This window comes from Acidimicrobiia bacterium, assembly GCA_035651955.1.
GTDB lineage: Bacteria > Actinomycetota > Acidimicrobiia > IMCC26256 > JAMXLJ01 > JAMXLJ01.
Window position 1 is genome coordinate 1 of record DASRES010000035.1, and the last position, 57671, is coordinate 57671.

Below are 57671 nucleotides of genomic sequence, written 5' to 3' on the forward strand. Positions count from 1 at the left end.
TGCTCGCCGGCCGCTACCCGTCCGACGAGTTCGCGGAGCTCCGGCCGCGCGTCGTGTGGGACCGCGTCCAGGGTCGCGTGCGCGGCCGCGAGGGTGCGCAGCGCATCGCGGTGACGAACGCGGGGACGATCCCCGACCGTGGCCTGTTCGGCGTGTTCCTCCCCGACGGGACACGCGTCGGCGAGCTCGACGAGGAGATGGTCTACGAGAGCCGTCCGGGCGAGACGTTCACGCTCGGCGCGTCGACGTGGCGCATCGACCAGATCACCCACGACCGCGTCGTCGTGCTCCCCGCGCCGGGAGAGCCGGGCAAGATGCCGTTCTGGCACGGCGACCGGCCCGGCCGACCGCTCGAGCTCGGCCGCGCCCTCGGCGCGGTCGTGCGCGAGCTGCGCGACATGCCCGAGCCGCGCGCGACGGCGCGCCTGCGCGACGAGTTCGGCCTCGACGAGTGGGCCGCGGGCAACCTCGTCGGATACCTCGCCGAGCAGGGCGCGGCGACGGGCGTCGTACCCGACGACCGGACGATCGTCGTCGAGCGCTTCCCCGACGAGATCGGCGACTGGCGCATGTGCGTCCTCACGCCGTTCGGATCGCGTGTGCACGCGCCGTGGGCGCTCGCGCTGGAGACGCGCCTGACGGAGCGGCTCGGTGTCGACGTGCAGGTGCTGTGGAGCGACGACGGCATCGTCGTCCGGCTCCCCGAGGCCGTCGAGTCGATCCCGCTCGACGCGCTCACGATCGACCCCGAGGACGTGGAGGAGCTCGTCGTCGCCCGCCTGCCCGGGACCGCGCTGTTCGCGTCGCGCTTCCGGGAAGCCGCGGGCCGCGCGCTGCTGCTGCCCCGTCGCCGTCCCGACCGGCGGACCCCGCTGTGGCAGCAGCGCCAGCGCGCCGCGGGGCTGCTGGAGGTCGCGTCGCGCCACCCGTCGTTCCCGATCCTGCTGGAGACGACGCGCGAATGCCTGCGCGACGTCTTCGACCTTCCCGCGCTGCGCGAGGTCCTGAGCGACGTGCGGTCGCGACGGGTCCGCGTCGTTCCCGTCGAGACGCGCCAGGCGTCGCCGTTCGCGCAATCCCTGCTGTTCGGGTGGATCGCCGCGTACATGTACGAGGGTGACGCGCCGCTCGCCGAACGGCGCGCCGCGGCACTCGCGCTCGACCGTGACCTCCTGCGGGACCTCCTCGGCGCCGACGAGCTGCGGGAGCTCATCGACCCCGAGGCGCTCGCCGACCTCGAGCTCGAGCTGCAACGACTCACCGACGGTCGCCGCGCGCGCGACGCCGACGAGCTGCACGACGTCCTGCGCGAGCTGGGCGACCTGAGCGTCGTCGACCTCGACGCACGGAGCACGGGCGACCCGAGCGCGTGGATCGACACGCTCCTCGCGCAACGACGCGCGATCCGGGTCCACGTCGCCGGCGAGGAGCGCATCGCGGCGGCCGAGGACGCGGCGCGCTATCGCGACGCGCTCGGCGCGGCCGTACCGCCGGGGCTACCGGTCGCGTTCACCGACCCGCAGCCGCACCCGCTGCGGTCGCTGCTCGGCCGGTACGCCCGCACGCACGCGCCGTTCACGACGAGCGACGCGGCCGCGCGGTTCGGCATCGACGTGACGCGAGTGCGCGACACGTTGGCCGAGCTCGCGCGCGACGGGCGGGTCGTCGAGGGGGAGTTCCGTCCCGGCGGGATGGAGCGGGAGTGGTGCGACGTCGGCGTGCTCCGCCGGCTCCGGCGGCGGTCGCTCGCCGCGCTCCGCAAGGAGATCGAGCCCGTCGACGCCGAGGTGCTCGCGCGCTTCCTCCCGCGGTGGCAGGGCGTCGGCGCGCGCCGTCACGGTGTGGATGCGCTCGTCGACGCGATCGGCGTCGTCCAGGGTGCGCCGATCCCGGCGTCGTCGCTCGAGGCCGACGTGCTCGCGGCGCGCGTCGAGGGCTACCGGCCGTCGATGCTCGACGAGCTCGTGGCCGCCGGCGAGATCGTCTGGGCGGGCGCCGGTGCGATCGGCGCCGACGACGGCCGCGTCGTGCTCGCGTTCCGCGACCGTGCGGCGCTCCTGTTGCCGCAGCCAGCAACCGAGCCGCCCGACGGTCCCGTGCACGACGCGATCCGCGCCCAGCTCGGTCGCGCGGGTGCGTCGTTCTGGCTCGACATCGTGGCCGCCGTCGGCAACGCGACCGAGGTCACCGACGAACGCGTCGTCCTGGCCGCGTTGTGGGACCTCGCGTGGGCCGGCGAGATCACGAACGACGGGTTCGCCGCACTCCGGGCCGTGCTCGGCCGCAAGCCGCGCACGTCGGCCGCACGCCCGCGACCGGGACGCCTGATGCGCATCGGACCGCCGGCCGGCGCGGGGCGCTGGTCGCTCGTCGCACCGCTGCGCGCCGCGCCCGGCACGGCGAACGAGCCGTCGCCGACCGAGCGCGTCCACGCGGTCGCGCTCCAGCTCCTCGAACGGCACGGCGTGCTCACGCGCGAGGGCGTCCGCGCCGAGGGCGTGCCGGGTGGGTTCGCGGCCGTGTACCCGGTGCTGCGCGCGCTCGAGGAGGGCGGCCGCATCCGGCGCGGGTACTTCGTCGCCGGGCTCGGCGCCGCCCAGTTCGCGCTGCCGGGCGCGGTGGACCGTCTCCGCGCGCTGCGCGACGAGCCGCGTGCGCCGGAGCCGCTCGACCCCGACACGTTCGAGGCCGATCCGTTCGACCCGTTCGCACCCGACGACGAGCACCGCCCCGCGGCCGAGACCGTCGTGCTCGCGGCGACCGATCCCGCGCAGCCCTACGGCGCGGCCCTCGCCTGGCCCGACGTCGTCGAGGGCGCGACGAGGCCGACGCGCAGCGCCGGCGCGTTCGTCGTGCTCCGCGCCGGCGCGCCGATCGCGCACCTCGATCGGAGCGGCCGGTCGGTGACGACGATGGGCGCCGGATCGACGGAACCCGCGACGTGGGTCGACGCCCTCGCCCGGCTCGTGAAGGACGGCCGGCTCCGGCAGCTCGAGATCCAGCGCGTCGACGGCACGGCCGTACGCGAGTCCCCGGCCGCCGATCCGCTGCGCCAGGCCGGGTTCCGTGACGGCTACCGGGGCCTCGTCCTCCGGGCCTGACCCCGAAGATGCGGCACTGACGGACGCAATGCGTCAGTGAGTGCCGCATCTTGGGGCGACGTGGCTCGCCTGAGCCCTTCATGACGGGGCGTCGCGGCCGATGAGGACCTGGTGTTGTCTCGTCGCGCGCCGTCGCCGTGGATCTTCCTGGCGGTCAGCCTGCTCGTGGTGGCTGCGGACCAGGTGCTCCCGGGGGCCTGGATGCCCCCGCTGATCGACGCGCTCGGCATCGCGGCCGTCGCGGCCGTCTTCCTCGGCATCCAGCGCAACCGTCCCGCGTGTGCCGCGGCGTGGCGGCTGCTCGGTGTGGGTACCGGCCTGCTCGTCGCCGGTGACCTCGTCTGGGACGTCGCCGGGCTGAAGCTCGGCATCCCCGGCCCCGAGAACACCGCGGCGTCGGTCCTCTACCTGGTCGGCTACCCGTTCCTCGTCGCGGCAGTCCTGCTGCTCGGCCGGGCCCGGACGCCCGCGCGCCGCGGGCGCACCATCGCGGACGGCATCGTCGTCGCGGCGACCGCGCTCGTCCCGTGCTGGCAGCTCTGGATCGGGCCGACGATCCACCACCTGCACGGCCCGATCCTCGACCGCGCCGCGTCCGTCGCCTACCCGATGCTCGACGTCGCGCTCATCGGCGCGGTCGCCAGCGTCCTGTGCACAGCCCGCTTCCGGGACACCAGCCTCTGGCTCGTGCTCGGCGGGATGGGCGCGACGCTCGTGGCCGACGTCTGCTACCTGACGGCCCTGCGTTCGGGCGGCGGGTCGGGGACGAACTGGTACGACTCCCTCTGGACGATCGGCTACGTGCTCGTCGGCGTCGCCGCGCTCCACCCGTCGATGGCCGACGTCGGGCGGCACGCAGGAGCCGACGACGCGCGCTTCGATCGCGCGCGGGTCGCGCTCATCGGATCCGCGCTGTTCGTCGCGCCGGTGCTCGTCCTCGTGGGATCGGCCGGCGGCTCCGACGTCTCACCGGTCGTGATCGCGGTGTCGATGACCGTGGTCGTCGCCGTGGTCGTGTGGCGGCTCGCGAGCCTCGCGGGCGACGCGGACCGCGCGTCGCGCGCGCTTCGTCAGAGCGAGCGACGCTTCCGCTCACTCGTCCAGCACGCGGCCGACGTGATCGTCGTGCTCGATCCCGACGGGACGGTCACGTACGTGAGCCCCGCGATCGAGGACACCCTCGGCATCCCGGCCGCGCAGCTCGTCGGTACCGACGTCGGTGACCTCCTCCACCCGGACGACCTCCCGCTGCTGACCGCCACGCTCGCGGCAGCCGCGTCGCACCCCGGGCGCGCGTACGTCGTCAGCGCGCGCGGCCGGCACGCGAACGGCACGTACCGCCACTTCGAGGGCTCGGTGACGGGTCACGTCGACGACGTCGACGTGCACGGCGTCGTGGTGAACGTGCGTGACGTCACGGAGCGCACGCAGATCGACGCGCTTCGGCATGCGGAGACGCGCCTCCTGGAGATGATGGCCCGCGGCGCCCCGCTCGACGACACGTTGCAGGCGCTCGTCGCGATCGTGGAGCCGCTGCTGTCGGGCGCGGTCTGCTCCGTCCGTCTCGTCGCGCCCGACGGGGCGCTCGGCCGCGTCGTTGCCCCGAACCTTCCCGGCGCGTATCTCGACGCCGTGCGCGACGTCCGTGTCCCCGTCGACCAGTTCCTCGGGAACGGCGACGGCCTGATGGTCACCGAGGACCTCGCCGTGACGGACGGGTGGGAGAGCGCGCATCGGCGCGCCGCGCTCGAGAACGGCCTGCGCGCGTACTGGGCGTTGCCGATCCGTTCGCCCGACGGCACCCGCGTGCTCGGGATGTTCTCGGTGTACCACCGCGAGCCGCACACGCCGGCCGACTCCGAGCGCGCGGTCGTCGGCCGGGCGACGCACCTCGCCGCGATCGCGTTCGACCGCGCGGACGCGGCCGACCGGCTCGGGTTCCTCGCGCTGCACGACCCGCTCACCGAGCTGCCGAACCGCACGCTCGTGGTCGACCGTCTCACCCAGGTGCTGCTACGCCTCGACCGCCGCCGGTCCACGACCGCGGTGCTGGTCCTCGACCTCGACCGCTTCACGGTGATCAACGACAGCTTCGGTCACGACGCGGGCGACGAGCTGCTCGTCGCGGTCGCGAACCGGCTCGTCGAGACCGTCCGGCCCGGTGACACCGTGGGGCGTCTCGGCGGCGACGAGTTCGTCATCGTGTGCGAGGACGCCGGCGACGACGAAGGTGCGGAGGCGATCGCGGAGCGTCTCGCGCACGCGGTCGCCGAGCCCGTGTCGATCGCGCGTGGCGACGTCGTCGTGACGGCGAGCGTCGGCATCGCGATCTCCCGCAGCACGTCCGACCGGGCCGACGGTCTCCTGCGCGACGCCGACGCCGCGCTCTACCGCGCGAAGGCGAAGGGCGGCGCCCGTCACGAGCTGTTCGACGAGGCGATGCACACGAGCGCGGTCGTCCGGTTGCTGACCGAGCGCGCGCTCAGGCGCGCCATCGACCACGACGAGCTGCGCGTCTGGTACCAGCCGCAGATCGACATCGCGACGCGCGAGACCGTCGCGGTCGAGGCGTTGGTCCGGTGGCAGCACCCCGTGCGCGGGATCGTCGGGCCGAACGAGTTCATCGACGTCGCCGAGGAGACCGGGCTCATCGTCCCGATCGGTGCGTGGGTGCTGGACCAGGCGTGCGCGCAGACGGCAGCCTGGCGCGGGCCGACGTCGCTCGGCCGCCCGCGCACCGTGTCGGTGAACCTCTCCGCGCGGCAGCTCGCCCGTCCCGATCTCCCCGCCCGGATCGCCGCGATCCTGCGGGAACGGGGCACCGACCCGCAGACGGTGTGCCTCGAGATCACGGAGAGCGTGCTGCTCGACGACCTCGAGTCGACGGCCGACGCCGTGCGCGCGCTGAAGGACCTCGGCCTCCGCCTCGCGATCGACGACTTCGGCACCGGGTACTCGTCGCTCGCGTACCTGAAGCGCTTCTCGTTCGACGAGCTGAAGATCGACCGGTCGTTCGTCGACGGCGTCGGCGAGGACGAGACGGACGACGCGATCGTCGCCGCGACGATCGACCTCGCGCACGCGCTCGGGCTCGTGGTCGCGGCGGAGGGCATCGAGACCGAGGCCCAGTTCGAACGGCTCGCCGAGCTCGGCTGCGACCTCGTGCAGGGCTACCTGTTCGCGCGCCCGCAGCCGGCGTCCGCGCTCACCGAGTTCGCCGCCGGCCGCTGGAACCGCCGCATCGCGTGACCCGCCGCGACGACGTTCTGTGAAGCGTCATGCACACGACGTGTGTCTGAGGCTTCACAGAATCTCCGGGGGTACCCTCGATCGCATGCCCGAGGGCGACACGATCCATCGCGTCGCGAGCAACCTGCGGGCCGCGCTCGCAGGCCGTCGCGTGACACGCTTCGAGGTACGCGGCCGCGGCGCGGCGCGCGTCGAACGACCCGCTCGCGGCGCGACCGTCGACGCCGTCGAGGCACGAGGCAAGCACCTGCTCGTCACGATCGGTGGCGTCGTGCTGCACACGCACCTCGGCATGCACGGCTCGTGGCACGTCTACCGGACGGGTGAGCGCTGGCGACGGCCCGGGACGCAGGCGCGTGTCGTGATCGACGTCGAGGGCGGCACGACTGCCGTGTGCTTCGCCGCGCCCGTCGTCGAGACGGCGCGCGCCGGCGCACCGGTGCGCGCGGTCGACGACCTCGGTCCCGACCTGTGCGCGCCCGATGCCGACGTCGATGCCGCAATGGTGCGCCTCGCAACACTCGATCCACGCACCGAGATCGGCGTCGCGCTGCTCGACCAGCGCGTCGCGGCGGGGATCGGGAACGTCTACAAGAGCGAGGTGTGCTTCGTGTGCGGCGTCGATCCCAACGCGCCGCTGTCGTCGCTCGACGAGGTGACACGGCGCGCGCTGTTCGACACCGCCGCCCGCCTGCTGCGGACGAACCTCGCGACCGCGCGCCGTCAGACGTACGCCGGCGGCCTCGCGGTCTACGGCCGTCGCGGCCGGCGATGTCCTCGCTGCGGGACGACGATCCGCTCGCGCCGGCAGGGTGAGCAGGCCCGCACGACCTACTGGTGCCCTTCCTGCCAACCGGGTGACCGGCGCGCCCACACGACGACCGCGCCCGCGACCGCGAGCACGCCGGCCGCCGCGAGCACCGACCAGGGCGCCCCTTCGGCGCCCGCCGACAGCACGATCGTCGCGGCGACCAACGCGGGCAGCCCGACGCGCACGCCGAGGCGCGCGTAGTCCCACGCGCCGAGCGCGAGGCCGCCGCGCCGTACGGCGTCGAGCCAGAGCAGGCTCGCCAGCGAACCCGTCACGAGCAACGTCGGCCCCGCGTTCACGCCGAGCAGCAGCGGCCAGACCAGCGCGCTGCCGCGCGGGAGGCGGGCGAGGCCGACGAGCAGCGCCGGGAGGTTGTCGACCACGTTCGCGCCGAGCGCGGCAACGCCCGTCACCCGCGCCGTCGCGAGCGGGCCCGAGCCGCGCAGCAAGCCGTCGAACGAGACGTGGGCGACGGCCGCGCCGGCCAACACCGCGAGCGCGGCCGCCACGAGCGCGGTCCCCCACGGCACCGCGTCGACGGGCACGTAACGGCAGCGCACGAGCAACGCGACGTCCGCGACCGCGACGACCATCCACGGCTGCACGCCGAGCGGCGGCCCGACGACGAACCCGACGAGCAGGAACGCGACGACGATGCCACCCGTGACGAGCGCGGCCGGATCGGCGACCGCACCGGCACTCGCGTCGACGCTCGGCGCCACGCCCGAGGCCCCGTACGCGTGGCGGTAGCACCACCAGGCGACCACGAGCGCGACCACGCTCGGCAGCCCGAGATGCGCGGCGAAGTCACCGGCACCGAACCGCCCGTGCCCCGCGACGATCAGGTTCGTGAGGTTCGACACCGGAAGGAACGACGACGCGAGGCACGCGAGCAGGACGGGTTGCAGCGCGAGGACGACGGGATCGAGCCCGCTCCGACGTGCCGTGCGGATCGCGAGCGGCGTCAACAGCACGACGGCGGCGTCGAGGTTCAGCACCGCGACGGTCACGATCCCGAGCAGCCACATGCCGCCGACCACGTGCCGGCGGCTCGCCGCGATCGCGGCGACGCTCTCGAAGAAGCCCACGCGGTCGAGCAGCGCGGCGAGCGGGACCGCGAGCAGCAGGAACGCGAGCGGTTCGACGAGTGGGTCGAGCGAGCGCCGCGCGCCGTGCAGGTCGACGATCCCGACGACGAGCGCGACCAACACGGCGACGAGCGGGGCGAGCCACGTCGGGACGCGCCACGGCCGCGTGATCGCGCCGGCCACCCCGGCGCCGAGGAGCACGAACCCACCGACGGCCACGGTCCGAGTCTTCCCCGAGCGTCACGCGCCACGAGCGACGGCCGCGATCCCGCGCAGCTCGCCCTCGTCGTCGCACCAGGTCTCGACCGCCCCGAACTGCGCGTGCGCGAGCGTCGCGGTGACCGCGACGTCCTGGTCGCCGCCGATCTCGACGAGCAGCGTTCCGCCCGGACGTAGCAGGCGTGCCGCGGTGGCGACCACCCGGCGGGCGACGTCGAGCCCGTCGACACCGCCGTCCACCGCGGCCCTCGGCTCATGGCGGCGCACGTCCGCAGCGAGGAGACGGGTCGCGCCGGTGGGCACGTACGGTGGCACCGCCGTCACGATGTCGAACGCCTGCCCACGCAACGGGACGTCCTCGACGTCGGCCACGACCACCGGGACCCCGTTGACGTGCGCGCACCTCGCCGCGCGCACGTCCACGTCCACGCCGACGACATGCGCGCGGCTCACGCGATCCCGGATGTGCGCGGCGATCGCGCCGCTCCCGGTGCAGAGGTCGGCCACCCGACCGCCGCGGGGCGTCGCGGTCACCGCGCGCCTCGCCAGCTCCTCGGTCTGCACACGCGGGACGTACACGCCGGGAGCGACGCGCACCTCGCGACCGCAGAACCGCATCCGTCCCGTGATCCACGCGAGCGGCTCGCCGTGCTCCCGTCGGCACACCCACGCGTCGAGCGTGCGCTCGTCGGGCGCGTGCGCGAGGAGCTCGCCCGCCTCCTCCACCGCCGCGACACACCCCGCGGCCGCCAACCGCCCCACCACCTCGTTCATGCGTCGTTCGTCGTCGCAGAGCAACGCCAAGCGACGCATGAACGCCGAACTACCCGCCGCTGACGTCCTGGGGGCGGGCCTTGCCCGCGCCGATCCACGGCATCATCGACCGCAGCCGGTCGCCGACCTCCTCGATCGGGTGCTCGGCCGCCTTGCGGCGCAACGCGTTGAACACCGGGCGGCCGGCCTGGTTCTCGAGGATCCACTCGTTCGCGAAGCGGCCGGTCTGGATCTCGTCGAGGATGCGGCGCATCTCGGCGCGTGTCTCGTCGGTGACGATGCGCGGCCCGCGCGTCATGTCGCCGTACTCGGCGGTGTCGGAGATCGAGTACCGCATGTTCGCGATCCCGCCCTCGTAGATGAGGTCGACGATCAGCTTCACCTCGTGCAGCGTCTCGAAGTACGCCGACTCCGGCTGGTAGCCCGCGTTCACGAGCGTCTCGAAGCTGGACTTGATCAGCTCGACGAGCCCGCCGCACAGCACGACCTGCTCGCCGAACAGGTCCGTCTCGGTCTCCTCCTGGAACGTCGTGTCGAGCACGCCGGCGCGCGTCGCGCCGATGCCGCGCGCGTACGCGAGCGCCGTCTGCTTCGCCTTGCCACTCTCGTCCGCGTGCACCGCGACGAGCGCGGGAACGCCACCGCCGTCCTCGAACGTCCGGCGCACGAGATGGCCGGGTCCCTTCGGCGCGATCATCCACACGTCGACGCCCTTCGGCGGGCGGATCTGCCCGAAGTGGATGTTGAAGCCGTGGGCGAAGGCAAGTGAGTCGCGCTCTTGGAGGTTCGGCGCGATGTCGCGCTCGTACACCGACGCCTGCTCGGTGTCGGGGAGCAGCACCATGATCACGTCCGCCTCGCGGCACGCGTCCGCCGTCGTGCAGACGCGCAGTCCCGCGGCCTCGGCCTTTGCCCACGACGACGACCCGTCGCGTAGACCGACGCGCACGTCGACGCCCGAGTCGCGCAGGTTCAGCGCGTGCGCGTGGCCCTGCGAGCCGTAGCCGAGGACCGCGACCTTCCGTCCGTTGAGGAGACCGGCGTCGGCATCGTCGTCGTAGTAGATCGTCGCGGGCATCACGCGCTCCTGGGAGAACCGGGGTTCGAGGCGAGAGAGAAGGCTACGCGGCCGACGTCGCGCGCCCCAACGCGGCCGTCAGCGAGTCCGTGTCGGTGCGGACCATGCGGTGCACGTTGAGGTCGAGCGTCGACCCGGGCAGCGAGAGCGTCAGCTTGCCCCACAGCGAGCCGGGCGCGTACCGCTCGACCCGCACCTCGCCGCGCGGGTACGCGGCGTCGATCGTCTTCGGCCGGCCCGTCCACTTGGAGCATCGCAGGAGCAGCAGCCGCCGACCGGTGAGCACGGGCGCATAGACGCGCACGGCGAAGAAGACCATGCACGCCAACGGACCGAACACGGGGCTCGGCCCCGTCTGCGCGGTCGGCACGACGACCTCGACGTTCTCGCCCGCCTCGAGCTGGGGCATCACGAACCCCGCGATCCGCTCGCGCCGCTTGTCCAGCATCGGCATGCCGTCGACCTCCGTGCCGCGCCGAACGCTACGCGGTGCGTGTGCGCACGGCGCGCAGCCGGCCGGGCTGGCGCGCGAGGCGCGGCAACGCGATGCGACCGGTCCGCTGCAGCTCGAGGATCCCGAACGGTGCGAGCAGGTCCGACATCGCGTCGAGCCGCGCGGGCGACCCGGCGACCATGATCGTCATGGCGTCGAACCCGACGTCCACGATGCGGGCTTCGAAGATCGAGGCGAGCTCGGTGACCTGCGAGCGCGTCTCCGGTCCGGCCTTCACCGTCGCGAGCATCAGCTCGCGCTCGACGCCCTCGTCCGGGCCCAGCTCCACGATCTTGATGACGGGGATCAGCTTGTTGAGCTGCTTCGTGATCTGCTCGATCGGCGACGACTCGGCGTCGACCACGACCGTCATCCGGCTGAAGCGCTCGTCCTCGGTGGGCGACACCGCGAGCGAGTAGATGTTGTAGCCGCGGCGCGAGAACAAGCCGGCGACGCGCGACAGGACGCCGAACTTGTTCTCGACGAGCACCGTGAGGATGTGGTGCCGCGCCGTCTCTTCGCGCGCGCTCACGACTATCGCCCCCCTTCGCCGAACTCGGGGCCGAGGATGACGTTGTCGTTCGTGTCGCCCGCCGCGACCATCGGGTACACCTTCTCGCGGTAGTCGGTGCGGAAGTCGATGACGACGGGACGGTCGTCGATCTCGTTCGCCTTCTCGATCGTCGGCACGACGTCCTCCGGCGTGTCGACGCGCATGCCGACGCACCCCATCGCCTCGGCCCACTTCACGTAGTCGGGAAGGTCGGGCGAGAGGTAGACCTCGCTGTAGCGCTCCTCGTAGAACAGCTCCTGCCACTGACGGACCATGCCGAGGTACGCGTTGTTGAGGATCGCGACCTTCACGGGGATGCGCTCGGCACTCGCGGTGACGAGCTCCTGCGCGGTCATCTGGAAGCAGCCGTCACCGTCGACCGCCCACACCATCCGCTCGGGCTTGCCGACCTTCGCCCCGATCGCGGCCGGGACCGCGAAGCCCATGGTGCCGAGCCCGCCGGAGTTGACCCACGTGTAGGGGTGCTCGAAGCGCCAGTACTGGCTCGTCCACATCTGGTGCTGACCGACGCCCGCGACGACGATCGTGTCGTCCGGCGTGTGGTCGCGCAGCGCCTCCACGCAGTACTGCGGCTTGATCGTGCCGCCCTCGGGCTGCTCGTACCGGAGCGGGTACTGCGCGCGCCACTCGTCGATCTGACGGTCCCAGTCGGCCAGATCGGGCTTGCCGTGCTTCGCCTGCTCGGCGCGCAGCGCCTTCACGAGCTCCTCGACGACGAGCCGCGCGTCGCCGACGATCGGCACGTCGGGGCGTCGCACCTTGCCGAGCTCGGCTGGGTCGACGTCGACGTGGATGACCTTCGCCTCGGGCGCGAACGCGCTCACCTTGCCGGTGACGCGGTCGTCGAAGCGCGCCCCGAGCGCGATCAACAGGTCGGCGCGCTGCATCGCGGTGATCGCGGTGTAGTTGCCGTGCATGCCCGGCATGGCGAGGCACAGCGGATGGCTGTCCGGGAACGCGCCGCGCGCCATGAGCGTCGTCACGACGTGCACGTCGGCGAGCTCGGCGAGCGCGCGCAGCGCCTCGGCCGCGCGGGCCTTGAGGATGCCGCCACCCGCGTAGATCACCGGACGCCGCGCGCTGTTGATGAGCCGCGCCGCCTCCTTGATCTGCTTCGCGTGGCCCTTCGTGTTGGGCTTGTAGCCCGGCAGCTCGACCGACTCGGGCCAGTACCAGTCCATCGCCGCGTTGGCGACGTCCTTCGGCACGTCGACGAGCACGGGACCGGGGCGGCCGGTCGTCGCGACGTGGAACGCCTCGCGGACGATGCGCGGGATGTCGGCCGCGTCCGTCACCAGCCAGTTGTGCTTCGTGACGGGCATCGTGATCCCCACCGTGTCCGCCTCCTGGAACGCGTCCGTCCCGATCGACGTGTACGCGACCTGTCCGGTGATGACGACGAGCGGGATCGAGTCCATGTACGCGTCGCACAGCGGCGTGACGATGTTCGTCGCGGCGGGACCGCTCGTGACCATCGCGACGCCGGGCCGGCCGGTCGCGTGCGCATACCCCTCGGCCATGTGGCCCGCGCCCTGCTCGTGCCGCACGAGGACGTGCCGGATCGACGACTCGATGAGCGGGTCGTAGACCGGCAGGATCGCGCCCCCGGGAAGGCCGAACATCACCTCGACGCCTTGCATCTCGAGGCTCTTGATGAGGGCTTGGGCTCCGGTCAGCTTCATGGGGGTTCCTCTTCGTCGGGGCGGTCGACGTGTGCGGGCAGAAAAAACCCCCCGCCGTGGCGAGGGGTCGGTGAGCGCACGCGCGAGACAGGCGGCGTGCGCTAGGTGACTACCAGGATGCTGGTCGGGAGGACGAGGGTGCGCGGCGACATCAAGGGTTCATTCTGCCAGATCGAGCGGGGTCCCGACAACATCGTTCCGTTCAGGCGGGCGTCGTCACGCTGACGTGGTTCAGCACGAACCAGCGCGACACCCACGGCAGCGAAGAGTGCAGGTTCCGGCTCCACGCGGAGAAGTTGTGGCCCTCGTCGTTGTGGATCCGCAGCGTGACCGGGACGTGGCGCTCCAGGAGGATCCGGTACGCGAGCTTGCTCTGGTACACCGACGCGGTGTCGGTGCTGCCCGCGTCGAGGTACACGCCGAACGGTTGCTGGATGGGGATCGTCGCGAGGTACGCGCTCGGTGCGTTCGCGTAGAGCGCGGCCTTGTTCCTGAACAAGTTGCCCGTGTAGCCGTTGCGTGCCGGTGCGAGATACCCGGAGTGCGACACCGCGGCCGAGAACACGTCCTGGTGCCGCAGCGCGAGGTTCAGCGCGCAGTAGCCACCGCTCGACAGGCCGCCGATGACGCGCGCGTTGCGGTCGCCGAGCGTGCGGAACCAGCGGTCGATGTAGCGAGGTACGTCGTACGTCAGGTACGTCTGCACCTGCGGACCGCCCGGGATGTCCTGACACTCCGTGTCCCGGCTGTAGCCGCCGTTGACATCGGGCATGACGACGATGAACGGCTGGATGCGGTGCTCCTGGAGGAGGTCGTCCATCGTGACGTCGAGGTGCCCGCCGCGCAGCCAGTCCACCGAGATCCCGGGCGATCCGTGCAGGAGGTACAGCACCGGGAAGCGCGCGTGCGCGTTCGCGGGATCGAAGTACTGCGGCGGGAGGTAGACGTACGTGTCGCGCGCCGGGATGCCCGACAGCGAGCCGGCGACCTCGACCTTCTGGACCGCGCCGTGCGTCATCTTCGACGTGCCCGTCGCGGCGACCACGTTGGCGTCGTTGCCGACGTGCGTCGCCGCGCCGCCCGTCGCGCCGCGCGGTGCCTGCACGGTCGGCGGTGCCGAGACGAGGTCGGGAGAGACGTCGCCCGACAGCGCCGCGAACGACGGGATGTACTGGTACTGCCGGTTCAACCCCACCGCGGTCGCGAGCACGCCGAGCAGCAGGCAGGTGACGATCGCCCAACCGCGCAGCAGCATGGCGCGCGCGTTGCTGATGACGGGGAGCCCGCGCCGGCGCCTCCGCAGCCGCAGGACGTCGAGCACCGCCCACGCGAGGAGCGGGACGATCGCCAGCGCGATCAGGAATGCGTAGAACCAGGTCGCGACCAGCATCAGCGGGTGCGCACTGGCTCTGCTTCCGCCGCGTGCTTCCGGTTCCGGCCCGGGCGCGCCGGCACGGGCCGCGTCCCGCCACCGTGGTCGTCGTCGCGGTCGCCGTGGTCACGGCCGACGGGCGCGTCGCCCACGCAGGTCGCGCAGCCGTCGTTGCGGTTGCGGTCGAACGGGAGGAACGCCTCCGCGCTCAACGCCGCGATCGCGACCGGCGCGAGGTCGCCCGCGGAGCGGTAGACGAGGTACCGCGGGATCCACCGCGGGTGGAACTTCGCGTTGAAGTAGTAGAGGGACTCGATCTGGAAGTACGGGTTGAGCTTCTTGATCACCCAGGCCTCGGCCGCCTGGAACCGCGACAGCTCGGCACCCTCTTCGATGATCCCCTTGAACGCCGCGAAGTTCAGCGACACCTCCTCCACGCCGTTCTCGCGCGCCCAGCCGACGGCGTCGACGATCATCCGCTCGTTGACGCCGTTCGGCCCGACCGTGTCACGCCGCATCGCGTCGAGCGAGAGCCCGCGACCGCCGCGGCACGGCACGTAGCGCTGAAACGCGATCGGCGCTCCGCTCGCGTCGCGGCACACGAGCACGACGCAGTCGCGGTCGCGGCCCGTCAGCAGCTCGTCGAGCGCCATCGAGAAGCCGCGCTCCGGCGCGCCGGCGCGGTGACGATCCGAGATCCCGACAAGCGCACGGCGGAGCGTCGGGTCGAGGTCGCCCTCCCGGTGCACCTCGGTCGTGATGCCGAAGTTCCTCGTGCGGTTCGCGGCCTGTCGTACCGGGCGCATCGCGCGCCCCTCGAGCGTGAACGACGCGACGTCGATGACGGCCTCGTCGCCCAGGTACTGCGCGCGCAGGCCCGCGCCCTCGTACATCGGGAGGCGGTCTCCACGCGCGCCGATGACGGCGGGCCGCCAACCCTTGCGATCGCAGTGCTCGACGAAGTGCGCGAGCGCGTCGGGGAACGACTCGGCCGCGCCGACCGGGTCGCCGGACGCGAGGCCGACCCCGTTGACGTACCGGTACGCGACCGCGGCGCGCTGGTCGGACGAGAACACGTAGCGCTTGTCGTGGCGCAGGGCGAACGGATCGAGCGTGTCGCCGTCGGCCCGGTCGGCGAGGACGCGCACGCGCTCGAGGTCGGCGTGGTGGCCGACGGTCAGCTCGGCGACGGGCGCCAGCGCGAGCAGCACGATCGCGGCGACGCTCAGCGCACCGACGATCGTGATGGTCGGCGGGAACCAGTGCCCGAAGCCGCCGGCGACGTGCAACGGACCGGTCATGCCGACGAGCCGCGCGCCGACCTCGTGCAGCGCGCGCGGCAACGTAGGCGTCGGGTGGATCCGGCTCCTGCGGATCGCCAGGCCGACCAGCCCGTACGCGAAGTCGATCCCGATGACGAGCGGGACGACCTTCGCGAGCGTGCGCCAGCGCGCGTGCGGGACGGGCGAGTCGAACAGCCACCGGCACCGCCACAGCACCGCGGCGACCAACAGCGCGGCGATCGCCTCCTCGACGTCGAGGCCCTTGAGGACGTGCGTGACGGCGGAGACGCCGAGCAGCACGAGCGCCGCGTAGTAGGCGAGCCGGCGACGGTGCGCGAGGCCTCGACCGAGGAGGACGAGCCCGATGCCGAGGATCGCGGTCGCGCCCTGCGCCGCGCCCGTCATCGCGGGCGTCAGCACCTCGTGGAGCACGTGCATGCGGTGACGCAGCTCGGGCGTGAGCGCGGAGATCAGGTTGACGAAGCCGACGAGGGCGACCAGCAGTCCGAGCGCGCGCGCCTCGTTGCGTGCGGAGAGGTCGAAGCGGCCGACGAGCCTGCGTCGCTCGGTCCGCCGCGTGCGCTGTTCTTCTCGTGCTGCGACCGCCATCGCCTCTACCTTCGCCGTCCCCGCGTGTGCGGGGCCGCCGCCGCGCCACGCATCGTGCATCGGCCGCGATGAGAGCAACATGAACCGATTTCCCGGAACGTGACGGGACGTTGGTCCCTTTTCGGACGGCTCGAGCGGCGCCGCGCGGCGCGACGCTGCGCCACCCGGCGCTACGCGGGCCGGCGCGGGAGCGACAGGCAGACGGACGCGCCGTGCCCGGTGTTCGTCGCGGTCGCGCGGCCGCCGTGTGCCTCCGCGATCGCGGCGACGATCGCGAGCCCCAGGCCGGCACCGGCGCGCGGCGCCGAGCCGTTGCCGGCGTGCCGCCCGTCGCCGGTCGCCTCGTGCGTGAACCGCTCGAACGCGCGCGGCAGCAGCTCGGGCGGGAAACCCGGTCCGTCGTCCACGACCTCGACCGACGCGACGTCGTCGTGCGCGCTGATCCGCACGACGACCTCCTGGCGCGCGACGCGCAGCGCGTTCTGGACGAGGTTCGTCAGCGCGCGCTCGAGCCCGCCCTCGTCACCGCGCACGATCGCTTCGCCGTCGACGCGCACGTCGACACCGTGCGCGCCGCCCGCCCGTTCGACCCCGTCTACCGCGCGGCGCGCGACGTCCGCGAGGTCGACCTCGGGCCACGACGCGGGCGCGGCCGCGCGCGTGCGCGCGAGGACGAGGAGGTTCCGTGCGAGGTGGTCGAGCCGGTCGATCTCCTCGATGAGCGAGTCGATCGCGATCCCGGCCTCGCTCCCGTCGTCGACGGACATCCGGGCCAGCTCCGCCTCGCCGCGCGCGATCGAGATCGGTGTGCGCAGCTCGTGGCTGGCGTCGTCGAGGAAGGCGCGCTCGTGCGCGACCGATCGCTCGATGCGGGCGAGCAGCGCGTTCAGCCGGCGCGCGAGCTCGGCGAGCTCCTCGCCCCCCGTGGGAATCGACAGCCGCCGTTCGGGCCCCGTACCGGTGCCGCTCGCGACCTGCGCGGCCGAGATGGCGTCGGCCTCCTCGACCATCGACCGCACCGGTGCGAGCGCGCCGCCGGCGAGGAACCAGCCGCCGGTCGCGACGATGATCGCCAGGATCGGCAGGCCCACGGCGAGCGTCAGCTCGAGTCGCTGCTCGGCGCGCGTCGTGTCGTCGAGCGACGTCCCGACCACGACGACGACGTGTTGCGCGCCCAGCTGCCCGGGGCCCGCGAGCAGGCGCGCGCGCTGCGCCTTCGGCGGGATCGACCGCACGAACGTGCGACGGTGCTGCATCGCGGTCGCGAGCTGGGTCTCGGTGAGGACGGGACTCCTGCGCAGGACGCGCGGCGCGGCGGCGAGGATGTTGCCGTCCGCGTCGATGACCTGCGCGAAGGACTCGGTGTCGGGCAGGAGCGGCGTGAACCCCGTCGCGTTCGTCGTGCTCGACACCTGCTTCTGCAATGCCGTGAACCGGCCGCTCAGCCCCTCGTCGAGCGACGCTCGGAGCTGGCTGCGGAACTCGAAGATCGCGACGACACCCGCGAGCACGCACAGCACGAGCGTCGCCGCGCCGAACACGAGGACGAGTCGCCCCTGGAGCGTGCGGGGCCGTCGCCGCAGGTGCTCGTCCACGCTCGCGTCAGACGCCGGGACGGTGCTTCCCCGCGGTCTCGACCGTGTGGCCCGACTCGGGTCGCCGCAACCGGTAGCCGACACCGCGGACGGTCTCGATCGACGAGCGCCCGAACGGGCGGTCGATCTTCTCGCGCAGGTAGCGCACGTACACGTCCACCACGTTCGAGGTCCCGTCGTACGCGAAGTCCCAGACGTGGTCGAGGATCTGCGTGCGCGACAGGACCTCGCCCTCGTGGCGCATGAACAGCTCGAGGAGCGAGAACTCCTTCGGGCTCAGGTCGATCGGCGCGCCGGCACGATGGACGGAGTGCGCGGCGGGGTCGAGCGTCAGGTCGCCGACCTCGAGCACCGACGGGCGCTCGCGCGCACCGCGCCGGGTCAGCGCGCGCAGGCGCGCGTAGAGCTCGGCGAACGAGAAGGGCTTGGCGAGGTAGTCGTCGGCGCCCGCGTCGAGACCGGCGACACGGTCGCTGACGCCGTCACGCGCGGTGAGCAGGAGGATCGGCGCCCACCGCCCGCGGGCGCGCAGCTCGCGGCAGACCTCGAAGCCGTTCGGCGGCGGGATCATCACGTCGAGGACGATCGCGTCGTACTGGTGCTCGGTCGCCATCCAGAGGCCGTCCTGGCCGGTCGAGGCGACGTCGACCGCGTACCCCTCGCGTTCGAGCGCCCGCCGTACGAGCGCAGCCATCTTCGTCTCGTCCTCGACGACCAGCACGCGCACGCCGGCATGGTACGGCGGCGACGCGCCGTTCCCCGCGTCGCCTCCAGCAAGCATCTCGGCCACTCCACCGCAGCGCTGGTGAGAGCACCGTGAGCCGGTGCTGAGAGATGTCCCTGCCCCGGGTCACGTCTGGTGCAACGGACACGAATACGTGGTCCGGCCGCCGACCGTCCGCCGTTGCAGCGGAGCGCCGTCCCTCGGGCACAGCCCGCCGGGGACGCGGGCCTCCATCAGGTCGCCGGTGTGCGAACCGCCCCGGCGGCCCAGCACGCGGACGACCGTGCGGATCGAGCGTTGCAACACGCGCCGTTCGTCGCCGTCGAGCGAGCCGGCCGGGCGGGCCGGGTCGAGCGCGGCGCGCCACAACACCTCGTCGACGAGCAGGTTGCCGAGTCCCGCGACGCGCGCCTGGTCCATGAGGATTGCCTTGAGCGGCGCGCGGCTGCGGTCGAGCGCGCGGTCGAGCTGCGCGCGCGTGAGCGTCATCGCGTCGGGTCCGAGCCGGTCCTCGTCCGGGTCGAGCTCGACTGCGCCGAGCCGGCGCGGGTCGCGCAGCGCCAGCCCGCCGCCGTCGACGAAGTGCACGCGGAACCGGTACCACTCGGGCCGGTCGTCGTTGCTCGTGTACAGCAGCGGATCACCGGCCGCGGCACCATCGATGACGACGCGGCCGCTCATCCCGAGATGCAGGCCGAGCACGGGACCGTCGCCGCTCGTGTCGAGCATCAGGAGCTTGCCGCGGCGACGCGCGCGGGTGAACACGCGCCCGGGAAGGGCGGTGTCGAGCGCGTCCGCGGTGAGACCGCGCTTCAGGTACCACGCGTCCTGCGCGTCGACATGCGAGACGAGGCGGTCGAGCGCGCGCTCCTCGATGAGCCGGCGCGCCGCCTCCACCTCGAGGATCTCCGGCACGCGTGCGCGCTACAGGTTCGTGATCGCGCCCTTGTCCGCGCCCTGCGCGAGTCGCGCGTACTTGGCGAGGAACCCGCTCGTGTAGCGCGGGTCGATGGGCTTCCACGTCGCCTTGCGGCGAGCGAGCTCTGCGTCGTCGACGAGCACGTCGATCGTGTGCGACTGCGCGTCGATCACGATGCGATCGCCGTCGGCGACGAGTGCGATCGGGCCGCCGTCGACCGCCTCGGGCGCGACGTGCCCGACGCAGAAGCCGTGCGTTCCCCCCGAGAAGCGGCCGTCCGTGACGAGCGCCGCGTCACCGCCGCGACCGGCGCCCTTCATCGCGCCGGTCACCGCGAGCATCTCCCGCATCCCGGGGCCGCCCTTCGGGCCCTCGTAGCGGATCACGACGACGTCACCCGCGTCGATCCGTCCGCCGAGGATCGCGTCCATCGCCGCGTCCTCGCCGTCGAAGACGCGCGCGACACCCTCGAACCGCAGCTGGTCGAGCCCCGCGACCTTCACGACCGCGCCGTTCGGCGCGAGCGACCCCGTCAGCACGGCGATGCCGCCCTGGGCGTGGATCGGCGCGTCGAGCGGGTGGACGACGTCGCCGTCGGGCTTCGGCGGGTCGAGCTCGGCGAGGTTCTCGGCCATGGTCCTGCCCGTCACGGTCAGCGCGTCGCCGTGGAGGAGTCCCGCGTCGAGCAGCTCGCGCATGACGACGGGGACGCCGCCGATGCGGTCGATGTCGAACATGTGGTACTTGCCGTGCGGCTTCGTGTCGGCGATGTGCGGGACGCGCGCGCCGATGCGGTTGAAGTCGTCCAGCTCGAGCTCGACGCGCGCCTCGTTCGCGATCGCGAGGAGATGCAGCACCGCGTTCGTGGAGCCACCGAGCGCCATCGTCACCGCGATCGCGTTCTCGAACGCGTCCTTGGTCATGATCTGGCGGGGCCGGATGCCCGACTCGAGCAGCCGCATGACGGCGCGGCCGCTGTCGTAGGCGAAGTCGTCCCGACGACGGTCGACCGCGGGCGGGCTCGCGCTGCCCGGCAGCGACATGCCGAGCGCCTCCCCGATCGATGCCATCGTGTTCGCGGTGAACATGCCCGCGCAGCTGCCCTCGGTCGGGCACGCGCGCCGCTCGATCTCGCCGAGCTCGTTCTCGGTGATCGTGCCGGCCGCGCACGCGCCGACCGCTTCGAACACGCTCACGATGTCGAGCGCCTGGTCCTTCCACCGGCCGGGGAGGATCGACCCGCCGTAGAGGAACACCGACGGGAGGTTCAGGCGAGCGGCGGCCATCAACATGCCGGGCAGGCTCTTGTCACAGCCGGCGAACGTGACGAGCGCGTCGAAGCGCTCCGCGTGCATCACGCACTCGACGGAGTCGGCGATGATCTCGCGGCTCACGAGCGACCCGCGCATCCCCTCGTGCCCCATCGAGATGCCGTCGCTCACCGCGATCGTGACGAACTCGATCGGGAAGCCGCCCGCCGCGCGCACGCCGTCCTTGGCGCGCTTCGCGAGACGATCGAGCGGGAGGTTGCACGGCGTGACCTCGTTCCAGCTCGACGCGACGCCGACCTGGGCCTTGCCCCAGTCGTCGTCCCCCATGCCGACGGCTCGCAGCATCGCCCGGGCCGGGGCGCGCTCCATACCGTCCGTGACCTCGTGACTGCGGGGCTTCACATCGCTCATGCTCGTCCGCTCCTGGCCCTGCGGGCCGGGCCGCTCGGGCCACGCTCGCTGCTCGGCGGGATGCCCGCCTCCCGACGCTCGCTCATGCTCGTGAAGCGTAGACGGGTCCGCTCGCTGGTCTTCCGGGTAGGTTCCGCGCGATGACCGACTACGGGATGCTCTACGGCGCGACACGCGAGCGGGTCGGTTCGCTCGTGCGCGACCTCGACGACGCGACCGCAGCGACGCCCGTCCCCGCGTGCCCGGGGTGGACGGTGCACGACGTCGTCGCGCACCTCGCCGGCACCGTGACCGACGTCCTCGCGGGCAAGCTCGACGGCGTCGGCAGCGACGCGTGGACCCGCGCGCAGGTCGCCGCACGACGTGACGTGCCGATCCGCGACCTCGTCGACGAGTGGAACGAGGGCGGCCCGCAGTTCGAGGACGGGCTGCGTGCGATCGGCGGCGCGATGGCCGCGACCGCCGTGTCCGACGCGTTCCAGCACGAGCAGGACGTCCGCAGCGCGATCGACCGCCAGGGCGGGCGCGACGTCGACGTGATCCTGACGGTCGTCGAGTCGTACGTTCCCGGGCTGGCGCGGCGCATCGGTGGGGCGGGCCTCGGTCCCCTGCGCGTCGAGGCCGGGTCGCACGGCTACACGGCGGGCGACGGGGAGCCCGTCGCGACCGTTCGCGCGGAGCCGTTCGAGCTGGCGCGCGCACTGGGCGGACGCCGCACCGTGGACGAGATCCGCGCGCTCGCCTGGGACGGTGACGCCGCCGCGTACGCGCCGCTCTTCTCCACCTACGGCACGCCGACGACCTCCATCGGCGAACGTTGACGCCGGGCCAGATCGCTCATTGAGGGATCCCCGTGGCCTGGCGGTAGTCACCTGTCAACGAAGCGCGATCCAACGCCGAACGGACGTGCGCGACGAAGTCGTCCGGCCGCTTGCGCACCTCGTCCCAGGTCACCGGGACGACGCGCCATCCCGCGGCGACGAGACGCGCCGTGCGGGCGCGGTCGTCGACGAACGCCCGCCGACCGGCGTGGAACGCGTAGCCGTCGGCTTCGACGGCAACGAAGGCGTCCGGCCAGGCGAAGTCGAGCCGGAACGATCGTCCGTCGATCGTGACGGCGTGCTGCCTGACGGGCCGCGGAAGACCACTCCGAAGAAGCACGCGCCAGACCGCCCCCTCCAGTGCGGACTCGAGCGCCGCGGCGCCTCTGCCGCGCTCCTCGAGCAGGCGACGAAGCACGGCGACGCCGGCGCGCCCCGTCCTGCCGAGCTCGCGGACGCGCCACTCGACGAACGCGCACGTCGTCAGCTGCTTCCGGAGCGCGTCGTCGAGCGCGGTCTCGAGCACGGTCGCGTCGACCGAACCGGCGAGGTCGACGAGTGTGCGCGCCACCGTGGTGACGGGAATGCCGTGCACCACGTCGCGATCGACTGCCGGAAGCGTCTTCGTCCGATGGACGACGACCGCGGGATGCCGCCGCGTGCACTCGTACGGCACCGTGATGTCGACGCGGCGCGTCACGACACCGTCGAGATTCCAGAGCACGGCCGCGGTCAGGTGTGAGACACGCGAGTCCTCGCCCGCCCACAGTGCCGCGGCGAGTGCAGCTTGGCGACCGCGCGTGGGCGCGCCCGCGATGCGGTACACGCCTGGCAGCATTCGGTCCCAGCGGCCTCGGGTGACGCGTGTCCGGATCGCGTTCGGCGTGAACCCGATCGCCACCGCTTGAGCAGCGCTCAGCAGGCCGTATTGCGAGCCCGCGATCGCGGCTGCGCGCGAGTCACGGCCTTCGTTGAGCGAATTCCGTTGCTCCGCGGTACTCATCGCTCAATGAAACAGCGGAGGTGCGACAGCGAACGACGGGCGCGGCCCGCGGCGGGCTACGAGCCCGAGAGCCGGTCGTCCAGGAGACGGTTGAGGACGGCAGGGTTGCCCTTGCCCTTCATCGCCTTCATCAGCTCGCCCATCAGGAAGCCACGCTTCTTCTTGCGGAGCTTGTCGTCGCCGGCGCGCCACTCGTCGACGACGGACTGGTTCGCGCGCAGCACGTCGTCGACCGCGGCCGCGAGCTCCGACTCGTCGCTCACCTGCGCGAGCCCGCGCTCCTCGACCACCTGCTTCGGTCGCTTCGGCTCCTTCAGGCACTCGTCGAGCACGTCCTTCGCCATCTTCCGCGAGAGCGTCCCGTCCGCGACGAGCGCGACGAGCTCGGCGAGGCCGTCGGGCGCGAGCGGGAGCGCGCCCGGCGCCAACCCGGTCTCGTTGAGGAACCCGAGCACCTCACCGGTCGCCCACTTCGTCACCTCGACGGGGTCGCCGCCCGCCGCGACCGCGCGCTGCGCGTACTCCGCGAGGCCGGGCACCTCGACCAGCACTCGCGCGTCCGCCTCGCTCAAGCCCCACTCGGTCACCAAGCGCGCCCGTAACGCGGACGGCAGCTCCGGGATCGACGCGCGAGCTCGTGCCCGCATCTCGTCGGTCGGCGCGACGGGTACGAGGTCCGGCTCGGGGAAGTAGCGGTAGTCGAACGCCTCTTCCTTCGAGCGCATCGAGTGCGTCCGGCCGTCTTCCTCGTCCCAGTGACGGGTCTCCTGCACGACGCGTCCGCCGGCGTCGAGCACCGACGTCTGGCGCTCGATCTCGTACTCGATCGCGCGCGCCAGCGACCGCAACGAGTTCATGTTCTTGATCTCGGTGCGCGTCCCGAGCTCCGACGCGCCCGACGGCCGCACCGACACGTTCGCGTCGACGCGCATGGAGCCCTCTTCCATCTTGACGTCCGACACGCCGATCGCCTCGAGCACCGCGCGCAGCTCGTTCACGTACGAACGCGCCTGCGACGCGCTCGTGATCTCCGGCTTGCTGACGATCTCCATGAGCGGCACGCCGGCGCGGTTGTAGTCGACGAGCGAGTACTCGGCGTCGTGGATACGGCCCCCGCCGCCGACGTGGATCGTCTTGCCGGTGTCCTCCTCCATGTGCGCGCGCACGATCCCGACACGCGCGCCGTCGACCTCCAGCCAACCCTCGACGCAGATCGGCTCGTCGTACTGGCTGATCTGGTAGTCCTTCGGCATGTCGGGATAGAAGTAGTTCTTGCGGTGGAAGATCGACGACGGCGGCACGTCGAAGTGCAACGCCTCGCCGATCCGCAGCGCGAACTCCACGACGCGCTCGTTCAACACCGGGAGCGAGCCGGGCAGCCCGAGGCACACCGGGCACACGTTCGTGTTCGGCTCCGCGCCGAACTCGTTCGGACACCCGCAGAACAGCTTCGTCGCGGTCGCGAGCTCGACGTGCACCTCGAGACCGATGACGGGCTCGTAGTCGGTGACCGCCATGTCAGACTCCCCCGTGATGGCTCTCGATCCCGACGCGTTCACGATCCGGCGCGAGACGGTGCGCCACGGTGTCACCCTCGCGTTCGTCCACGAAGGCGCCGGCGGCTATCCGTTGCTGCTCCTCCACGGCTACCCGGAGACGAAGCGGATCTGGTGGCGCAACATCGCGCCGCTCGCCGCCGCGGGCTTCGAGGTCGTCGCGCCCGACCTGCGCGGCCACGGCGACTCCGACCTCGCGACCGACGGCTGCTACGACGTCGCCGCGTTCTCCCTCGACGTGCGCGCGCTGATGCACGACGTGCTCGGTCACGACCGCTACGGCGTGATCGGTGGCGACGTGGGCGGCGTCGTCCTCTACGACCACTCGCTGCGCTACCCGGACAGCGTCGACCGCCAGTGCGTGTTCAACACGCTGGCGCCGCCGCTGCACGAGCTGTACGAGGCTGCGGGCATCCCGCGCGAGGCCCCGCCGCGCGCGACGCGCCCGACCGCGGACTACTTCCGCCGGCAGGCGACCGATCCGGACGGGCTCCTCGCGGAGCTCGACACGCCGCAGCGCCGGCGCGCGTACGTGGCCGACATGTACGGCCACCGGCTGTGGGCCGCGCCCGGCACGTTCACGCCCGACGACGTCGAGTTCATGACGGAGCCGTACGCGGACGCCGACCAGCTGCGCGCGAGCTGGGGCGTCTACGAGAGCTCGACGGGGGCGCGCCCGCTCGCCGACGTGCCGCGCGTCTTCGAGCAGAACCCGACGCCGACGCTCGTTCTCTACGGCACGGAGGACCACGTCGTTCCCCGCACCTTCCCGGACGAGTGTGCGGTCGCGTTCACCGAGTGCATCGGGCCGTTCCACGTCCCGCGCGCGGGCCACTTCCTCCAGTGGGAGGCCGCGACCGTGCTGAACCGCGCGCTCACCTACTTCTTCGCCGACCTTCGCTGACATCACGGCGTCGGCGCGGCGAGCTCGATCGCGCGCGCTACACGGAGCGGCGAGCGCCCGCGGGCCGGGTACCCCGGCCCGCAGCGAGTGCGACCAGAGGCACGCGCTCGACGTCACGGCGCGGCGAGCTCGATCGCGCGCGCCACGCGAAACATGACTGGCTCCGCGAGCGCGTCGGCGAGGACCTGCACGCCGATGGGGAGCCCGTCGGACCCGGTTCCGAACGGCACCGAGACCGCCGGATGGCCGGCGAGGTTCGACGGGATCGTGCACACGTCGTTGAGGTACATCGCGAGCGGGTCGTCGGTCTTCGCGCCGAGCGGGAACGCAGTCGTCGGCGACGTCGGGCCGATCAGCGCGTCGAACCGCTCGTACGCACGCGCGAAGTCGCGGATGATCAGCGTGCGGACGCGCTGCGCCTGCCCGTAGTACGCGTCGTAGTAGCCGGCCGACAGCGCGTACGTGCCGAGCATGATGCGTCGCTTCACCTCGGCCCCGAAGCCGGCGTCGCGCGTCTGCGCGTTCATCGTCGCGACGTCGGGTCCGTCGACGCGCAGCCCGTAGCGCACGCCGTCGTAGCGCGCGAGGTTCGACGAGGCCTCCGCCGGCGCGATGAGGTAGTACGCGGACAGGCCATACACCGCGCTCGGGACCGAGACCCGCTCGACCTTCGCGCCGGCGTCCGTCAGGGCGCCCGCGGCACGCTCCACCGACGAGACGACGTCGCCGTCGACGCCCTGCGCGTCGGTGAGCTCCTCGACGACACCGATGCGCAACCCCTCGACGCCGTCGTCGAGCTCGGGCAGCACCGCGGTCGGCGGCGACGGGATCGACGTGCTGTCGCACGCGTCCGGTCCCCAGATGGCCTCGAGCAGCAGCGCGGCATCGGTGACGCTCGTCGCGAACGGGCCGATCTGGTCGAGGCTCGAGGCGAACGCGATCAACCCGTAGCGGGAGACGCGTCCGTATGTCGGCTTCATCCCGACGACCCCGCACAGCGCGGCGGGCTGGCGGATCGAGCCGCCGGTGTCGGAGCCGAGGCCGAGTGGCGCGAAGCCCGAAGCCACCGCGGCCGCCGACCCACCGCTCGACCCGCCCGGCACACGGGCGGTGTCGTGCGGGTTGCGGGTGGCCCCGAACGCGGAGTTCTCGGTGGAGCTGCCCATGGCGAACTCGTCGAGGTTGGTCTTGCCGATCGGGATGCCGCCCGCGTCCACCACGCGTCGCACGACCGTCGCGTCGTACGGGGGTCGCCACCCCTCGAGGATGCGGGACGAGCACGTCGTCGGGATGCCGCGCGTGCAGAGGTTGTCCTTGAGCGCGACGGGTAGGCCGGCGAGCGGCCCGGGATCGTCGCCGCGTGCGACCGCGGCGTCGACGGCGTCGGCGGCCGCCCGCGCCTCGTCAGCGAGCACGAGGTTGAACGCGTGCACGTCGCCCTCGCGCGCCTCGATCGCGCCCAGGCACTCCTCGACGACGTCGCGCGCGGAGCGCTCCCCGGCGCGGACGGCGGCCGCTATCTCGAGCGCCGACCGGCTCTCGCTCACGGCGCCTCGCCGAGGATGCGCGGGACGCGGAAGCGGTCGTCCTCGCTCGCGGGCGCCATGGCCAGCACGTCGTCGCGCGGCACGCCCGGTCGGGGCTCGTCGGGCCGGAGGACGTTCGCGAGCGGCAGCGGGTGCGCGGTCGGCGGGACGCCGGCGGTGTCGAGCGCGGAGACCTGCGCGGCGTGCTCGAGGATCACCTCGAGCTGCTCCGTCAACCGCTCGACCTCGTCGTCCGTGAGCGCGAGACGCGCGAGACGCGCGACGTGCTCGACGTCGTCACGGGTGATCCTGCTCATCACGCGGAGTCTAGGGACCAGTGTAGGGATCGCCGGCGGAGAGCGGTTCCTCCCACCAGTCGTCCGGCGCGGGCTCCCACTCCGGGTCGGGATAGATGCACGACACCGGGCACGCAGGGACGCACTTGTCGCAGCCGCTGCAGAGCTCCGGGACGATGACGACGTCGACCCCGTGGTTGAAGATCGCGCCGAACTGCGGCGGGCAGTGCCGCAGGCACGCGTCGCAGTTGATGCACTCCGACATCTCGATGCGCAGTGGCGCGTTCTGCCACTTCGGGTTGCGCTCCCGTGCCGCGATGCGCTCCGCGCGCGTCGTCGCCGCCATCTCGGCGAGCGTACTGGCGGGCGCGACGCGTCCTCGACGCTCGAGCGGGCCCGTCGGTACTATCCGGGCCCCGTTTCCACGGCGTGAGGAGGTCCGGGTGGCGGACAAGTACCCCTTCCTGTCGGACGACTGGTTCTCGGCTGTCACGGCGCTCATCGAGCAGCACGACGCGCCCGCCGGTCACCAGAACATCAAGATGAACCTCGTCGTGACGGGAACCCCCTTCGACGCCGACCGGCAGTTCCACATGGGATCCGACGACGGCAAGGCGCTGTTCGGCCAGGGCCACCTCGACGCCGCGGACGTCACGATGACGACCGACTACCAGACCGCGAAGGACGTGTTCGCGTCGGGGAACCCGCAGGCGGGGATGCAGGCGTTCATGGCCGGCAAGGTCAAGGTCCAGGGCGACATGGCCAAGCTGATGGCCGGGGCGGCGGCCGGCGGTGGCGCGGCGGGCGACCCGGAGCTGACGCAGGCGATCATCGCGGTCACCGAGTAAGCGGGATCCGCCCCGCGCCCGTCGCCCCGGCGCAGCGTCAGACGCGACGGCCGAGGACGGCCGACAGCCGGGCGGTCAGCTCGGCGCCGACCTCGACGAGCGCGGGCGGCTCGGAGAACCAGGACGGCTCGGGGACGTCGCTGGGCGGCACCGCGACGAGGGGCCCCGGGCAACGGCGCGGCAGCCGGGCGTACCCGTTCCCCGGTCGCGTGACCGGCGGTCGAACCGTCCCTCCGTGCGCAAGTCGCCGCATGGCTCTCACCTGCCCTCGCCGTCCATGGTCTCGTTCGGAGCCGCTGGGGCACCTCGCCGACCACGCTGCGCGTCCGTCGTCCACCTGTCGTCGGACGGTATGACGCGCTCCGTGGCCGGGCAATAGTGCCATCGACCCATTTACCCGCGGCCTGAGCCCGCCGACACCTGCGCAAACGTGCACAACAGGACAGACGGGTCGGCAAACGGCGCGCGAAGCGTGGTACACCGTGAGTGGAGCGTCACCGGGATCGGTCGTCACGCCGCGTGACGACCGGACGGCTACTTCTTCTTGACCTGCTCCATCAGCTTCGGGACCTGCTCGCTCAACGCGGCGACGGACCAGCGCTCCTGCTGCTCGAGCTTCGCCGTCAACGTCCACGGCTGGAAGTACTGCACGAGACCGCCCTGCACGAGGAAGCACTGGCCGGTCAGCTCGCACCCCTCGGTGGCGAGGTAGGCGACCATCGGCGAGACGTTCGCCGGGTCCCACACGTCGAACTTCGATGCGTCCTCGGGCTCCTTCACCGCGTCGCTGAGACCGGGCGTCTGGAGCGTGAGCCGGGTGCGGGCGGCGGGCGCGATCGTGTTGGAGCGCACGCCGTAGCGGCCCAGCTCCTTCGCGCAGATGTCGCTGAACGCCGCGATGCCCGCCTTGGCCGCCCCGTAGTTCGCCTGACCCGGGTTCCCGAGCAGGCCCGAGGTCGACGACGTGTGGATCAGCGACGCCTTGACCTCCTTGCCCGCCTTGGACTGCTCGCGCCAGTAGACGGCCGCGTGGTGCGTCGGGCAGAAGTGGCCCTTCAGGTGCACGTGGATGACCGCGTCCCACTCCTGCTCGGTCATGTTGACGAGGACGCGGTCGCGCAGGATGCCCGCGTTGTTCACGAGGACGTGCAGCTCGCCGAACGTGTCGACCGCGGTCTGGATCAGTCGCTTGGCGCCGTCGAAGTCGGCGACGTTGTCGACGTTCGCGACGGCCTCGCCCCCCGCGGCCTTGATCTCGTCCACGACCTGCTGCGCGGGCGCGCGGTCGTCACCGGTCCCGTCGATGTTGCCGCCGAGGTCGTTGACGACGACCTTGGCGCCCTCCGACGCGAACAGGAGCGCGTGCTCGCGACCGAGCCCCCGACCTGCACCGGTGATGATCGCCACACGTCCGTCGAGCGCGCCCATGCGCGGCCTCCCAACTCGTGGAACCCAAGGATCGCGGCATCGTAGAACGCGTCTTGACCGTGCGGTCAATCAGCCGCGCGGCGCCGCGCTAGAGCGTGAGCGTGACCGTCGTGCCCGCCGGGACGGGCGTGTTCGCCGGGATGCTCTGCGTCTTCACAGGCTTGCCGGGCTTGTACCCGCGCACGTCCGCGACGAGTCCCTTCGACTGCAGCAGCGCGGCGGCCGCCTCGACGGGCTGACCGACGAGCGGAGGCACGGGCACGAGTTGCGGTCCCTTGCTGACGATCACGGTGACCGTCGAGTCGCGTGGGACCTGCGTGCCGGCCGGCGGGTTGGTGCCGATCACCTGGCCCGCGGGAACCGCGTTGCTGAAGTCGCTGCCCTGGACGGGCTTGAGGTGCTGCGCGCTGATCGCGGCCGCCGCCTGTGCGTAGGTGCCGCTCACCGCGGGCACCGTTCGGAGCGCGGGCCCGTTGCTCACGACCAGGTCGATCTTCGAGCCCGGCGCGACGGCCTGTCCGGCCGGCGGCTGCGTGGAGATCACCGCGCCCTTCGGGATGTTCTCGTCGTTCTGCTGCGTGATCGCGCCCGGCACGAACCCCGCCTTCGTCAGGGTGCTCTGCGCGTCGGCGAGCGGGACGTTCGCCACCTGCGGGACCGGGATCGGCGGTGGGCCCTCGGACACGACGAGGTGGACGCGCCCACCGCGTGAGATCCACGTGCCGGCCGCGGGCGATTGGTCGATCACCGTGCCGGCAGGATCGTCCGAACGCGCCGACGTCGTCGTGAGGCTGACGCCCGCGCTCGACGCGCGCAGCGCGGCATCGGTGCGGCTCATGCCGGTCAGGTTCGGCACCGCGATCCGTCCGCCGCCCGGGCTCGCGCTCGCGACCGCGTACCCCGCGACCACGAGTGCGAGCGCGACGAGGAACCCGACGACGAGCGGCGCGAGCACCGCGGCGCGGTCGCGGCGGGGAGGGATCGAGCGCGGCGCGGGCCCGGCCTGCAGCGCGACGGTGTCCTCCGACGCGTCCTGGTCGAACGGCACGGGTGCCGCGACCCCGACCTGCGTCGGGTTCGGGTCCTCGCCCACCTCGTGGATGCCTGCGAGCGCGAGCGGACCGGGCGGTGGGAGCGCACCAGCCGCGTCGGCGAGCGCGGAGCGCATCGTCGCGGCGTCGGGATAGCGGTCGTCGGGGTCGCGCTGGCCCGCGCGCTCGACGACGGCCGCGAGCGGACCGAGCTCGGGTGGCGCGGTGATGCTCGCCTGCGTGCGGGCGACCAGCGTGCCGATCGTCGTGTCCGCGACGAAGGGCACCTTCCCGGTCACGGACTCGACGAGCACGAGCGCGAGCGCGTACAGGTCCGCGCGCGCGTCGAGCGGTGCGCCCGTCGCCTGCTCCGGCGACGCGTAGCGCGCCGTACCCAGCACCGTGCCCGCCGGTTCGGTCCAGCTCGCCTCGGCGAGCGCGCGCGCGAGCCCGAAGTCCGAGACGCGCACGATGCCGTGCTCATCGAAGAGCAGGTTCGCGGGCTTGACGTCGCGGTGGACGAGCCCACGTGTGTGCGCGTAGTCGAGCGCGCCCGCGACCTGCCGGCCGAGGTGGGCGGCCTGCGCGGGCGTCAGCCGGTGGTCGCGGTCGAGCATGCCGCGCAGGCTGCCGCCCTCGAGCAGCTCGAGCACCATGAACGGCAGCTCGTCCTCGCCCCAGTCGTAGACGGCCATCACGTTCGGGTGGTGCAACGACGCCGCGAGACGGGCCTCGGCGCGGAACCGGCGGAGGAAGCCACTGTCGTCGGCGAGGCCCGCGTGCAGGACCTTCACCGCGACGCGCCGACGCAGGCGGACGTCGTCGGCGACGTACACGCGCCCGCTCGCGCCCGCGCCGATCGGCGCGAGGAGGCGGTAGCGCCCGGCGAGCACACGGCCGACGAGGTCGCTGACGCCACTCGTGGGCGGCATCACATGACTCCCTCGGGCGTGGCCGTCCCGCGCGTCCGCGCACGACCACGCTTCGTCCGCGCTCGCACGGCTCCCTCGGGCGTGGCCGTCCCGCGCGTCCGCGCACGACCACGCTTCGTCCGCATGATCCAACGGTACCGGCCGGGGTCGCGCACCACGGGGCATCGCACCGCCCGACGAGCCGCGCGGTCGCGACCCGCCGCGCGACGACACGTGCGGGTACCGTCGGGCTCGATGACCGAACGTGTCGTGCGGCTCCCACCGCCGAACGCCAACGGCAACGGCCACCACGCGCCACCATCGACGGCGCGGCCGCTGTCGGTCCGCGTCCGACGTCACCCGTGGCGCTTCGCGATCGTCGCGGTGGGCCTGATCGCGGCGGCGAACCTGCTGTGGTTCGCGGGACACAGCGCGGACACGACCGACCGGACGAAGGTGTTGCCGAACGCGGTGTCGAGCGTGCTGCCCGCGAACGGCAGCCTCGTCAGCGTCCAGTCGCCCGTGAGCGTCGACCTGCGCGACGACCTGACCGGCGTGCTCGTCGTCGACGGCGTCGAGATCCCCGAGAACGAGCTGAGCCGCATCCCCGGGCTGGGCGAGCTCAGCTTCCGGCCCGGCAAGGGTCAGGTGTTCGAGCGCCTGGAGCCCGGCGTCCACATCGCGTCGGTCGTCTACTGGCCCCAGGCCAAGCCACGCGCCGACGGCACGAGCACGTTCACGTGGAGCTTCCGCACGGGCTGACGTCCGTCGCGGCGACATCCACCGCGAGGACGGCCGCGCCCTGGACGCGGTCGGCCGCGATCGCCGCGAGCGCGTCGTTGGCCGCTTCGAGCGGGAACGTCTCGAACGAGGTGCGGACGTTCGCCTCGTCCGCGAGCTGCATGAACTCCTCGGCGTCGCGGCGGGTCATGTTCGCGACCGAGCGCACGTTCCGCTCGTGCCACAGCAGGTCGTACGGGAACGACGGGATGTCGCTCATGTGGATCCCCGCGAGCGCGACCGTCCCACCCGGGCGCGTCATGCCGAGCGCGACCGGCACCAGCTCGCCGGCGGGCGCGAACACGACGACGCGGTCCACCGGCTCGGGCGGGACATCGGCAGCGTCGCCGACCCACGACGCGCCGAGCTCGCGCGCGAGCGCGCGGTGTGCCTCGCCGCGGGTCGACACGACCACGTCGCAGCCCCAGTGGTGGAGCACCTGGATGGCCAGGTGCGCGGACGCACCGAACCCCATGAGGGCGACGCGCTCACCGGGCTTCACGTCCGCGCGCCGCAGCGCGCGGTACCCGATGACACCCGCGCACAGGAGCGGCGCGACCTCGAGATCGGGCATCCCGTCGGGGAGACGCACCGCGAAGTCCTCGGGGACGACGATCGCATCCGCGTAGCCGCCGTCGACGGTCCAACCCGTGAACCGCGCGTTCGGGCACAGGTTCTCCTCGCCGCGCCGGCAGTACCCGCACGTGCCGTCGGTGTGGTGCAGCCACGGGACGCCGACACGCGCGCCGATCTCGAGCTTCGTGCAACCGTCACCCCGCGCGTCCACGACGCCGACGACCTGGTGACCCGGGACGACGGGCAGGTGGGGCAGGTCGAGCTCGCCGGCCGTCACGTGCAAGTCGGTGCGGCAGCAGCCGCACGCGTGGACCGCGACCCGGACCTCGCCCGGCCCCGGCTCGGGCCGGGACCGGTCCTCGAGGACGAGCGGGCGCGTCGTGATCGCCGCCGGTGCATGCAGGACCTGCGCGCGCACGACGCCGCGCTCCTCGCGCTACGAGACGACGAACGTCGCGTTGCTGCGGATCGCGGTACCGCCGCCTTCGCGGTCGCAGGACAGCTCCAGGTCGACCCGGCGCTCGCCGTCCTCCTCGTAGCGCCGGACGACCTGGCCGGTGCAGACGAGCGTGTCGCCCGGCCACACCTGCTCCCGGAACTGCACCGAGAACCGCCGGACGTTCTCCGCGCCGAGCCAGTCGGTCGCGTACGTCGCCAGGATCCCGGCCTGCAGCATGCCGACCGAGAACACGGACGGGAAGCCGGCCGAGCGCGCGAACTCCTCGTCGTGATGGATCGGGTTGAAGTCGCCCGACGCGCCCTGGTAGCGCACGAAGTCCGTGCGTGTGAGCGGGCCGAACGTACGCGACTCGCCCTTCGTCCCCTCCGCGAGATCGTCCCAAGCGGCAGCCACGTCACCCCTCCTCTTTCTCGGGCGCGCGCCCGGTCTCGATCGTCGTGGAACGCGACTCCGCGACGAGCGTCCCGTGCTCGTCGCGGAACTCCTGCACCGCGATCACGAACGTCATCGTCCCGCCGCGCTTGCCCTCCTTCTCGTAGATGTCCTCGATGCGCGACTGCGCGGTGAGCTTCGTCCCCGCGCGCGGAGGCGGCCCGTGGAACACGAACTCCTGCCCGCCGTGCAGCACGCGGCGCAGGTCGAGCCCGACCTTCGCGAACACCGACCTCCCCGGGGGCGCCCAGAACGCGGACGTCATCAGGAACGTCGGCTCGCACACGGGCTCCGGGTCCTCGAGGTACGCCGGGTTCTGGGACTTGGTCGCGCGTGCGAACTCGCGGATCTTCCCGCGCTCGACGAGCATCTCGAAGGGCTGGTCCGTCGCCCCGATCGCTTCCTTGTTGGCCACCGGCCGTCTCCCCTGTTCGTCTAGTCGTTGCCGTCGGCGTCGCCGCCCGGACCGTGCTCGAGCAGGTCGCGCAACCCGTCCTCGTCGAGGATCGGCGTGCCGAGCTGCTCTGCCTTCGCGAGCTTCGACCCGGGGTTCTCGCCCACGACGACGTAGCTCGTCTTCTTCGACACGCTCGACGTCACCTTCCCGCCGTGCGCCTCGATCGCTGCTTCGGCCTCCTCGCGGGTGAAGCCGTCGAGACCGCCGGTCAACACGAACGTCATCCCCGCGACCGTCTGCTCGGTGTCACCCGCGCCGGAGCCGCGCTCGGGACCCGTCAGGTTGACGCCCGCCGCGCGCAGCTTGTCGACGACGCGCCGGTTGGGCGGGATCTCGAAGAACCGTCGCACGCTCTGCGCGATGACCGGCCCGACACCTTCGACCGCGGTGATCTCGTCCTCCGACGCGTGCTCGATGCGGTCCAGGTGACCGAGCTCCCGTGCGAGCGCGACCGCCGCGGTCGGTCCGACGTGACGGATCCCGAGAGCGACGAGCACGCGCCACAACGGCTGCTGTCGCGATCGGTCGATCGCGTCGACGAGGAGCTGCGCGGAGCGCTCGCCGATGCGTTCGAGGGGCACCAGCCGCTCGACGGTCAGGTCGTACACGTCGCCGGCGTCCTCGAGGAGGCCGGCGTCGACGAACTGGCGGACGCGCTCCTCGCCGAGACCTTCGATGTCCATCGCGCCACGGCTCGCGAAGTGCACGATGCGTTGCACGCGCTGCGCGGGACAGTCGAAGTTCACGCAGTGGTGGTCCGACTCGCCCTCGAGGCGAACGAGCTCCGTGTGGCAGACCGGGCACTTCTTCGGGAACTTCCACGGACGGGCACCCTTCGGCCGCTTCGCCAGCACGGGGCCGACGACCTCCGGGATCACGTCACCCGCCTTGCGCACGACGACCGTGTCGCCGACGCGCACGTCCTTGCGCGCGACCTCGTCCTCGTTGTGCAGGGTCGCGAGACCGACCGTGGAGCCGCCGACGAAGACGGGTTCGAGCTCGGCGAACGGGGTCGCGCGGCCCGTCCGGCCGATGCTCACCATGATCGCTCGCAGCAGCGTCGTCTTCTCCTCCGGCGGGAACTTGTACGCGATCGCCCAGCGCGGCGCCTTGCTCGTGGCACCGAGCTCCTCCCGCTGGCGCAGATCGTCGACCTTCACGACGACGCCGTCGATCTCGTACGGGAGGTCGTGACGCTGCGCGAGCATCGACTCGCAGAACGCGTACACCTCGTCGAGCGACGCGAGCCGGCGGATGCGGTCGTTGACGGGCAGGCCGAGCCGCGCGATCCACTGCAGCGTCTCGTCGTGGGTCCGCAGCCTTGGCCCACCTTCTTGCGCGCCGAGCTGGTAGCACACGATCGCGAGATCGCGCCCGGCCGTGATCGAGGCGTCCTTCTGGCGCAGCGAGCCGGCGGCCGCGTTGCGCGGGTTCGCGAACAACCGCTCGCCGGCCTCGCCCTGCTTGCGGTTGAGCTCCTCGAAGCTCGCGACCGGCATGTACACCTCGCCACGCACCTCGAGCACGCGCGGCACGTCGCTCCCGCGCAGCTTCGCCGGGATCGACGCGATCGTGGCGACGTTCGCGGTCACGTCCTCACCGACGCGTCCGTCGCCGCGCGTCGCGGCGCGCACGAAGCGACCGCCCTCGTAGAGCAACGAGATCGCGAGCCCGTCCATCTTCGGCTCGCACACGAACGCGATCGGGTCGGTGACGGAGCGCTCGATCCGCTTGCCCCACGCGAGCAGGTCGTCGAGGCTGAACGCGTTGTCGAGGGACAGCATCGGCACGAGGTGCTCGACGGGCGCGAACGCCGCCGTCGCGCCGCTCCCCGGTCGCTGCGTCGGCGAGTCGGGTGTGACGAGGGACGGGTACCGCTCCTCGAGCGCGAGCAGCTCCCCCACGAGCTCGTCGAACTCGGCGTCGCTGATCTCGGGCGCGTCGTCGACGTAGTAGCGGCGCGAGTGGTACTCGATCTGCTCGCGCAGCTCCTCGGCGCGCGCCGCGGCGCCCGCCGGAGCGGCGGCACCCGACGCCTTCGAGCTCGCGCGCGTTGCCATCACTCCGAGGTTACCGAGGGGTAGAGACACTCACCCCGGAGCGAGCTCAGGCCCCGACCGTGAGACGGGCGGCCACGGCGTGATCGTGCACCCGGTGCGCCATCTCGCGGGCGAGCATCAGGAGGTGCGACGCCCGGTCGACGTCGTGATGGGCGAGCCCGCACGCCGGCGTGACGAGGGCCTGGGTCCGGAGCTGGACGGGGTCACAACCCCGCCGGGTGAGCTCGCACCACAGCATGACGAGCGACCGCCACGTCGGCTCGCACGAGTCGCCGACGGGCCGGTCCGTCGGTACGGCGCCCCACGCGACCCAGCCACCGGCCTCGAGATGGCGCCCGATCGCCGACGCGTCGGCAAGGAGGTCGGCACGCACGTCGACGCCGAGGATGCGCGGGCCGGCCTCGAGCGCGAGCAGGTGGGCGGTCTCGCCGCACGCGTGCACGCCGGTCGTGCACGTGGTGGCGGCGAGCGCGCCCGACAGGATGTCGACGGCCGCCTCGTGATCGAGCGGCGGATCATCGTCGCGCCAGACGACGAGCCCGGGTTCGTCGAAGAAGAGGACGAGCGACGTGCCAGGGAGCCGGTCCGCGACGACGTCCTCGAGCGCGGTCGCCCACGCGCGCGCGAGCTGCGCGCCGCGGCGGAACGCGCGGGCGCGCGGCATGCCGGCGTCGAACAGCGCGAGGCCGAGCGTCAACGGGCCGGCCGTCTGCATCTTCACGCGCCGCGGCGGCTGCTTGCTCGCGGCGACCGCGTCGACGAACGCGAGCGTTCCCGCGTGCGCGACGTCGTCGAGCACCGGGCGGATGGGCGCGTCCTGCAACGCGGGATCGACGTGGATCGTGCCGTCGCGCGCGATTCGCACCTCGGGGAGCGCGCGAACGGAGCGCTGGATGACGCCCTCGTCACGCGCGCGGCGCGGCAACTCGGGCGCGGCAGGCAGCGACGGGTGCCGCGCGAGCACGAGCTGCGCCGCAGCGCGCGGATCGGTGTGCGGGAGACTGCCGATGCTCGTCGCGAGACCGGGCGCGAGGCTGTCTCCATCGGGGCCGCTGGGCATGGGAGCCGTAGTATATGGACGGCTCTCGTCGTCCCCGGAGGTCGTACTGGCGCGCGTCGCAACGTCCCGGCATGTCGTTCCGAGCGTGTGGGCCCTGCGCGTGATGTGGCTGATCCTGCCGGTGACCGCGGGACCGGCCGCGGCCGACGCGCTCGACGCGTGGTCGCGCGCGCCGCGGGTTCTCGCGTCCGTGCTGCTGTGGCTGGCATGGGCCGCGGTGCTCGTCGCGGTGCTCGCGCCGCGGCCGGTGGGGTTGACGGCGGCACGGCTCGTCGCGCCGGCATTCGCCGGGCTCGCGATCGCGTGCGCGTGGAGCGCGTCGACCGTTGCAACAGTCGGCGCGATCGTGACCACGGTCGTCGCGATGCTCCTCGTGTGCGCGCCGTCGTTCGGACGGTCGTCGGCCGAGGGCGTCGCGTACGGCGACGAGGCGCGCTTCCCCTTGAAGATCCCGCCCGCGCTGCTCGTGGGCCCGTTGCCGCTCGTCGTCGCGACCGTCGTCGCGGCCGGCGTGACCGGGCCGCTGCTGCTCGCGGACGAACGGCTCGTGCCCGGTGCCGTCGCCACCGTCGTCGGGGTGCCGGTCGCGGCACTCCTGACGCGCGCGTTGCACCGGCTGTCCTCGCGGTGGTGCGTGCTCGTCCCCGCTGGCATCACCCTGGTGGACGGGATGACGCTCGGCGAGGCGGTCCTCTTCCCACGCGAGCGTGTCGCGCGCCTCGAGAGCGCACCGCTCCAACCGCCGGCCGGCGCGCTCGACCTCCGCCTCGGCGCGTCGGTCCGTTCGGTCGGGCTGCGTCTGACCGAGGACGCGCAGCTCCTGACCGCGTCGCGCGGCTGGCGCACGGGCACGAAGGTCACGACGTCGCTGCTGCTCTTCGCGCCCGTCCAGCCCGAGGTGCTGCGCGCCGAGGTGGCGCGTCGTGATCGTCAGCGCAACACCACGTAGACGACGAACGCGCCGTACGAAGCGAGGAACACGAGCCCCTCCGGCCTGCGCAGCCGGCCTGCAACGGCGCCGACGACCGCGACGAGGGCCCAGGCGACGAGCATGGCGACGGCGGGTCCGTGCAGCGCGGTCGAGTCGACGATGCGCAGCGGCCGGACGATCGCAGCCGCGCCGAGCGTCATCGTCGCGTTGTACGCGACGGAGCCCACGACCGCGGCGACCACGGCCTCCGTCGCGCCGCGGCGCGCGGCTGACCACGCGAGCACCACGAGCTCGAACGCGGTGACGAACCCCACCAACGTCAGGCTGAGCTCCGTCTGCGTCGACTCGACGGTCGTGATGCGACGGACCGCCTCGACGAGCAGCGTCGCGCCCGCCGCCATGGCGACTACACCCGCGAGGAGGAGGGCGAGGTCACGTCCGACCCGCGCCGACACGCCGCGGGCCTGTTGCTCGCGCGCGGCGACGAGGTCCTCCGCCTCGCCGAGCGCCGGCGGGGCGCGCTCCGCGAGCCAGACCGCGCCGACATATCCGATGTACAACGCGACGAGCACGGCACCCTCGACGCGACCGACCCGCCCGTCCCAGAGGAAGGCGACGGCCGTGATGCCGGCCGGGATGCCGAGGAACGCGTACCGCCGGACGCGGCGACCGAACGGCAGCGGCGCGACGAGCGCGCCCACGCCCAGCGCGACGAGGCACGCGGCGACGTTGGCGCCGACGACGTCACCGAGGGCGACGGCGGGCGCCTTGCGAACCGCGGCGACGACCGCGGTCGCGAGCTCCTCGGGCTCCGCACCCGCGAGCAGCAACGCGAGGGCGAACGCGCTGACTCCGAGCCGCACCGACGCCGCGCTCAGGTGCTCGGCGAAGCTCTCGGCGCCCCAGACGATCGCACCGACCGCGACGACGAGCGCGACGCCCCAGGCGAGGTCGGTCATGCGCGCCCGTCAGGCTGCGACGCCGCCCGCAACGATCACGTCGCCGTCGTAGAGCGCGACCACCTGCCCGGGCGCGACGCGCGGCTGCGGTACGTCGAAGCGCACCGTCTCGCCGTCGAACGTCGCGCGAACCGGCGTTCCGTGCGCGCGCACCTGCGCGTCGACGCGCGACACCGGCGAGTGCACCACGACGTCCCGAAGGTGGACCTCGTCGCGCAGCAGCTCGGCGCGCCGGCCGATCGTGACCGTCGCGGTCGCCGCGTCGACGCCGACGACGTAGCGACGCTCACCCACCGCGACCCCGAGGCCGCGCCGTTGCCCCACGGTGAACGCGCCGATCCCGTCGTGCGTGCCGACGACGCGGCCGTCGGCGTCCACGATCGGGCCCGGTACGGGCGCCGAGCGGGCGGCGATGAACGTCGCGCGGTCGTTGCGCCTCACGAAGCAGACGTCCATGCTGTCGGGCTTCTCGGCGGTCCGCAGGCCGAGCCGTCGCGCGTGCGCGCGCACGGTCGGCTTGTCGATCTCGCCCACCGGCAGCACGACGCGGTCGAGCACCGGCCCGTCGAGCATGTAGAGCACGTACGACTGGTCCTTGGCGGCGTCCGCGCCACGTGCGACGCGCCGGCCGAGCGGCGTGTCGACGACCCGTGCGTGGTGGCCGGTGGCCAGCGCGTCGCAGTCGAGCGCGACGGCGCGCGCGAGCAGCGCGCCGAACTTGACGACGCGGTTGCACTCGACGCACGGGTTCGGGGTCTGCCCGCGCGCGTACCCGTCGACGTACGGATCGACGACGCCGCGCTCGAAGTCGTCGGTGAGGTCGAGCACGTAGTGCGGCACGTCGAGCTGCGCCGCGACGCGACGGGCGTCCTCGACGTCGCTCACGCTGCAGCACCCGGAGTCGCTCGGCCCGCCCCAGAGCTTCAGGGTCACGCCGACGACGTCGTGACCCTCCTCCTGCAGCAGCGCGGCCGCGACGGACGAGTCGACGCCCCCGCTCATCGCGACCATCACCCGGCTCACGTTGCGATCCCGACGCCGCGGAGGCGTGTCACCGCGTCCGGCACGACCGCCAGCGCGTGGTCGACGTCGTCGATGGTCGACGACCACCCGAGCGTGAACCGGATCGACCCCCGCGCGGCGGCACGGTCGAGCCCCATCGCGAGCAGCACGTGCGACGGCTCCAACGCGCCCGACGAGCACGACGACCCCGCCGAGGCACACACCCCGAGCGTGTCGAGGAGGACGAGGAGCGTCTGCCCGTCGACGTCCGGGAAGCCGACGTTCGCGTTGCCCGCGACGCGCGCGCCGACGTCGCGCGCGCCGTTGCACCACGATCCCGGGCACGACGCGAGCAACCCGTCGAGCAGGCGGTCGCGCAGCGCCGCGACACGCGTCGCTTCCTGCACGACGTCACGCTGCGCGAGCTCGAGCGCGGTCGCGAGACCGACCGCGCCCGCGACGTCGACGGTCCCCGACCGCAGGCCGCGCTCCTGCCCGCCGCCGTCGATCTCGGGCTCGACGCGGGTACCGTCGCGCGCGGTCAGCGCGCCCGTACCCTTCGGACCACCGAGCTTGTGCGCGGACACGCTGACGAGGTGCGCACCCGCAGTCGCGCGCCGGAGGTCGAGCCATGCCCCGGCCTGCACCGCGTCGGTGTGGAGCACCGCCTGGGGCGCGCGCTCGCGAAGCAGCGCGGCGACCTCGTCGATCGGCTGGATGGTGCCGACCTCGTTGTTGACCGTCATCACCGACACCACCGACGTGCGGTCGTCGAGCGTGTCGGCCAACGCAGCCAGGTCCACGGAGCCGTCACGCGTGACCGGCGCGTGCGTGACCCGGAAGCCGTCGCGCGCGAGCCGATCGGCGGCACGCAGGACGGCCTTGTGCTCGAACGCCGTGACGACGACCCGATCGAGCGCCCGATTCGCGTCCCGCGAGGCGCGTGCCGCACCCTTCAGCGCGAGGTTGTCGCCCTCCGTGCCGCCGCTCGTGAACACGACCTCGCCCGGCCGGGCACCGATCGCGACGGCCACCCGCTCGCGCGCCTCCTCGAGGGCGCGCTTCGCCGCCCGCGCGACGCCGTGCATCCCGGAGGGGTTGCCGTGGACGTCCGTGAGGTACGGCGTCATCGCGGCGAGGACCTCGGGTCGCATGGGCGTCGTCGCGGCGTGGTCGAGATACGTCGCGGGGCGCGCCTCCATCGGGCGACGAGTGTACGAGGGACCCGCCGCGGCGAACCGCGGTTGCGAGGACCCGGCCGCCGCGAAGGCCCTGGTCACGCCGACGATGCACCGCTCGAGAGCTGCCCGCTGCTGCGCTCGCCCGCGTTGAGTGTCACACCCCGCGCCGATACTCGGGCCATGAGCAACCAACTGCGTCTCCTCGAAGGCGGCGACACCCGGCCGTGGCACCTCGACCCGCAGACGCGGCGAGCCGGCCGGCGGGGCGTCGCGGCCGCCCGGCTCGCGCTCCAGCGGGCGCGCGTCCCCGAGCCCGCGAAGACGCTCCGGCGCGCCGGATGACCGACCGGCGACCGTCTCGCGCCGCGCGGCTACCGGGTCGGCTGGTAGACGCCGAACTCGTCGCGCAGCACGTCGCTCACCTCGCCGAGCGTCGCGTAGCGCGCGAGGGCCTCGCGCATCGGGTGGAGCAGGTTCTGCGTGCCGCGCGCCGCGCTGCGCACGTCCTCGAGCGCGGCCTTCACCGCCGCCGCGTCACGACGCGCCCGCACCGCGGCGACGGCCGCCGCCTGCCTGCGCTCGAGCTCGGGGTCGATCGGGAACACCTCGGGCTCGCCCTGCTCCGGGTCGGCGTAGCGGTTCACGCCGACGATCACCTTCCGCCCCTCGTCGACGCCCTTCGCCCACTCGAACGCGGCCTGCTCGATCTCGTCCTGCATGAAGCCGGCCTCGATCGCCGCGACCGCGCCGCCCAGCTCGTCGACCCGCTCGATGTAGCGCCACGCAGCCGCCTCGACCTCGTCGGTGAGCGACTCCACGAAGTACGAGCCCGCGAGCGGGTCGACGGTGTCGGTCACGCCCGACTCGTTGGCGATGATCTGCTGCGTCCGCAGCGCGATCTTGGCGGCCTTCTCCGTCGGCAACCCCAGCGCCTCGTCGAAGCCGTTCGTGTGCAGCGACTGGGTGCCGCCGAGCACGGCGGCGAGCGCCTGCAGCGACACGCGCACGACGTTGTTCTCGGGTTGCTGCGCGGTGAGCGTCGATCCGCCCGTCTGCGTGTGGAAGCGCAACAGCTTCGAGCGCTCGTTCTTCGCGCCGAACCGCTCGCCCATGATCCGATACCACATGCGCCGCGCGGCCCGGAACTTCGCGACCTCCTCGAAGAAGTTGTTGTGGCCGTTCCAGAAGAACGACAGGCGCGGCGCGAACTCGTCGACGTCGAGACCGGCGTCGATCGCGGCCTGCACGTACGCGATCGCGTTCGACAGCGTGAACGCGATCTCCTGGACCGCCGTCGAGCCCGCCTCGCGGATGTGGTACCCGGAGATCGAGATCGTGTTCCACTTCGGGATGCGCTCGCGGCAGTACGCGAACAGATCCGTGATGATCCGCATCGACGGCCGCGGCGGGTAGATGTAGGTACCCCGGGCCACGTACTCCTTCAGGAGGTCGTTCTGGACCGTGCCGCCGATCGCGGTCGACGGCACACCCTGCTTCTCCGCGACGAGCTCGTACAGCAGGAGGAGGATCGCGGCGGTCGCGTTGATCGTCATCGACGTCGTGACGCGATCGAGCGGGAGACCCGCGAGCAGGATCTCCATGTCCTCGAGCGAGTCGATCGCGACGCCGACCTTGCCGACCTCGCCCTCGGCGCGGGGATGGTCGGAGTCGTAGCCCATCTGGGTCGGCAGGTCGAAGGCGCACGAGAGGCCGGTCTGGCCGGCCCCGAGCAGGTAGTGGAACCGCTCGTTGGTCTCCTTCGCGGTGCCGAAGCCCGAGTACTGGCGCATCGTCCACGGGCGGGACCGGTACATCTCCTTGTAGACGCCGCGGGTGTAGGGCGGCTCGCCCGGGAGGCCGAGCCTCTCCCCGGGATCGAACGCCGCCAGGTCGTCGGCGGTGTACACGGGTCGGATCTCGATCCCTGAGTCGGTGTGCCGCTCGTCCTCGCTCGCCGCGTGGTGCTCGCTCATGACCTCCATCTTCCCCCGCCGCCCACCCGGCGCGCGAGCCCGGGTGCCCCGGTGGCCGTCCCGAAACCCGGCACTTCACTCGAAACCCTCAACGGGGTGGGTGCACGTGCCGATCGGCAATCGTGGAACCGACGCAGCCGGCCACGACCCCCGAACCGGGGGGTGACGGTGACCGCGCGTCCGCGCGGCGACCGCCGGACTGCGTCTCCCAACCGGCCGGGACCCGCGTCCGACGGGTCGCCGGCAAGCGAACGGGCCGCCGGCGCGGAGCCCGCGAGGTCGCGCCCGTCCCGGAGTCGGCCCGCCTCGGGGTGCCCTCGTCGCGGGTCGAGCCCGCGGCGGCGCGGACGGTCGGCCCGCGGTGGCTGCGGTCGCGCTGGACCGCCTGGATCCTGCTCGCCGCCTGCGTCGGGCTCACGTTCGCCGTGTGGGGTCACTCCCTCGCGGATCGCGACGCGTCACAGCGCCGCCGCGACCGCGAGCACCAAGCCGAGCTGACCGACGCGCTGACGACGCAGCTCGGGCACGTGCGCTCCGCGCTCGCCGGGGCGCACGCGTGGTTCGACGCAGGGACGGGCGCGTCGGGCTCGAGCCTGGCGTCGTACACCGCGGTCGTGAACCTCATGCAGCGCGAGCCGGGCGTGCTCGGCATCGGGTTCGTCCAGGCCGGCCCGGGCGGACGGATGACGGTCACGAACGCCGAGCCGGCGGTCCTCGCCGACACGATCGACGGGGTCGACGTGGGCGCGGTGCCGGGTGCGACGGCCGCGCTCGACCACGCGCGTGATCTCGGTGACGTCACGTTCAGCGACTCGTACACGTTCGACGCCAACGCGAAGGTACGCATCGGATCGGGCGGCGGCGCGTTCGCCGCGATCGCGCCGGTCTACACGTCGCCGACGGTCCCCGCGGAGCTGCCGGCCCGTCGCGCCGAGCTGCGCGGATGGGCAATCGCGGTCGTCGACGCGCAGGCCTTCCTGCAGAGCGTCGTCGCGCGCACACCGGGGTTCGAGCGGGTGGCGCTGTACGACGGCGCGACGACCAGCGCGGCGAAGGCGATGGCCCACGTGCCGACGGCGAAGCTCGCCAACGAACGGCCCGCGCCGACACGCACGATGCGCGTCACGACCGTGGACGGGCACACGTGGACGGTCCAGTACCGCGCGTTCTTCGACACCGAGGATCCGGAGGTCGCGTCGACGCGCGCGCTCCTGCTCTACGCCGGGCTGGCGCTGAGCTTCCTCGTGTTCGTCATCGCACAGATCGTTCGCCGTTCCGAGACGCGCGCGCAGCGACTGGTCAACGAAGCAACCGAGTCGCTGCGGGCCAGCGAGGCGTGGTTCCAGGCGATCGTCCAGAGCTCGAGCGACATCTTCTTCGTCGTCGACGACGACGGTGTCATCCGGTACGCGAGCCCGGCGTTCGAGTGGATGCTCGGATACCCGCGTCACGCCGCGGTCGGTTGGAACATCACCACGCTGGTCCACCCCGACGACCGTGAGCGGGCGATCGAGGCGTTCGCGCAGTTCGCCGAGGGCCGGCTGAACGAGCCGTGCCGATGCCGCGCCGGTCGCGCTGACGGCACGTGGGTCGACGTCGAGGCCGTCGCGAGCAACCTGACGCGGAACCCCGCGATCGGCGGCCACGTGATCTCCGTGCGGGACGTCACGGAGCGCCGGAAGGCCGCGACCGCGCTCGCCGAGGCGCAGGAGCTGTTCCGGATCGCGTTCGAGGAGGCACCGATCGGGATGTGCATCACCGACGTCGAGGGCGTCGTGATGCGGGCCAACCATTCCCTCGGTCGCATCCTCGGCTACACGCCCGAGGCACTCGTCGGCGTCCGCATGGCCGACCTCACGCACCCCGACGACGTCGCGATGAGCCAGGCCGAGCTCGCGCGGCTGAAGGAGACCGGCGTCGAGGGCTACCGGATCGAGAAGCGCTACATCCACCGCGACGGGCGCACCGTCTGGACGTCACTCAGCGTGTCGCTCGTGCGCGACGCGGACGGCAACCCGCTGTACACCGTCGGCCAGACCGAGGACATCACCGAGCGGAAGGCGATCGCGGACCGGCTCGCGCACGCGGCGATCCACGACCCGCTAACCGGGCTGCCGAACCGCGTGCTGTTCATGGACCGTCTCCAGCACGCGCTCACGCGCGCCGAGCGCAGAGGTACGCGCGTCGGTGTCGTGTTCCTCGACCTGGACCGCTTCAAGCTCGTCAACGACAGCCTCGGTCACACGGCGGGCGACCGGCTCCTCGTCGCCGTCGCCGACCGGCTCCGCGGCGCGCTCCGGCCGAGCGACACGGTCGCGCGCTTCGGCGGGGACGAGTTCGTCGTGCTGTGCGACGACGTCCTCGGCGAGGACGCGACCGTCGAGATCGCGTCGCGCATGGCGCACGCGGTCGCCCGCCCCGTCCTGCTCCCGGAGGGCGAGGTGTTCGTGACCGCGAGCATCGGCGTCGCCGTCTCCGGTCGTCCCGGCGACAGCGCGGACAACCTGCTGCGCGACGCGGACACCGCGATGTACCGCGCGAAGGACCAGGGCCGGGCGCGCACGGAGGTGTTCGACGAGCGCACGCACGACCGTGCCGTCCATCACCTGCGCACCGGCAACGACCTGCACCGCGCGCTGCAGCGCGGCGAGTTCGAGGTGCACTACCAGCCCGTCGTCGACCTCGAGACGGGACGCGTGTCGGGCTTCGAGGCCCTCGTCCGCTGGCAGCACCCGACGCGGGGGCTCGTCCACCCGGGCGACTTCATCTCGCTCGCAGAGGAGACCGGCCTGATCGTGCCGCTCGGCGCGTGGGTGCTCGAGGAGGCGTGCCGCCAGGTCGTCGAGTGGCAGCACCACCGGCCCGCAGGCGCGCGCCCGTTGACGATCAGCGTGAACCTCTCGCCGCGCCAGCTCGCCGAGCCCACGTTGCACGACGAGGTGACGCGCATCCTCGCCGAGACCGGCATCGACCCCGACGCGGTGTGGCTCGAGATCACCGAGAGCACACTGATGCACGACGCCGAGTCGGCCGTGTCGACGCTGCGCGCGCTGCGTCTTCTCGGCGTCCACCTCAGCGTCGACGACTTCGGCACGGGCTACTCGTCGCTCAGCTACCTCAAGCGCTTCCCGGTGGAGGCGCTGAAGGTCGACCGCAGCTTCGTCGACGGGCTGGGCCACGAGCCGGGTGACTCCGCGATCGTCACCGCGGTCGTCACCATGGCCCATGCGCTCGGCCTGCGCGCGGTGGCCGAGGGTCTGGAGACGCCGGTGCAGCTCGGCGAGCTCCGCACGCTGGGCTGCGACATGGCGCAGGGCTTCCTGTTCGGGGTGCCGCGTTCGGCCGCGGACCTCGGCGACCATCCCGCCGACGACCTCAGCACGTGGCAACTGGCCGACGCGCAGGACGCCCACGGCGGCGAACGCCGCGCCGGCTGATCCGCGCGCCGCTCACAACCGGCGCGGCTCGGCGCGGGCGTGCGCCCCGATGCGCTCGCTGGTCAGTCCGGCGGTGCGCAGCAACACGGTCGGTACGTCCCGCGTGATGCGGACGTCGACGCCGGTCTCGTCCACGTCGACCTGGACGGTCGTGCCCTCGGGCAGGCCCGACGCGGCAAGGACCCGCTCGGCGGCATCGCGCGCGAGCTGCGCGTCGAGCCGGATGTCGTGACCGACGGTCTCACGGTACGCGTGCTCGTCGATCGCCGAGGCGCCGGCGAGCGCGGCCGAGTCCGCGACCGCGTGGAGGTCACGGCGCACGGTCAGCAGGCGTGCGCCGTCGACCGCGAGCGCGACGAACACGACCGCGAGCGCGAGCACGCCGAGCAGCAGCACCGCGGCCTGGCCCCCCTCGCGCCGCGCGCGACCGGCGATCATCCGAACGAGCGGTAGCGGTCGACCTGCACGACGTGCGTCGCCTCGACCGGGACCGACACCGACGGCACGACATCGCCCACGAACGGCAGCCGGAACACCGCGACCTCGGTGCGGACCGTGACGCGGAGCTGCGCGCCGCGTGCAACGCGACCCTCGACGCGGGGCTGCAGCGAGCCGGGGGCGAGACCGTGGTCGCGCGCGGCGTCCTCCACGACCGCGGTTGCTCGTCGCATCGCGGCGTCGTCGGTCGGTGCGAGCACGACGACGCGACCGACCTCGCGTGCCGCGGCCGATGTCGCGAGCGTCGCCCGGTGCAACCCGCCGAACAGCACGACGACTTGCACGAGCAGCCCGAACCCGAGGACGCCGATGACCGAGAACTCGACGATCGACGACCCGCGCTCCTCTCGGTGACGCCTCAACGCAGCACCGCGTCCTCGTCGAGCACGTGCGCGGTCGCGGTGATGGTGAACGACGGCAGGAACGGAAGGATCGACGGCGCGTCTCCGAGCGCGTCGACCTCCACCTCGTCGCCGGTCTGAGCCGCCTGCACCGCGAACGCGGCCGCGGCTCCGCCGAGCCCGTCGTGGAGCAGCTGGCGCGTCCGGACGGCGCCGTCGTCCAGCGGCCGGCCCGGCTCCGCAGCGGTGCGGGCGCCCTCGTGCGCCGCGTTGACCGCGACGTTGCGGGCCCAGGTCCACATCGCGATCTGTGCAACACCGAGGAGCGCGACGACCGTCAGCAGCGCGACTCCGAGGAACTCGACGATCGTCGCGCCACGCTCGCGTCGATCGGTGTCAACCACGCAGGCGCCCGAACGCGTCCGAGACGATCTGCGCGATGTCGGGCTGCACGATCGCCCAGAGCGCCATCACGATCCCGACGCCCATGACGAGCAGCATCACCCATTCCGGGATCGAGCCGCGCTCGTCACGCACCACACCCATCCGCCGCTTGCACCCTGCCACGCCGCTCTCCTTCTCGCTTCCTTGCTTGCACTTGCTTCCGTCGACCTAGCGGACGAGCGTCCGTACCGCGACGAGACCCGGAAAGAACGCGAAGGCGATCGCGACCGGGAGGATCAACATCACGACGGGGACGAGCATCGACACCTGCTTGCGCCCGGCCGTCTCGATGACCGCGCGCTTCTCGGCCTCGCGCACGTCGAACGCCATCGCGCGCAGGGAGTCGGCCAGCGGGATCCCCCGCTCCTGGCTCGCCGCGATCGCGGCGACGAAGCGCTGCAACGGCGGGAGCGCGACGCGTCGAGCGCGCGTCTCGAGCGCGTCGACCAGGCCGATGCCCGTTCGCGCGTCGCGCAGCACCGCGCGCATCTCGGCGGACAACGGCCCGTTCCCCGACGTCGCGACGAGGTCGAGCGCGCCCCGCAGGCTTTCGCCCGCCGTCACGGCGAGACACACCATGTCGACGAACGTCGGGAACTCGGCGGTCATCGCGGCGCGCCGCCGTGCGACCGCGCGTGACAGCGCGCGGTCCCGCCACAGCGCACCCGACACGCCGAACGCGACGCCCGCGCCGAGCGCCGCGACGGGCGAGAACGTGTGACCGGTGGCCGCGACCGCAACGGAGAGCGCGACACCCGCGACGAAGCCGCCGAGCGCCCATGTCACCTGCTCGACGCGGAACCGCGCGGACGTCGAGGCGATCCCGGCGGCCGCGAGGCGCGCGTCGACCTCACCGTGCTCGCCGACGAACCGGTGGACGCGTGCGCCGAGGTCCTCGAGCACGGGGACCACCACTGCGGCCGCACCGCTCGTCCGCGCCGTCCGCTCCTCGAGCAGGGGCGACCGCCGAGGCCCGAGCGCGCCCAGGTAGGGCTGCAACCGCTCGGAGAGGCGCGGTCTCCGGAAGGCCGGCAGGCACGCCGCGACGGCGACGAGTCCCGCGATGCCGAGCCCGACGACGGCGATCGCCCGCAGCGCGCTCACCGCGCGGCTCCGACGCGCAGCACGCGCGGCTCGTCGGGGAGGCGGCCGAGGGCGACCATCAACCGGTACCCCACGACCGTGGCGAGCGCGCCGGCGAGGAGCACGAACACACCTGCCACCGAGTCGAACGCGTGGATCGACTCGGACCGCGTCGCCACGAGAAGGAGCACGAGCCACGGTGACGCGGACGCGACCCGGGCCGCGACGAGGGTCCACGACTGGCGCGACTCGATCTCGCGTCGAGTCGCGAGATCGTCACGGAGGAACGCCGCGAGGGTCCGCAACACCCGCCCGAGCTCGCGACCGCCGACGCGGTACGCGATCGCGAGCGTCGCGAACACGCGATCGGCCGTCGGGTCGCTCATCGCGTCGGTCACGCGTCCGAGCGCACCGAGGAGGTCGCCCGACACCCGGTGATCGGTCGCGACCGACCGGAACGCCGGCCGCAACGGTTCGGGACCGCGCTCCGCGACGGCGGAGATCGCGGCCGGGAGGGTGTCGCCCGCGCGGACGGCTCCCGCGAGCAGCTCGACGGCCTCGGGCCAGCATTGCCGGAGCGCGCGTCGCCGCGCGCGTGCGCGCGAGCGCAACGTCGCGACCGGGAGGTACCCGCCACCGCACAGGGCGACGAGTGCGATCGTGGGCGATCCGACGACGACCGCGGTGACGAGCCCGGCGAGCACACCGCCGCCCGCGCACGCGCCCGCCAGATGCGACGGCCGTGCGTCCGGAAGCCCGGCGCGCGCGAGCAGCGCGTACGCACGATCGCGCAACCACGGCGCGCGAGACGTCGCCTCGGCCGGCGGCGACGTGATCGCGTCGTACACGACGAACACGCCGAGACCGAACAGCAACGTGATCACGACCGTCACGTGAGCACCTCGTCGAGGTCGATCCCACGGTCTGCGAACCGTTCCCGGTGACGCGGGCGCTCACCGGTCCACCGGAGCGACGCGCCACCCCCTGTGAAGACGGGCCCTGCGGTCGGCTCGTCGCCGTCGCCGAGCTGGTCGCCGACGGCCACGATCTCGGCGATCTCGCGTCGACCGCCGGTGCGGCGGCAGAACACGACGAGGTCGATGCACGCGGCAACGGTCTGCGCGACGAACCGACGGTCGACGTTGTCGCCGGCGAGCAACGGCAGCGTCGTCAGCTTGCGCAGCGCCTCGCGTCCCGAGTTCGCGTGCACGGACGTCATCGCGCCCGCGCCGCTGTTCATCGCGAGCAGCATGTCGAGCGCCTCCGCACCGCGGACCTCGCCGACGATGATGCGGTCGGGTCGCATGCGCAGGCTCTCACGGACGAGGTCGTGGAGCGTGACGGCGCCTTCGCCCTCGAGGTTGCGTTGCCGGCACTGCATCGCGACGACATCCGGCACCGCGGGTTGCAGCTCGAACACCTCCTCGCACGTCACGATCCGCTCCCGTCCCGGGATGCACGACGCCAGGCAGTTCAGGAGGGTGGTCTTCCCGGCGCCGACCGCACCCGCGACGACGATGTTGAGACCGGCGCGGACAGCAGCCGCGAGGAACCGCGCGGCACTCGCCGAGCACGACCCGAGCCCGACGAGCTCGTCGAGCGTGTGCGCGCGCAGGCCGACGAACTTGCGGACGTTCAGTGCCCAGTGGTTCGTGATCGGCGGGATGACGACGTGCAGGCGGCTGCCGTCGGGAAGGCGCGCGTCGACGAACGGTTGCGAGCGGTCGAGCCGCCGGCCGGCGCGCGCCAGCATCCGCTCCACCACCTCCTCGACGTCGCGCGCGCTGAGCACCAGCGTCGTGAGCTCGTGCTCGCCCCGCCGGGCCACGAAGACGCGACCGGGCTCGTTGACCCAGATCTCCTCGACCTCGGGATCGTCGAGCAAGGGTGTCAGCGCACCGACCCCCGCGAGCCGGTGGCGGAGCAGCTGCACGTCGTCGTCGGTGAGCGGCGGCAACCCGCCACGGAGGAACCGCTCGCGGTAGTCGTCGACGACCTCGTCGAGCAGGACGTGGAGCTCGATCGAGTCGTCGAGCTCGACCTCGCGCCGTTGGACGAGCTCGCGGACCTCGCCCTCGACGATCTCGAGCGCGTCCGGGGCGCCGCTCGCGCTCGTCACGGCGGTCACGCGACGGACCTTCCGACCCGGGCCGGCTCGAGGATCGCCGGGACCACGGCGCTGAGATCACGCAACCACGGCGAGCGCCGCGCCACGTCGTGGACCGGCTTGCCCTCCCACACGGTCCGCTCGAACGCCGGCTCGATGGGCAGCAACGCCGCGGGACGCTCGCCGGTCCACCGCTCCAGCTCGACGGAGCACTCCTGGAGCCGGCGTGCCGATGCGGGCGCGCGGTTGACGACGAGCGTGGCGCGCTTCGCGACCGCGGGCAGCTCCCGACCGAGCTCGCGCCACGCGAAGATGCCCCGGCGCAGCCCGACGGGATCTCCGGCGACGACGACGAGCACCGCGTCGGCATCCGACAGCGCCGTGCGGGTCATCACGTTGCGCCGGTACGGCGCGCGGTCGAACGAGAGCTCCTCGTCCTCGTCGATCGGTGACGCGAGATCGAGCACCGCGACGTCGGCGCGCGTGCGAAGCGCGTCGAGAACCGCTTGCCACGAGCGCTCGCGCACCTCCGGCCACAGATCGGCCCGTGCGAGGCCCGGGAGCACGCGGACGCCGTGCGGACCGTCGTGCAGGCACGTGTCGAGCGGCCGCGGCCATCCGTCCGCCGCGAGACGGACCGCGTTCGTCACGGCGGGCGACTCCGGGAGGTCGAACAGCTGTGCGACCGACGCGCTCCACGCGTCGGCGTCGACGAGCACCGCATTCCGTCCGGCGCGCGCACACTCGACGGCCAGGTGCGCGGCGACGGTCGTGCGCCCCGGTGCGCCGGGCGCGCCCCACACCGCGACGACGCGCCCGGCCGCCGTCCCGCGGTCGTCGGCACGCGCGGCATCGTCGAGCGCGTCGGATGCCGGCACGTCGTCGTCGTCCTCGTACGCGCCGATCCGGTACAGGAGCGTCGCGAGCTCGTCGGGAGTGACCGTCCGAGCCACCCGGTACGACACGCCGATCGCCTCGGCCGGCCGCAGCCCGTCGCGCGCCTCGACCGCGACCACCGCCACCCCCGCGTCGTGCAGCGTCCCAACGAGCTCGCGGTCCAGCCACGGCAGCTCGGCCGCGACCACGACGGCTCGCGGCCGGTCGCGGAGCGCGACACCGAGCAGCTCGCCGTGATCGACGCAGCGCCGCAGCACGTGCACGCCCAGCTCGGGACGCTGGAGTCCGCGTACGAGGGGCGCCTCCCACGGAGCGCCACCCGCGCAGGTCACCACAGTGATGGTCATCGCGGAAGATCCGAGTACTGGAAGCTCGTGCGGCCGCCGGACGAGTCGGCACCCGCGCGCACGACGTCGACCTCGGCGGTGTGGAGCGCGAACGCCAGGTACACCGCGTCGTCCGAGCTCACCGACAGCGTGACCGCGCTCAGGTCACCGGCATGGTCACCGAGGATCCCCTTCGTGTGCACGGTGTCGACCACCTGCGCGCCGTGCACGACCGTCAACGTGCGCGCGTCCTTGCCGCCCTTCGCGAACGTCGCGAGGACGTCGACGCGATCGCCGACGCGGACCGCACCGCCGAGCGCGTGTTCCGGTGTGATCGGCACGGTCATCTCGCGTCCGTCGACGGGACCGTGACCGACCGATGCGGACGGAACCAGCGCGTCACGTGCGACGGGCTCGACGAGCACGCGCCCCACGAGCCCGTCCGCGCGGTCGCCGCGCACGAGCGACGCGAGCACGTTGCCGTCGGTCCGGACGCGGGTCACCCGCAGATCGCCACGCTCGACGACGTGGCCGGCCGGAAGGTCACGCGCGGCTGCCAGCACCGCGACCGTGTGGTCCGCGGCGGCGAAGAGGGTCAGCCCACCCAGGACGGAGACCGCCACGAGCACGAGCCCGAGGACGAGCCGGCCGTCGACACGGCGTACCCGCCGCGCCCGCGCGCCACCGATGACCGCAGTGAGCGCGCTCACCGGGCATCCACTCCGCGTGTGGCGCGCGCCGGTACGCTGCACCGCGTACCTGCACGCAACGGCACGCACCGAAAGGACCTCGCAGTGGCCGACCGCCCGCGGTTCCTCCAGCCGGCCGAGGTCGCCGAGGTCCTCAACGTGACCGTCTCGCAGGTGTACACGCTGATGCGCTCGGGCCAGCTGCCGGCCGTCAAGATCGGCAAGCGGGGCGTCTGGCGAGTGAGCGCCGAGGCGCTCGAGGCATACATCGAGGAGCTCGAGCGCGAGGCCCACGCGCGCCGGGCCGGGCGATAGCCGCGGGTCGACCCTGTCCTGGTCATCGGCCGGGGTCCCGTGTCACGCGCACGATCGTCTCGACGCGCACGTCGTGACGACGGACGACGCGCCGCCGCGCCGTTCCGGCGCCGTCCACGACCTCGCCGACGCAGACCGTGTCCGCGCCGACGCCGAGGATCCGGCCCGTGACGAGTGTGCCGTCGACCGTCGTGACGGTCACCACCTCGCCGGGCGAGATCGCCCGTAGCACCCCGACGAACGTTCGGCGCGCCCGCCCGGTGGCGACGATGGCGCGCGCCTCCTCGCGCTGCTCCGCCTCGAGCCCGTCGTCCCGAAGGCCGGCCGCGATCTCCCAGAACTCGTCGTCCATGCTCCGCCGCTCGCTTGCGCTGTTTGTACAGGTTTCGTACGGGTTGCGCACTACAGCAGGGGCGGCCGCGCGGTGTCAACACCGATGAACCGTCCGCCGTTGACTTCTCACGAGCGCTCTGACACGCTCTGCGACTCTTCTCGACGCTTCTTCACGCTACGGGGGCGATGTTGCAGATGTTGTTCGAAGCGGAGCTCCGGTCCGCGCTGCTCGACGTCACCGCGGTGGCCGCGGTCGTGTGCGGGGTGCTGTTCCTCGCCGACGTCGCGCTCTCGCTGCTCGCCCGGGCCGGTCACGGCCGCCGGGCCGCGGCGGCACTGCGTCGCATCTCTCCGCCCCTCGTCCGCCACGCGGCCGAGCTGCTCGTCACCGCGCTGCTGACGGTCGGCGCGGCACGGCCCGCCGCGGCGTCGTCGACACCCATCCGTGACTGGCTCCGGCATTCGACGACGACGACGACGGTGCCGGCGCCGACCGTTCCCAGCCGCCCGCCGGCACCGACCACCGCGGCGCCGACTCCGACGACCTCGCCGACACGGCCCGTTGCGCCCGATCGACGCTCGGCCCCCGTCCCCCCGAGCCCGCCCCAGCGCCCGCCCGCGGGCCCGGCGACGCCCGCACCCTCGGTCCCCGTGCCGCCCGCCGCGACGCCACCGGCCGCGCCGCGCGCGACGGACGCCGGGCGCTACGTCGTCCGGGCGGGCGACTGCCTCTGGCGCATCGCCGCGCAACGGCTCGGCCCGGGCGCGACGAACCAGGCGATCGACAGCGCGTGGCGTGCGATCTACGCCGCGAACCGCGCTGCCGTCGGCGACGACCCGAACCTGATCCACCCGGGTCTCGTGCTCACGCTTCCCCCACTCGCTGCGGCCCGCTGATTCACCGGAGGGACGATGCCGCCGACCGTCACGATCACACCCTGGCCCGACCCCGTCATCGACACGCTGGGCTTCGATCCACGCGCCTCGTACGTCGAGACGTTCTGGTTGCCCACGCTCGGACCGACGAGCCTGCTCCTCCTACGTCATCTCGCCGTTCGTCTCGAACGCGAGCCCGACGGCTTCACGCTCCCCGTCGCGGAGACGTCGCAGGCGCTCGGGCTGGGCGTGCGTGAGGGAACGTCCTCGCCGCTCCTGCGCAGCCTCAACCGGCTCGTCCAGTTCGACGTGGCATGCGACGACGGCCGCGGCACGTACGCGGTGCGGCGTCACGTGCCGCCCGTCAACCGCCGTCACATCCGCCGGCTACCCGCGCACCTGCAGGCCGCCCACGCGCAGTGGGCGGAGCAGCAGCTCGGCGAGCCCCCGCTCGAGCGCGCGCGACGGCGTGCCCGACGCCTCGCGTTCACGCTCCTCGAGCAGGGCGACGATCCGGACCACGTCGAGCACGTGCTCCAGGGCCTGGGGTTCCATCCCGCGGTGTGCAACGAGAGCGCGCGGTGGGCCTACGAGAAGCACTGCGCCGCGCTCGACGCGGTCGGGTCGAGTGCCGCCGCGGACGGCGAGCCGCCGAACGGCGACGACACCGAGCCACTGACCGCGGCCTGATCACCGTTCCTGCGCGCACGCACGGGCGCCGCCCTTCCGCCGGCGGCGCCCGTCGCGCGCGCTGGACCGCTCCATCACGTCGCCGTCTTCAGCATCTCCTCGATGGGTTCCTTGGTCACGTGGACGCTGCCGGTGAACGGATGGTCGAAGCTGACGATCAGCGCGAGGTTCAACCCGATGATCATCGCGACGAGGCCGACGATCGCGAGATGAGCGCGCCGATTGCGACTGTCGAGCACGGCCGCGACGATCACCACGACGACGCCACCCGCGATCAGCAGCACGTACAGCGGCGTCGGGATCGTGCCGCGCGCGGCATCCAGCCGCGCGCGTCGCGCGCCGGCGATGTCGTTCAGCCGCGCGACCGCCTCCTGATAGAACGCGGGCTCGTCTCGCGACTCCGCACGCGCGCTCTGCACAGTGTCGAACAGGCGATGGAACGCCGCCGTCGTCACCGGGCTCGGCTTCCGGTCGTGCGCCATCGACTGCCAGTCGTCCTGCAGCACCGAACGCGCGTACTGCCGCTCGGCCGTCTGGATCGCGTGTCCCGCGTTCGGAGGCAGCGCGTGGGTGTCCTCGAACATCTCCACGAGCGCGGTCGCCTCCTTGCCGACCTGTGACTGCGCATCGCCGAGGTTGCTCCACCCCTGCACGATCACGAACGCGATGAGGATCGCGTAGAGCGTCGCGAGAACCGTGAGCATCGTCGCGGCCGTGGGACCCGTCGACGCGCGCGTCGTCGCGCCGAGCCGGCGCCGCATCACGACGTCGACGACGACCGTCAGCGCGGCCCACGCGAGCGCGAACGACACGTAGAGCACCGGCGCGGGCAGCCGGTTGAGCCACGTCGTGAGCGACGACATGCCCCACGATCGCACGCGTCTCGCTACCCTCGGCGCGATGGCCGACGTCGACCGGATCGCCGCGTGGGTGCGCGACGCGCGCCGCGTCGTCGCGCTGACGGGCGCGGGCATCTCGACGGAGTCGGGCGTTCCCGACTTCCGGGGCCCCAACGGCGTGTGGACGAAGAACCCGGCGGCGGAGAAGACCGCGACCCTGCAGGTGTACGTGGCCGATCCCGACGTCCGCCGGCTGGCGTGGAAGAACCGGCTCGAGAGCCCGATGTGGGACGCCGAGCCGAACGCCGGCCACCGCGCGCTCGCCGACCTCGAGCGCGCCGGTCACCTGCACACGCTGGTCACCCAGAACATCGACGGGTTGCACCAGAAGGCGGGCAGCTCGCCGGCGATCGTGGTCGAGGTGCACGGCACGGTGCACGAGGCCGAGTGCCTCGCGTGCGGGTGGCGGGGCCCGATGGACGACACGCTCGAGCGGGTCCGTGCGGGCGAGGAGGACCCCGAGTGCCTCCAGTGCGGAGGGATGCTGAAGTCCGCGACGATCTCGTTCGGGCAGATGCTCGTGCCGGACGTCATCGAGCGGGCGCAGCTCGCCGCCGCCGGTGCGGACGTGTTCCTCGCGCTGGGCACGTCGCTCGGCGTCTACCCGGCCGCCGGTCTCCCCGAGATCGCGCTGCGCGCGGGGGCGAAGCTCGTCATCGTCAACGAGCAGGAGACCCCGTTCGACCCCGTGGCCGACGCCGTCGTCCACGAGCGACTGGGCACCTTCCTCCCCGACCTCGTCGCCCGCATCTGACAGCCCGGGCCTTTCGGGAATACCCGACCCTGGCAGTAGGATTTATGTCCTTGACGCGCCCTTCTGCGCGCGAGCCGATGGGAGACCTGCCATGCCGAGCTTCCGCGAGCTCCTCGCCTCGACGAAGGCGAACATCCGCGAGATCGACCCCGCCGACGCCGAGTCGCGCCTCGACGACGCCACCTTCCTCGACGTCCGCGAGCTCGACGAGTACGAGCAGGGCATGATCCCGGGCTCGGTGTTCATCCCCCGGGGGCACCTCGAGAGCCAGGTCGAGAACAAGATCCCGGACCACGACAAGCCGGTGGTCGTCTACTGCGCGGGCGGCACGCGCTCGGCGTTCGCGGCGAAGACGTTGCAGGACCTCGGCTACACCGACGTCGTCTCGATGGCGGGCGGGTTCGGCCGGTGGAAGAACGAGGGGCGGCCGTGGCTGACGCCCGCCGTCCTCAACCCCGAGCAGCGCAACCGCTACCACCGCCACATCCTGTTGCCGGAGGTGGGCGAGGCCGGTCAGCAGAAGCTGCTCGAGAG

At 72.8% G+C, this 57671-nt stretch carries 52 protein-coding genes and 2 pseudogenes (1 of these 54 running past the window's edge); 15 read left to right on the forward strand and 39 right to left on the reverse strand.

Going from position 1 to position 57671, the window contains the following annotated elements; genetic code table 11:
* The 3 genes and pseudogenes from VFC33_07950 to VFC33_07960 all read left to right on the forward strand — a co-directional run.
* A partial coding sequence (locus VFC33_07950; protein ID HZR13168.1) for a DEAD/DEAH box helicase occupies positions 1–3101 on the forward strand: 3101 nt, incomplete at its 5' end.
* 111 nt (positions 3102–3212) lie between these two features.
* Positions 3213–6350, forward strand: a complete 3138-nt coding sequence (locus VFC33_07955; GenBank protein HZR13169.1) for an EAL domain-containing protein — start codon at positions 3213–3215, stop codon at positions 6348–6350.
* Positions 6351–6435: 85 nt separating this feature from the next.
* Positions 6436–7053, forward strand: a pseudogene (locus VFC33_07960) (DNA-formamidopyrimidine glycosylase family protein).
* A 128-nt stretch (positions 7054–7181) separates the two neighbouring features.
* Here the strand turns inward: VFC33_07960 and VFC33_07965 are convergent.
* The 12 genes and pseudogenes from VFC33_07965 to ilvD form a co-directional block, all read right to left on the reverse strand.
* On the reverse strand, positions 7182–8468 hold the full coding sequence (locus VFC33_07965) for an SLC13 family permease (protein HZR13170.1): 1287 nt from the start codon (positions 8466–8468) through the stop codon (positions 7182–7184).
* Positions 8469–8489: 21 nt separating this feature from the next.
* Positions 8490–9242, reverse strand: a complete 753-nt coding sequence (locus tag VFC33_07970) for a HemK/PrmC family methyltransferase (GenBank protein ID HZR13171.1) — start codon at positions 9240–9242, stop codon at positions 8490–8492.
* A 49-nt stretch (positions 9243–9291) separates the two neighbouring features.
* On the reverse strand, positions 9292–10320 hold the full coding sequence (gene ilvC, locus VFC33_07975) for a ketol-acid reductoisomerase (GenBank protein ID HZR13172.1): 1029 nt from the start codon (positions 10318–10320) through the stop codon (positions 9292–9294).
* Between the two features lie 43 nt (positions 10321–10363).
* Entirely contained in the window at positions 10364–10774 is a 411-nt protein-coding gene (locus tag VFC33_07980) for a hypothetical protein (GenBank protein ID HZR13173.1), read from the reverse strand.
* A 28-nt stretch (positions 10775–10802) separates the two neighbouring features.
* Positions 10803–11345, reverse strand: coding sequence for an acetolactate synthase small subunit (ilvN, locus tag VFC33_07985; GenBank protein ID HZR13174.1), 543 nt, complete (start codon positions 11343–11345; stop codon positions 10803–10805).
* A 2-nt stretch (positions 11346–11347) separates the two neighbouring features.
* Positions 11348–13102, reverse strand: a pseudogene (locus VFC33_07990) (acetolactate synthase large subunit).
* A gap of 169 nt (positions 13103–13271) precedes the next feature.
* Positions 13272–14459: an alpha/beta fold hydrolase gene (locus VFC33_07995; GenBank protein HZR13175.1), complete on the reverse strand. Its 1188-nt coding sequence runs from the start codon at positions 14457–14459 to the stop codon at positions 13272–13274.
* On the reverse strand, positions 14459–16333 hold the full coding sequence (locus tag VFC33_08000; GenBank protein ID HZR13176.1) for a phosphatidylglycerol lysyltransferase domain-containing protein: 1875 nt from the start codon (positions 16331–16333) through the stop codon (positions 14459–14461). The genes VFC33_07995 and VFC33_08000 overlap by 1 nt, the downstream gene beginning before the upstream one ends.
* Before the next feature lie 170 nt (positions 16334–16503).
* Positions 16504–17928 carry an ATP-binding protein gene (locus tag VFC33_08005; GenBank protein ID HZR13177.1) on the reverse strand — a complete coding sequence of 475 codons (1425 nt, stop codon included), beginning with the start codon at positions 17926–17928 and terminating at the stop codon, positions 16504–16506.
* Between the two features lie 7 nt (positions 17929–17935).
* The gene (locus VFC33_08010) at positions 17936–18655 is read right to left on the reverse strand and encodes a response regulator transcription factor (GenBank protein HZR13178.1); all 720 of its coding nucleotides are present in this window, start codon (positions 18653–18655) and stop codon (positions 17936–17938) included.
* 123 nt (positions 18656–18778) lie between these two features.
* Positions 18779–19567, reverse strand: a complete 789-nt coding sequence (locus tag VFC33_08015; GenBank protein HZR13179.1) for a DNA-formamidopyrimidine glycosylase family protein — start codon at positions 19565–19567, stop codon at positions 18779–18781.
* Between the two features lie 9 nt (positions 19568–19576).
* Positions 19577–21253 (reverse strand): dihydroxy-acid dehydratase, encoded by a 1677-nt coding sequence (gene ilvD / locus VFC33_08020; protein HZR13180.1) that lies wholly within the window; start codon positions 21251–21253, stop codon positions 19577–19579.
* Positions 21254–21393: 140 nt separating this feature from the next.
* Here ilvD and VFC33_08025 point away from each other — a divergent pair, with 140 nt between their 5' ends.
* On the forward strand, positions 21394–22074 hold the full coding sequence (locus VFC33_08025; protein ID HZR13181.1) for a maleylpyruvate isomerase family mycothiol-dependent enzyme: 681 nt from the start codon (positions 21394–21396) through the stop codon (positions 22072–22074).
* A gap of 16 nt (positions 22075–22090) precedes the next feature.
* On the opposite strand, the gene VFC33_08030 is transcribed toward VFC33_08025, so the two are convergent.
* Positions 22091–23077 (reverse strand): type IV toxin-antitoxin system AbiEi family antitoxin domain-containing protein, encoded by a 987-nt coding sequence (locus VFC33_08030; protein ID HZR13182.1) that lies wholly within the window; start codon positions 23075–23077, stop codon positions 22091–22093.
* 56 nt (positions 23078–23133) lie between these two features.
* Positions 23134–24594 carry an Asp-tRNA(Asn)/Glu-tRNA(Gln) amidotransferase subunit GatB gene (gene gatB, locus VFC33_08035; protein ID HZR13183.1) on the reverse strand — a complete coding sequence of 487 codons (1461 nt, stop codon included), beginning with the start codon at positions 24592–24594 and terminating at the stop codon, positions 23134–23136.
* A gap of 16 nt (positions 24595–24610) precedes the next feature.
* Here gatB and VFC33_08040 point away from each other — a divergent pair, with 16 nt between their 5' ends.
* Entirely contained in the window at positions 24611–25537 is a 927-nt protein-coding gene (locus VFC33_08040) for an alpha/beta hydrolase (protein HZR13184.1), read from the forward strand.
* 113 nt (positions 25538–25650) lie between these two features.
* Here VFC33_08040 and gatA read toward each other — a convergent pair whose 3' ends face one another.
* From gatA to VFC33_08055, 3 genes are read right to left on the reverse strand one after another with little or no spacing between them, the layout of a single operon-like run.
* Positions 25651–27084 carry an Asp-tRNA(Asn)/Glu-tRNA(Gln) amidotransferase subunit GatA gene (gene gatA, locus VFC33_08045; GenBank protein HZR13185.1) on the reverse strand — a complete coding sequence of 478 codons (1434 nt, stop codon included), beginning with the start codon at positions 27082–27084 and terminating at the stop codon, positions 25651–25653.
* A complete protein-coding gene (gene gatC / locus VFC33_08050; protein HZR13186.1) occupies positions 27081–27380 on the reverse strand; it encodes an Asp-tRNA(Asn)/Glu-tRNA(Gln) amidotransferase subunit GatC in 300 nt (99 codons plus the stop codon). Before gatC ends, gatA begins: the two co-directional genes overlap by 4 nt.
* Positions 27381–27390: 10 nt before the next feature.
* Positions 27391–27705 carry a 4Fe-4S dicluster domain-containing protein gene (locus VFC33_08055; protein ID HZR13187.1) on the reverse strand — a complete coding sequence of 105 codons (315 nt, stop codon included), beginning with the start codon at positions 27703–27705 and terminating at the stop codon, positions 27391–27393.
* Positions 27706–27802: 97 nt separating this feature from the next.
* Between VFC33_08055 and VFC33_08060 the strand changes: the two genes are divergently transcribed.
* Complete coding sequence (locus tag VFC33_08060; GenBank protein ID HZR13188.1) at positions 27803–28207, forward strand: SCP2 sterol-binding domain-containing protein; 405 nt, start codon at positions 27803–27805, stop codon at positions 28205–28207.
* 534 nt (positions 28208–28741) lie between these two features.
* Here VFC33_08060 and VFC33_08065 read toward each other — a convergent pair.
* Entirely contained in the window at positions 28742–29635 is an 894-nt protein-coding gene (locus VFC33_08065; protein ID HZR13189.1) for an SDR family oxidoreductase, read from the reverse strand.
* An 88-nt stretch (positions 29636–29723) separates the two neighbouring features.
* Positions 29724–31598 carry a PASTA domain-containing protein gene (locus tag VFC33_08070; GenBank protein ID HZR13190.1) on the reverse strand — a complete coding sequence of 625 codons (1875 nt, stop codon included), beginning with the start codon at positions 31596–31598 and terminating at the stop codon, positions 29724–29726.
* Positions 31599–31832: 234 nt separating this feature from the next.
* Here VFC33_08070 and VFC33_08075 point away from each other — a divergent pair, with 234 nt between their 5' ends.
* Entirely contained in the window at positions 31833–32339 is a 507-nt protein-coding gene (locus VFC33_08075) for a hypothetical protein (protein HZR13191.1), read from the forward strand.
* Here VFC33_08075 and VFC33_08080 read toward each other — a convergent pair.
* From VFC33_08080 to VFC33_08100, 5 genes are read right to left on the reverse strand one after another with little or no spacing between them, the layout of a single operon-like run.
* Positions 32314–33351: a zinc-dependent alcohol dehydrogenase family protein gene (locus VFC33_08080; GenBank protein HZR13192.1), complete on the reverse strand. Its 1038-nt coding sequence runs from the start codon at positions 33349–33351 to the stop codon at positions 32314–32316. The genes VFC33_08075 and VFC33_08080 overlap by 26 nt on opposite strands.
* An 18-nt stretch (positions 33352–33369) precedes the next feature.
* Positions 33370–33786 carry a MaoC/PaaZ C-terminal domain-containing protein gene (locus tag VFC33_08085; protein HZR13193.1) on the reverse strand — a complete coding sequence of 139 codons (417 nt, stop codon included), beginning with the start codon at positions 33784–33786 and terminating at the stop codon, positions 33370–33372.
* A gap of 1 nt (position 33787) precedes the next feature.
* The gene (locus VFC33_08090) at positions 33788–34240 is read right to left on the reverse strand and encodes a MaoC family dehydratase N-terminal domain-containing protein (protein ID HZR13194.1); all 453 of its coding nucleotides are present in this window, start codon (positions 34238–34240) and stop codon (positions 33788–33790) included.
* Positions 34241–34260: 20 nt separating this feature from the next.
* Positions 34261–36342: an NAD-dependent DNA ligase LigA gene (gene ligA / locus VFC33_08095; protein HZR13195.1), complete on the reverse strand. Its 2082-nt coding sequence runs from the start codon at positions 36340–36342 to the stop codon at positions 34261–34263.
* A gap of 46 nt (positions 36343–36388) precedes the next feature.
* A complete protein-coding gene (locus tag VFC33_08100) occupies positions 36389–37402 on the reverse strand; it encodes a hypothetical protein (protein ID HZR13196.1) in 1014 nt (337 codons plus the stop codon).
* 100 nt (positions 37403–37502) lie between these two features.
* Here VFC33_08100 and VFC33_08105 point away from each other — a divergent pair, with 100 nt between their 5' ends.
* A complete protein-coding gene (locus tag VFC33_08105) occupies positions 37503–38351 on the forward strand; it encodes a hypothetical protein (GenBank protein HZR13197.1) in 849 nt (282 codons plus the stop codon).
* On the opposite strand, the gene VFC33_08110 is transcribed toward VFC33_08105, so the two are convergent.
* Genes VFC33_08110 through VFC33_08120 form a run of 3 tightly spaced genes read right to left on the reverse strand, consistent with a single transcriptional unit; the run spans position 38333 to position 41496 of the window.
* Complete coding sequence (locus tag VFC33_08110; GenBank protein HZR13198.1) at positions 38333–39292, reverse strand: sodium:calcium antiporter; 960 nt, start codon at positions 39290–39292, stop codon at positions 38333–38335. The genes VFC33_08105 and VFC33_08110 overlap by 19 nt on opposite strands.
* A gap of 9 nt (positions 39293–39301) precedes the next feature.
* Complete coding sequence (gene mnmA / locus VFC33_08115; GenBank protein ID HZR13199.1) at positions 39302–40315, reverse strand: tRNA 2-thiouridine(34) synthase MnmA; 1014 nt, start codon at positions 40313–40315, stop codon at positions 39302–39304.
* Positions 40312–41496 carry a cysteine desulfurase family protein gene (locus tag VFC33_08120; protein ID HZR13200.1) on the reverse strand — a complete coding sequence of 395 codons (1185 nt, stop codon included), beginning with the start codon at positions 41494–41496 and terminating at the stop codon, positions 40312–40314. The genes mnmA and VFC33_08120 overlap by 4 nt, the downstream gene beginning before the upstream one ends.
* Positions 41497–41655: 159 nt before the next feature.
* Between VFC33_08120 and VFC33_08125 the strand changes: the two genes are divergently transcribed.
* On the forward strand, positions 41656–41817 hold the full coding sequence (locus VFC33_08125; protein HZR13201.1) for a hypothetical protein: 162 nt from the start codon (positions 41656–41658) through the stop codon (positions 41815–41817).
* Between the two features lie 29 nt (positions 41818–41846).
* Here the strand turns inward: VFC33_08125 and VFC33_08130 are convergent, their stop codons facing one another.
* Complete coding sequence (locus VFC33_08130) at positions 41847–43448, reverse strand: methylmalonyl-CoA mutase family protein (protein ID HZR13202.1); 1602 nt, start codon at positions 43446–43448, stop codon at positions 41847–41849.
* A gap of 311 nt (positions 43449–43759) precedes the next feature.
* Here VFC33_08130 and VFC33_08135 point away from each other — a divergent pair, with 311 nt between their 5' ends.
* Complete coding sequence (locus VFC33_08135; GenBank protein HZR13203.1) at positions 43760–46885, forward strand: EAL domain-containing protein; 3126 nt, start codon at positions 43760–43762, stop codon at positions 46883–46885.
* A 12-nt stretch (positions 46886–46897) separates the two neighbouring features.
* On the opposite strand, the gene VFC33_08140 is transcribed toward VFC33_08135, so the two are convergent.
* The 9 genes from VFC33_08140 to VFC33_08180 are packed head-to-tail and all read right to left on the reverse strand — an operon-like array spanning position 46898 to position 53291.
* Positions 46898–47323, reverse strand: a complete 426-nt coding sequence (locus VFC33_08140; GenBank protein HZR13204.1) for a pilus assembly protein TadG-related protein — start codon at positions 47321–47323, stop codon at positions 46898–46900.
* Positions 47320–47745, reverse strand: coding sequence for a hypothetical protein (locus VFC33_08145; GenBank protein HZR13205.1), 426 nt, complete (start codon positions 47743–47745; stop codon positions 47320–47322). Before VFC33_08145 ends, VFC33_08140 begins: the two co-directional genes overlap by 4 nt.
* Positions 47742–48128 carry a TadE family protein gene (locus tag VFC33_08150; protein HZR13206.1) on the reverse strand — a complete coding sequence of 129 codons (387 nt, stop codon included), beginning with the start codon at positions 48126–48128 and terminating at the stop codon, positions 47742–47744. The genes VFC33_08145 and VFC33_08150 overlap by 4 nt, the downstream gene beginning before the upstream one ends.
* Positions 48121–48291 (reverse strand): hypothetical protein, encoded by a 171-nt coding sequence (locus VFC33_08155; protein ID HZR13207.1) that lies wholly within the window; start codon positions 48289–48291, stop codon positions 48121–48123. Before VFC33_08155 ends, VFC33_08150 begins: the two co-directional genes overlap by 8 nt.
* Positions 48292–48336: 45 nt before the next feature.
* On the reverse strand, positions 48337–49272 hold the full coding sequence (locus VFC33_08160; protein ID HZR13208.1) for a type II secretion system F family protein: 936 nt from the start codon (positions 49270–49272) through the stop codon (positions 48337–48339).
* The gene (locus tag VFC33_08165; protein ID HZR13209.1) at positions 49269–50144 is read right to left on the reverse strand and encodes a type II secretion system F family protein; all 876 of its coding nucleotides are present in this window, start codon (positions 50142–50144) and stop codon (positions 49269–49271) included. Before VFC33_08165 ends, VFC33_08160 begins: the two co-directional genes overlap by 4 nt.
* Complete coding sequence (locus tag VFC33_08170) at positions 50141–51379, reverse strand: ATPase, T2SS/T4P/T4SS family (protein HZR13210.1); 1239 nt, start codon at positions 51377–51379, stop codon at positions 50141–50143. Before VFC33_08170 ends, VFC33_08165 begins: the two co-directional genes overlap by 4 nt.
* On the reverse strand, positions 51376–52602 hold the full coding sequence (locus VFC33_08175; GenBank protein ID HZR13211.1) for a chromosome partitioning protein: 1227 nt from the start codon (positions 52600–52602) through the stop codon (positions 51376–51378). Before VFC33_08175 ends, VFC33_08170 begins: the two co-directional genes overlap by 4 nt.
* A complete protein-coding gene (locus VFC33_08180) occupies positions 52599–53291 on the reverse strand; it encodes an RcpC/CpaB family pilus assembly protein (protein HZR13212.1) in 693 nt (230 codons plus the stop codon). Before VFC33_08180 ends, VFC33_08175 begins: the two co-directional genes overlap by 4 nt.
* An 84-nt stretch (positions 53292–53375) precedes the next feature.
* Between VFC33_08180 and VFC33_08185 the strand changes: the two genes are divergently transcribed.
* Positions 53376–53585: a helix-turn-helix domain-containing protein gene (locus VFC33_08185; protein HZR13213.1), complete on the forward strand. Its 210-nt coding sequence runs from the start codon at positions 53376–53378 to the stop codon at positions 53583–53585.
* 22 nt (positions 53586–53607) lie between these two features.
* On the opposite strand, the gene VFC33_08190 is transcribed toward VFC33_08185, so the two are convergent.
* The gene (locus tag VFC33_08190; GenBank protein ID HZR13214.1) at positions 53608–53937 is read right to left on the reverse strand and encodes a hypothetical protein; all 330 of its coding nucleotides are present in this window, start codon (positions 53935–53937) and stop codon (positions 53608–53610) included.
* 167 nt (positions 53938–54104) lie between these two features.
* On the opposite strand from VFC33_08190, the gene VFC33_08195 reads away from it, so the two are divergent.
* Positions 54105–54815 carry a hypothetical protein gene (locus VFC33_08195; GenBank protein HZR13215.1) on the forward strand — a complete coding sequence of 237 codons (711 nt, stop codon included), beginning with the start codon at positions 54105–54107 and terminating at the stop codon, positions 54813–54815.
* Between the two features lie 15 nt (positions 54816–54830).
* Positions 54831–55484 carry a hypothetical protein gene (locus tag VFC33_08200; protein ID HZR13216.1) on the forward strand — a complete coding sequence of 218 codons (654 nt, stop codon included), beginning with the start codon at positions 54831–54833 and terminating at the stop codon, positions 55482–55484.
* Positions 55485–55558: 74 nt separating this feature from the next.
* On the opposite strand, the gene VFC33_08205 is transcribed toward VFC33_08200, so the two are convergent.
* Positions 55559–56347: a DUF4239 domain-containing protein gene (locus tag VFC33_08205; protein ID HZR13217.1), complete on the reverse strand. Its 789-nt coding sequence runs from the start codon at positions 56345–56347 to the stop codon at positions 55559–55561.
* A gap of 37 nt (positions 56348–56384) precedes the next feature.
* On the opposite strand from VFC33_08205, the gene VFC33_08210 reads away from it, so the two are divergent.
* Entirely contained in the window at positions 56385–57137 is a 753-nt protein-coding gene (locus VFC33_08210; protein ID HZR13218.1) for a Sir2 family NAD-dependent protein deacetylase, read from the forward strand.
* A gap of 91 nt (positions 57138–57228) precedes the next feature.
* Positions 57229–57671, forward strand: the 5' end (the start) of a protein-coding gene (gene moeB, locus VFC33_08215; GenBank protein ID HZR13219.1) for a molybdopterin-synthase adenylyltransferase MoeB. It continues 742 nt past the right edge of the window; 443 of the gene's 1185 nt are visible here — the first part of the coding sequence; it begins with the start codon at positions 57229–57231; its stop codon lies off the right edge, out of view.

Coding starts and splice junctions, on each gene's coding strand:
- VFC33_07970 (HZR13171.1), bottom strand. CDS start 9,242: ATGAACGAGGTGGTGGGGCGGTTGGCGGCCGCGGGGTGTGTCGCGGCG.
- ilvC (HZR13172.1), bottom strand. CDS start 10,320: ATGCCCGCGACGATCTACTACGACGACGATGCCGACGCCGGTCTCCTC.
- VFC33_07980 (HZR13173.1), bottom strand. CDS start 10,774: ATGCCGATGCTGGACAAGCGGCGCGAGCGGATCGCGGGGTTCGTGATG.
- VFC33_07995 (HZR13175.1), bottom strand. CDS start 14,459: ATGCTGGTCGCGACCTGGTTCTACGCATTCCTGATCGCGCTGGCGATC.
- VFC33_08000 (HZR13176.1), bottom strand. CDS start 16,333: ATGGCGGTCGCAGCACGAGAAGAACAGCGCACGCGGCGGACCGAGCGA.
- ilvD (HZR13180.1), bottom strand. CDS start 21,253: ATGAGCGATGTGAAGCCCCGCAGTCACGAGGTCACGGACGGTATGGAG.
- VFC33_08025 (HZR13181.1), top strand. CDS start 21,394: ATGACCGACTACGGGATGCTCTACGGCGCGACACGCGAGCGGGTCGGT.
- VFC33_08030 (HZR13182.1), bottom strand. CDS start 23,077: ATGAGTACCGCGGAGCAACGGAATTCGCTCAACGAAGGCCGTGACTCG.
- gatB (HZR13183.1), bottom strand. CDS start 24,594: ATGGCGGTCACCGACTACGAGCCCGTCATCGGTCTCGAGGTGCACGTC.
- VFC33_08040 (HZR13184.1), top strand. CDS start 24,611: ATGGCTCTCGATCCCGACGCGTTCACGATCCGGCGCGAGACGGTGCGC.
- gatC (HZR13186.1), bottom strand. CDS start 27,380: ATGAGCAGGATCACCCGTGACGACGTCGAGCACGTCGCGCGTCTCGCG.
- VFC33_08055 (HZR13187.1), bottom strand. CDS start 27,705: ATGGCGGCGACGACGCGCGCGGAGCGCATCGCGGCACGGGAGCGCAAC.
- VFC33_08065 (HZR13189.1), bottom strand. CDS start 29,635: ATGGGCGCGCTCGACGGACGTGTGGCGATCATCACCGGTGCAGGTCGG.
- VFC33_08070 (HZR13190.1), bottom strand. CDS start 31,598: ATGCCGCCCACGAGTGGCGTCAGCGACCTCGTCGGCCGTGTGCTCGCC.
- VFC33_08075 (HZR13191.1), top strand. CDS start 31,833: ATGACCGAACGTGTCGTGCGGCTCCCACCGCCGAACGCCAACGGCAAC.
- ligA (HZR13195.1), bottom strand. CDS start 36,342: ATGGCAACGCGCGCGAGCTCGAAGGCGTCGGGTGCCGCCGCTCCGGCG.
- VFC33_08100 (HZR13196.1), bottom strand. CDS start 37,402: ATGCCCAGCGGCCCCGATGGAGACAGCCTCGCGCCCGGTCTCGCGACG.
- VFC33_08110 (HZR13198.1), bottom strand. CDS start 39,292: ATGACCGACCTCGCCTGGGGCGTCGCGCTCGTCGTCGCGGTCGGTGCG.
- VFC33_08120 (HZR13200.1), bottom strand. CDS start 41,496: ATGGAGGCGCGCCCCGCGACGTATCTCGACCACGCCGCGACGACGCCC.
- VFC33_08125 (HZR13201.1), top strand. CDS start 41,656: ATGAGCAACCAACTGCGTCTCCTCGAAGGCGGCGACACCCGGCCGTGG.
- VFC33_08130 (HZR13202.1), bottom strand. CDS start 43,448: ATGAGCGAGCACCACGCGGCGAGCGAGGACGAGCGGCACACCGACTCA.
- VFC33_08140 (HZR13204.1), bottom strand. CDS start 47,323: ATGATCGCCGGTCGCGCGCGGCGCGAGGGGGGCCAGGCCGCGGTGCTG.
- VFC33_08175 (HZR13211.1), bottom strand. CDS start 52,602: ATGACCATCACTGTGGTGACCTGCGCGGGTGGCGCTCCGTGGGAGGCG.
- VFC33_08190 (HZR13214.1), bottom strand. CDS start 53,937: ATGGACGACGAGTTCTGGGAGATCGCGGCCGGCCTTCGGGACGACGGG.
- VFC33_08195 (HZR13215.1), top strand. CDS start 54,105: ATGTTGCAGATGTTGTTCGAAGCGGAGCTCCGGTCCGCGCTGCTCGAC.
- VFC33_08200 (HZR13216.1), top strand. CDS start 54,831: ATGCCGCCGACCGTCACGATCACACCCTGGCCCGACCCCGTCATCGAC.
- VFC33_08205 (HZR13217.1), bottom strand. CDS start 56,347: ATGTCGTCGCTCACGACGTGGCTCAACCGGCTGCCCGCGCCGGTGCTC.
- VFC33_08210 (HZR13218.1), top strand. CDS start 56,385: ATGGCCGACGTCGACCGGATCGCCGCGTGGGTGCGCGACGCGCGCCGC.